The organism is Butyrivibrio sp. YAB3001 (assembly GCF_900112195.1).
Taxonomy (GTDB): Bacteria; Bacillota; Clostridia; order Lachnospirales; family Lachnospiraceae; genus Butyrivibrio.
Map to the genome: position 1 here is coordinate 77,875 of NZ_FOKR01000013.1, position 43,682 is coordinate 121,556.

Consider the following 43,682-nt stretch of genomic DNA (forward strand, 5'->3'; position numbering starts at 1 on the left):
AGCAGGTTATTGTAGATCTGCTTGATACATTAAGAGCCAAGCAGGAGCATTGCGTTGGCATGGCCGCCAACATGATTGGTGTGAAGAAAAGAATTATCGTGGTGGCTATGGGACCATTCCATTTTGCTATGGTGAATCCTATTATTACCAAGAAGTGTGGAGAATATCAGACAGAAGAGAGCTGTCTTTCTCTCGATGGAGTAAGACCCTGCACCAGATATAAGGAGATTGAGGTGGATTATCTTGATCAGGACTTCAAGCCTCAGCATGGGAAGTACAAGGACTTCACAGCTCAGATAATCCAGCATGAGATCGACCATTTTGAGGGAATCCTTATATAAACGAGTTCAGACCGATGCGAGGGAACCGGAAAACGGTTTGCATCGGCCTGTCTTATGATATGTATAGGCATCCCAAAACCTATACAAGAGGTGCTTCTATCATACAGTAATTGCATTGAAATATATATTAAATACCGATTAAATTTGCACGAGGAGAAAATATGCAGGGGAAGTATCCGGTAATAACATTGTGTGGAAGTACCAGGTTTAAAGAGCAGTTCATGGAGGCTCAGAAAAAGCTCACGCTTGAGGGAAACATTGTCATCAGCGTGGGGCTCTTTGGCCATTCCGGCGATCAGGAAGTCTGGGAGAAACATTTCTGTGAAGATGCCTGAGGGGCAGGGCGTCAAAAAGGCTGCCACACTAAATTAGTGCGACAGCCCCATTATGATATTAGAGAGATAGCGCAGCCTTGTAGCCGCCTTCTTTATGAATCTCGCGCATGTATTCATCTGCGGAATGGATATGCAGTGGGCCAAGCTTTTGGAATGTCTCAGTAATTCCGGATTGTCGATCAAAGAAATGAAAAAATATGTGGATTTATGCATCATTGGAGACATTGCGCATAGCATTATCTTCCTCATCTCAACCACGTTTAAAAATATTTATTCATGAATTCGGAACTCACTTCGATACTCTTTACCGGATCATTGTCAATCCAGTTCATGTGAGTTTCCAAAATAACTGCCATAACACCCTTTTCCTTTATGACTTCAGAAAGGCACTTAAGATTCATATTGCCTTTTCCAAGTTCTGTGGCCTTTTCTTTAAGGATGGGTGTCATATATGGTCCTTTTTGAGTGTTTCCTCTGTCATTAATATGCCAGTACTTAAGACGTGAACCGAGCTTTTCTATTATTGGATAGACGTCAGCTCCTCCGTCAGTCATCCAATATGTGTCCAGCTCAAAATTCACATATTCACCGTCAGTGTTTTCTATAATCACATCATAAGCTGTCTTATTCGTTGAAACCTTCTGCAATTCACAGTTGTGATTATGATATAAAAGCTTTACGCCGTGTTCTTTCAGAGCTTTTCCTGCAGTATTTAACCGCTCTGCCAGACTCTCAACCTCGTTTAAATCGCTATAATCAAACCTGTACATTCCTGTTATAACAACTACGTCTGTGCCATAGCTTTTTGCAAGATTCGCAACTTTCTCAGGATCTGCTTCTATTGCACCGAGATTTGAATGCATACTGCTTACCTTGAGCCCGCTCTCATAAATAAGCGTATGCCAATCCTGATTACCGCTGTTTCCTATGTCCATTCCACCAAATTTTGTCAAAAGCTTTACTATAAAAGAAGATTTTTCTATCATGAAATCATTTATCTCTATATAATCATATCCGGCAGCCTTAACATGTTTCAAAGCGTCAAGCGTAGTGTCGTAATTATCTGATACTGTACCGAGCATAATCTGCTGCACACCTTTTATTACAGTATTCTCCTGAGTATTAAGCTGTGCACTGAAATAATCAGCTATTTCTTTTCTTGTAACTTCATAAGGTCCTGCTGTGGCATTTAGATATATATTTCTTATCAAAAAGGCAATAATCATGCACAACACGGCAATTAAGACGGTGAATATCAGCGGCTTTTTTTCATTTAACTTTCTCATTTTAGATACTTATATTTCCTTTCGGTTTATTTTTGCTTATAATATAATCATCATGTGTTGATTTCAACCGACAAATATTTTACTTCTGTTGATTTCAGAAAAGGAGTATCAATGACTGCCTCCGGAGAGACCAAGATTTTACATACAAAAGAGCGTATAAGAAATTCCCTTATACAAATGCTTGGAAATATCACTATAGAAAAGATAACTATAAAGGAATTATGTATGACAGCCGGCATAAACAGGACAACTTTTTATAAATATTATGGCAGTCAATATGACGTGTTAAACGAAATTGCTTCAATATATATATCTAAAACAACCGCTCTGCTTATGGAGAATTTAGCCGAGGATCGGAAAATAGCTGATGATTTGGTGAATGCACTTCAGTTCATAAAAGACAATGCGGATTTTTTTATCTTATTTCTGGGAAAAGATAACTTAAATCCTATATCAGATATAAGCTCATTACTACCGGATTTTAATAAATTTGTGCTGGCATCTATGCGTAATTCATCTATCACAGAATATGAAAAAAAATATCTGTCCTCCTATGTTTTACACGGAAGTGTCAAAATGATAAGCGACTGGATATCTGACGGATGCAGCCTTAGCTGTCAGAAAATGTGCAGTTTAATATTAAATGCATCCGGAAGAGTAATAGGAATATGAATTGTAGTAAATGAAAGGAGAATGCTATGGAAAACTTTACTTTTTACTCACCAACTTTTTTGCCTTTGGAAAAGACACAGAGAATGACGCCGGGAAATATGTTAAGCGTTTTGGCGGAAGCAAAGTTCTTATCCATTATGGCGGTGGCAGCGTAATCGATTCTTCAAAAGCTATCGCAGCCGGTATAACTGATACTGATATCATGGCGCATTTACATGAGAGATATCTTACAAATTCAAAGGATGTTGAAGTAACAGACAGACTTATAGAAGGGCTCCTTATGATCCACGAAGGTCCACGAGTAATAGAAAATCCTGATAATTATGAAGCAAGAGCGAATATAATGTGGGCAGGAATGATGGCACATAACAATTTATAGGATTTATCTGGGGTGTGTGGCATTTGCCGCTGTATTTTTATCCTGCTCAGTTGCAGCATCAAAGGTTTGTGATGAACCCAATTTTTGTTGAAATAGTAATTGATGTGCTTTTCTTTGTGATAATCACACGGACAAAGTTCTTTAAAAAGTGATTGGATAGTATTAGATAAAATAAAAAGAAAAATGTTGGAGCCACGATAATGGAACGTGAAGAATTAAAAGAGGCAATTGTTAGGGATTTAAACTCTGAGGAATACCCATTTGTTGTAGAAGTAAAAGGGAATACGGTTATTGGACACTGGAAGGTACAAGAGGTGCCTCAGAATGTGGATGAAAAGAAGCTACGATCTTTTTCTGTGAAGTACAAGCTTCGAAAAAACAAGACCTTTTGCGGTGGCGAAATGACAGCACAGCGTTATGATTATACTCCACCGACGAGTACGCAAACGAAAACCGTGTATTCGGTTTCGGCTTCGGATAATCTGCCTTGGAGAAAAAAGGTTGATGCGAAGGATTATCCTAATATCAGCTATGATGCTCAAAAGTTGTATTCCATTATAGAACAATATCTGATGAACAATGGTTTTTTCTATCGTCCAGGTGTATGGAATTCTGCATACATTGATTGGAATGCTGGATTTAAGCTCCGTGTTGTAGGTGTTTTGTTTATTTTGGTGGGATGCTTTGTATTTGGGGGATGTATAGAAACTGGAGTTTTATTATTTCAGTTATTTCCTCTTATCTATGTTGTTGTCGGGATAGGGGTGCTTCTAATTGGCCTGGGGAAGGTGAAATTTTATGATCTAAGGCGGGATATTGCTATAAAGGTGATATTGGGAATTATTATAGGTGGATGGCTGGTGGTGTTTGCGTTTATTCTTTTGACATCGTTTACAAGCTTTAAGAATGGGGAGATTCCGCTGACATTTATTCTGGTGACTATAGTTTTCTTGGGGCAGCAGGTAGATGAAGGGCTGTTCCTGCAGGATAACATTTCCAATCTGTCGCATGTTTTAGGCGGTATTGTTGGCGCTATTGTGGGGTACAGGCTGAACAAGAAGTGATGATGTGAGATTCGATTACGGATCGAGGAAGAAATATGCTTAGGATAGCAATTGTTGAGGATGAAAAAGAATATCAGGCAAGTCTTGTTGAGTACCTTAGCAGATATGAAAAAGACCATAACGATAGTTTTATTGTAAGAACCTTTTATGATGGTATAGATATACTGGATGACTATACATCGGATTATGATCTTATCTTTCTTGATATACATATGAAACATCAGGATGGTATGACAACAGCGAAAAAGATAAGAGAATTAGATCCTGATGTGATCATAGTCTTCATAACTGCACTTGCTCAGTATGCGATAGAAGGCTATAAGGTTAATGCTTTGGATTTTATATTAAAGCCGGTTGTATATGAGCAGCTTGTCGTTACAATGGACCGGGTGCTGAAAACATCTGATAAGTTTCGGAAAGATAAGACACTTATTGTTCTTGATGATGGTGCGAAGCGGAAAGTGTCTGTCAGTGATATTTATTACATCGAGGTAGTGGCGCATGATGTATTTGTTCATTGCAGTCTTGGTACTTTGGAGCACAAGCGAAGCACTCTTACCGCAATGGCAGAAGAATTATCGGACTATAATTTTGTAAAAGCGGGCCAGTCTCAGCTGGTTAATCTTAAATATGTTGATCAGATAAATGGAGACATAGTACGGGTTCATGGTGAGGATATTTACCTAAGCAGGAGTCAGAAAAAGAATTTTTTGGCTGCATTTGCGCAGTATGTAGGAGCGGAAATATAGATGGACGGATTCAATTTCAGATATCTGCTGGAGATGCTGATGCCAACTATTGGGCTCTGCATAGTAATTGGAAAAAGAAAAAATGGACTTATAAAGGCAATATGTTGCATTGCTGTAAGTCAGATTTTTAACTATGCTATGATTTTGGCGGCAAAAAATGTTGGCTATGCCGAAACAGAGATCATAACCGGGATGGCAGGATATGCTTTTATTATCGGATGGTTCATAGTTTCGTGGCTTTTTGTTGTGGCCTCAATATATTTGTGGACCGAGGTAACGTTATATGAGGCTGTATACATTTTTGCAGTTAGTTATTCCATAGAACATATCTTTTATTGCATAAGGTCGTTAGTTGAGTATGTTTTAAATGGTAAAATCCTGGCAGATCAGCCTGTTATATACATGGCGTGCCTCATTGGTTCATTTCTTTTGGCTTACTATTGGTTTGCCAAGGGAACGGTGAAAAATGGCAGATTTTATGTTGAGACGGTTACTGCTACTTCGGCAACTATCGGAATTCTGCTTATTGTATGGCTTCTTAGTCTGGTATCGGGGATTTTTGGATTTACTTATCTTCATTGCATTTATGCGATCTTGAGCTGCATTTTTATACTTTCTAACCAGCGTGCGCAGCTTATCAGGGAGAATGAAAGGGCGGAGTTTAAGGTCAAGGAGCAGATTTGGAAGGATACTCAGGCAAGATATGAGATTTCAAAAGATGCCATGGCTATCGTAAACCAGCATTATCATGATATGAAACATCAGATAAGTGCGCTGGCTAGTATGGAAGATGATGAGAAACGGCGTGGGATTCTATCTGAGATGGAAAATGATATAGCGGTGTATGATGCAGTTGTCAGAACAGGAAATGAGTACCTGGATACGGTTCTTACAGAGAAAAAACTGATCTGCCATAGTAAGCATATTCAGATGAGTTGTATCGCAGATGGTTCACAGCTTTCTTTTATGGAGGAGATAGATCTTTATACGCTGATGGGGAATGCCCTTGATAACGCGATTGAAGCAAACGAGAAGATAGCGGATACAGCAAGGCGCTGGATTTCTGTTCAGATACAGGACAAAAAAGGAATTGTTCTTGTTGAAATTATTAACCCATATGAAGGGGATATAAAGATGAATGGGGATGTTCCGGAGACATCAAAAGAGGATAAAATAAGTCACGGCTTTGGAAGCGGCAGCATTAAGGCAATCACTGAAAAATACAAAGGCCAGATGATAATAAAGACCGATAATAACAAATATCTTCTCAGGCTGATTTTTACAGAAAATGGCAACTGAATTACCGGATTTGACAAAGAAAAAGCAGGATATGACAAAACCTGCTTTTTTTATTTGCAAAATGATAATCTCATAGCACAGAAAACGCGCATTTTTTAAAGGAGAGGGTTATGAGTAAAGGAAGAAAAATAGTCGGAACAATCATACGCAGCATTCTGATAGTATTTTTGGCCATGATCATAGTTGCGTTAAATAGCATTTTACCAAACTATGCAAGAATGGCTGACAGTATGATAGGTGGTATTAATACGAAGAAGGACAATTCCAAGGTCGATACTACGGGACTTGATCTTGAGTATAACAAAGCGGATTATACAAAAGATTCAATCAAGGAGGCAGAAGCAGAGCTTCATCAGAGGATTGCTGATGAGGGCACGATTCTTTTGAGTAATGAAGAAAGTGCACTTCCTAAAGCAGCAGATTCAGTCTTTAGCTTTTTTAGTGTTAATTCAGCGACTGTTACTGCTAATGGTTCAATGACTGGCGGAAGAAGTCTTAAAGACATTTTCAGTAATGCAGGAGTGGCGTTAAATACAGAATTATTTGAATTTTATAAGGAACAGTCCAAGAACTATGGACTTGGCAGCGGCTCAATATCATATGGTGATGTAGAGGATTTCAGTATCAACGAGGTGCCGCTTTCAGTACTTCTTGAAAATGGATCAGTAATGGATTCGGTAAAAGGAACTGTGCCAGTATATTTTCTTAAGAGAGTAGCAGGCGAAGGAAGAGACATGCCAAGATCCATGTACAGCCATGCATCTTCTGAAGAGGATAAGGCAAGGACATATCTTGAGCCCGACAGCACTGAACTTGAGATTCTGTCATATCTGAATGAGAATTTTGATGAGATTATTCTTGTCAGCAATTCAAATGCAGCGCTTGATTTTGATTTCATTAAGGATTTTCCTAACATAAAAGCAGTTATCTCAGCTACAGCAATAGAGTCACTGCCATACATTTTGACAGGACAGGTGAACCCATCAGGAAGGACTGTTGATACATTTGCCTCAGATCCTCTTTCTTCACCTTCTGCTATGAACTTTGGTGACTATCAGTATTCAGACACAAACGGGAATCTGACCAAGTACAATTATGTTACATATGAAGAAGGTATCTACGTAGGTTACAAGTATTACGAAACCAGATATGAGGATGTTGTTTTAAAACAGGGAAATGCCAGTGATTATGATTACACATCTGAGGTTGTTTATCCTTTTGGATATGGACTTTCATATACAACATTTGAGTGGTCAGACATGGATGTTTCCTGGAGTGATGATACATGTAATATAACAGTAAACGTTAAGAATACAGGATCTGTATCCGGTAAGGATGTTGTAGAGATCTACGCTCAAAGTCCATATACTCAGTATGACATTGATAATGGTGTGGAAAAATCATCTGTTCAGCTCGTGGCTTATGAAAAGAGTGGGGAACTTGCTCCGGGGGAAAGCGAGACAGTAAAGCTTTCATTTGATAAGGCACAGCTCAAAGCCTATGATTCAAGCAATGCAAAGACATATATTTTTGACGCAGGCGATTATTACATCACAGCTGCAAAGAACGCTCACGCAGCTATAAACAATATTCTTGCGGCAAAAGATGTATCATCAGCTCTTGTCAGCACATCAGGCTTGTCTTCAGAGAATGTGACTAAGGGCGGAGATATTTCTTTTGTAAGCCTGTATACTCCTGATAATGCAGATGTAGATACAGTTACTTATGCAAAAGACAGCTACTCAGGTGTAGATATTACTAACAGACTTGATGATGCAAGAGGTGAGAATACCTATCTTACAAGAAGTGACTGGACAGGTACTTTCCCAACACATGATGGAGTACCAAGTGCTCAGATAAGCACATGGGGAAATGAGATAAATGGAAGTGACGGAGTATCTTATACGTATACAAAGACTGCTTCAGACGAACTTATAGCACAGTTTGACAGTTTTGATTCGGGAACGACGGTAGATAAGGCATCACTTTCAGAGACTAAGATTGTATACGGTGCTGATAATGGACTTAAGCTCATCGACCTCAGAGGCCTCGATTATGATGATCCATTATGGGATGATCTTTTGGATGAACTTACAGCTGAGGAAATTTATAATGCCATCGGTGTAAGTGGATATGGAATCGAATATATTAAATCTATAGAGAAGCCATTTAACATAGATGCGGATACAGCGTCAGGTCTTATCTATGGCGGAACCGGGGCTATGTTCCCGAGTGCAATGACACTGGCACAATGTTGGAACCCTGCCTTGGCTCTTGAGTTTGGAACGATGATAGGTAATGAGGGACTTCTTGGCGGCGCAGACGGATGGTATGCTCCTTCAATGAATATACACAGAACTCCTTTCTCTGGAAGAAATGGTGAGTATTATTCAGAAGACGCCTTCCTTTCAGGCGTAGTTGGCTCAAATGCAGCATACGGAGCTGCTTCCAAGGGTATGTATACTTACATTAAACATTTTGCATTCAATGATCAGGAAAATCACCGTGGAGACAGGGATGGCCAGTACAGTATTGCAACGTGGTTAAATGAGCAGGCTGCCAGAGAGATTTACCTTGTTCCTTTTGAAATGACAATGAAAGCCGGAAACGTGACTCTTAATTACGTTGAGAAGCAGGAAGATGGAAGTTATAAGAATGCTTCTAAAGAGATAAGAGCTTCGCAGGCAGTCATGACCTCTTTTAACAGAGTTGGTGCTACATGGGCCGGAGGAGATTATGGTCTGCTTACCGGAATTCTGCGAAATGAATGGGATTTTGATGGCCTTGTTATGACAGATAATGCTAATACAGGTGTCTACATGGACGGCTATCAGATGACTGAAGCGGGTGGAGATGTGAAACTAACATCGCTTCCTTCTGCAGCCAGATATAACTTTGATAAAAATGATCCTGCAACATATTATTACGCAAGAGAAGCAATGCATCATACTCTTTATACTGTAGTCAACAGTAAGGCCATGAATGGCGCCATGCCCGGAACAGTTATCAAGGACGGCACAAGAACTACTGATCATTTGGTGAGAATTGTAACTGTTGTATGCGTGCTGCTGATTATTCTTCAGATCTATAAGATATTCAGGCTTTACAAGCCTACAGCTAAAAAGCTCGCAAAGCTTAAGGAAAAAGCTGAGAAAAAGGCCGCAAAACAAGGCAATACCTAATTGATAGATAACATAGAAAAATACCACCAGTCCCGGTCAGGCTGGTGGTATTTTGATGCGCTTTGGCAGCAGTTAAAAATGCAGTTTATACAGTGGTTACAGGTTTTCCTCGCCCCTTTTTTTAGTTCCAGCAAAATTGGGATGAGGCTTTTTGTTTTTTCGGTAAGAGTGTATTCAACCCTTACAGGCATTTCATCGTACTGTTTTCTCTCAACTAGGCTGTCTGCCTCAAGCTCTTTTAAGGAATTGGCTAGCATAGTGTTGGTGATTCCGTGAATTGAGCGGCTTAATTCGCCGTATCTTACAACTTCATTTTTGTCGATGACGCATAGGATCATGATCTTCCACTTGCCGCCAACAGTATCGATAACTTTTTTTAAACCACAATCTTTTCCTGCGATATCTTCGCATAAAGGCTCTTTTGTCTCATTTTTTCTCAGGGTATCTTTTTCCTTACTAGATAAATAAAAACTGCGTACTTGATATAAAAAGTATACCACATTTAATAAAAGCATCAGCTGAGAAAAACAAGTAGTTTTGATGAATTTATTAGAAAGGCGCTGTTTATGAGAAAGGCAGTTAATGATGTAAAAAGATGTGTTGCCTGTGGTGTCTGCGCGTTGCAGTGTCCAAGAGAGGCTATAGACATCTATAGGGGCTGCCATGCAGCAGTGGATATCGATAAATGTGTTGGATGTGGTATTTGCGAAAAAGCATGTCCTGCCGGTTCAATCAGAGTAGAGGAGGTGCAGGATGGCATCCAATAAGAAGAAACACTGGTATGTTTACTGTTCGGTATTCCTGCATCAAAATATAACAAGAAGGTTCAGAAGGAAGAAACGGAGGAAGGACAATGAGCAAATATGTTTCACTGGACAAACGAAGTAAGAAACAGCAAAAAGAGTACCATTCCAAACAGAGACGCACCTGGGGAGATCTTAATCCAGTAACAAGGAGCGTTACAAACGGAAAGGCCTACAACCGCAAGAAAGAAAAAGAGAGAATCAGCAAAGAATTCAGGGATGGATTTGGAGCTGATTCTTTTATACTACAAATATAATGACAACTAATCTTACAGGTGCTATTATTCGATATATAAGAGAGAAGCGGAGCAGACAATAGAAGCTCCCGGAAAGGAAAAGAAAGAGACATGACAACAATGAATCGCAATTATTGCCTGTATAGCGAAAGTTATGAATCATCACTCCAGAGCAAATCAGAGTGGATGTTTAATTTCATGCGCTCATTTAAGGATAGGCAAATGCGAGAAAATGTTGTTTTGGCAAAGAACCGGATAGTATAGAGACCGGATCGGAAGCTTATAGATAAACATGTTTGCGTACCGCTTACCTTAGATGAAAAGGCAAGCGGTTTTTCTTTTGCCTCAAAATATGCAGAGTTGGCTCAACTGGTACAGCATCGGGAGCGACGCGAAGCTAGTCCCCGTAGGGGAAAAACCGACATTCCTTACGGATATCTGGGTTCGAATCCCAGGCTCTGCGCTATAGATTCGTGGTGTAATTGGCAGCACAGCAGTCTCCAAAACTGTTAGTCCGGGTTCAAGTCCTGGCGGGTCTGTTGAGTAGAGCACTTGGCGAGGTATTGCCGAGCTTAGTGCGAACCATGCAAGTTCACTTAGCAAGGTTCTTTCGAGCATAGTGAAGCTTGCGTATGCACGAGTGGCGAAGTTGGTAGACGCACCTGATTTAGGATCAGACGCTGAAAGGCATGTGGGTTCGAATCCCACCTCGTGTACTTGGCCAGAGGCCAGAAAGGAGTCGGAAATGACACAGAATATTCCAGCGATCGATATGGTCGCTACGGGACAGAGAATTACAGATTTAAGAGTGGCAGCCGGTATGTCTGTGAGGGATTTACAGGATGTGTTCGGTTTTGCTACTCCACAGGCGATTTACAAGTGGCAGCACGGAACTGCCATGCCAACACTGGACAATTTAGTCGTATTAGCAGCTGTTTTAGGTGTTGCTATGGATGACATTATCGTAGTCGAAGGGGAATGGCTTTATTCAATAAGCGCATGAACTGAATATAGATTGCAGGCGTTAGAGTGCCTGCGTATGGTCCCATAGCCTAATGGTTTAGGACGCTGGCCTTTCACGTCAGAGATACCGGGTTCAAGTCCCGTTGGGATCACTGTGGCTTCTTGGTCTAATTGGTAAGGACGTCAGCCTCTCAAGCTGGAAATGTCGGGTTCGAGTGCCGCAGGAGCTATTATGGGTGGGTATGCTTAGCAGCGAGGGCAAGGGTCTGTAAAACCCCCACATCAGAAACATCGCAGGTTCGAGTCCTGCTACCGCAGCTTTGGATACATAGCTCAATCGGCAGAGCGCCCGGCTGTTAACCGGGAGGTTGTGGGTTCAAGTCCCTCTGTATCCGCTTTTCCAGGATAGCGGGGGAAGTAGAGCATCCGCTTCATACGCGGAAGGTTATGGGATCCCTCGCAGAGCTCGGAGTCGCAAGCGTGGCATCCCCAGGATGCCTGCGACCCATTCCTGGGACTAATGATTTTTTGGTTGGTGATTTCATCAACCACGAGTTAACTGACAACTGTGCAGGGGAGGAATACTATTGTTAGTAGAGAATAGTAATGGAGGATAGTTACTATGAGTTGTCACGATATTGGGAGAGGAATTATATATACTCCGGGAGTTGTAGTGTTTAAAACAGACACAGCAGCTCCTGTTGTCATGCCAGAAACGCAGTGGTATGAAGTTGACGTTATTACCTGTGCTGCTCCTAATCTACGGGACAATCCAAGTAATCCATATAACAAGAACGAACAATTCTGAGTAGCAAGGTATTAGAATATGAGGCAAACCACTTATAGCGCAGGTTAAAGAGAATGGCAAATTGGCAGGAAAGATGCTTGTTATGGTTGAGAGCACTTTAGAGGTACACAAAACTGATTCTTCACTTAATTCCTTTACTTTGAACTATTTTTTCAATATTTTCTCACATAATCGTATCTCACCATTATCTTACATTAAAAAAATATAAAAATGCATTAAAACCTTTAAAAACCATTAAAAAACATTAAAATCCATTAAATATACTATAAAGTCATTAAAAGCCTTTAAAAAGTGATATAATACCATTAACAGGAGGTATCACTTTCATGAACAAATCAGCTGAAATTTTTAAGCCAGGGGCATTACCTGTGACTACTTATATTTCCAGAGAAGCTGCGCTAGGTTTTACTTATGAGGAGAGACTTGAGCAGGCGTTAAATATGTCTGGGTACATAACACTTATTTCCGGTCCATCCAAAATAGGAAAAACGGTACTGTGTGAAAGAGTTGTGGGAATCGACAACCTTGTAGAAGTATTGGGTTCAGACTTTTTGAATAAAGAAAATGTATGGAAGACAATCGGTGCAAAGGCAGGGATGCCTTTATCGGGAATGGTTACTACAGGAAATACTGATAATTCTATATCTGAGGAGTACATTGTAACACGAGAAAATGTTATAGCTTATTATCAGGCGCATGAACTTGTGCTGCTTATTGATGATTTTCATTACGCAAGCGAAGAAATACAGCGATTTTTATCGCAACAGCTGAAAGATGCTATCAGGAAAGGACTAAAGGTAATAATATCTTCGCTTCCTCACAGATGTGACGATGCAATCAGAACCAATCCTGATCTGCAGGGACGTATAAGTATAATCGATATTAAGCCCTGGTCTAAGGATGAACTGAGACAGATTCCAAGAAAAGGATTTGAGCAGCTTGGAATACATGTTGATGATAAGTATATTGAAAGCTTAGTCGGCGAGAGCCTTGCATCACCTCAATTGATGCAATTGTTATGCCTGAATCTGTGTGTGCTTATAAAGGCAGATTCTGGTAATGCAGTTGATGTTAGCGAAGAGATTATAAAAAAAGCTTATAAGTTTTCAACTCTGAACCTGGACTTTAAAAATGTCACTGCTGTTATCAGTAATGGAAAGACAAAACGTGGTAGAGAACGAAAAAAATATTGTACAAGCAAGGGAGAGTTGGATTTATATTCGCTTATACTTGAAGCTATTGCTCAGGATCCGCCAATAGAGGAGATTGGATTCGATGACCTGTTGACGAGAATCAATAAAACAATTGTTGGAGATGATAAGGTTACACCTAAATCATTAAAAGAATATCTGGGCAACATACAGGAAGTCCTAAACGATAAAAACAGAACTTTTGAGGTTCTTGAGTGGAGAGATAACGTACTGTATGTTATAGAAGCATTATTCTTATTCTATTTACGTTGGGGGCGCAATGAACAGGGAACAGAGTATTGAGTTTATTCAGGCTATAGAAGACACTAAATCGTTAGAAAGAGCAATTTTAGATATCATAGATGAATTGAAATCAGAGGGCTCCAAAGAAATCGCAGATGGCTTAGAGCAGCTTATACCGATATCAAATAATAGATTTTCTGTAATTGGCCAGAAGGAACTATTACAGGAATCCAAAAGAAGAGCTATCAGCATACTTAAGAGTGAACCCCAATTTAATCACGTCAGCGAGAAAGAAGCATGTTGCATCGTTGAGAGAGTATTAGGAAATGTGCAGCTTTATCTGCAGGATATGTTTAAGCGACAGCCACATACTAAATGTACTGACAGTATTTTAAGTATGCAAAAGTGTTTTGATATTGGTAATGAATATGATCTGCAACATATAGTATATGCTCTGCTAAGAGCAGTGTTTCCGCTTGCCAGAATAGAAGAGTATCAGGATGCAGGAGCGTGTGCTGTTAGAAAAGACATATGTATTGATGAGTTTGACATTGCGATAGAGTTAAAATGTACAAGAGATAGCCTTTCCGCTAAAAAGCTTTCAGAGGAAGTAGCATCTGACATTGTTCACTATGATAATAAAAATATTTTCTTTTTAATATATGATAAAGCCAGAATAATAGACAATATCGATGTATTTAGGGATACCTATGAGAAAACTGACATGAGTAAAAACGTTAAGGTGTTTGTGATGCTATAGAAACCGATAGACATTCCTCGGCATCTTTTTTGGCCAAGGGAATTGCACAAATAGCCAGTATGGATGTTTTTAAATACAAAAAATAATAGTTAGCTGTCTGGCTGAGATGGATGAAATATAGTCGTAATACTGAGCATCAGCTCATGAGTGCGCTGCACTTGTGGCTGGTGCTTTTTCTTTTGTTCGAAAATCTCGAACATAAAGTTCTATTTCTAGGAGAACGTAATATTCCGTCACGTTCCGTAGAATTACATATGTGGAGCAGAGCTCTTACAGACCGTATTTTGGTCTGTTAGTGCGAGCCCTGCAGGTGTACTTATTGAGAACGAGCAGGATGCGAAGTTCGAAATTAGTACAAATGTAAAGCAAGAGGTACAGCTTAGCCGGCTAACCTGACCTCCGGGTTTCAAACAGGAGGTGCGATATGAGCATTAGAAAAACATATGATAAGTGCCTTAGGGAGTTGAACGAGGTACTAAAAGCAACGCTGACCGGTGTAGGAATAACGGCAGGTATTGCACTAATAACTGTGGTAACTGCAGGAATGTTTGCACCAGCAATTGCCGTTATGTTGGTGGAATCTAATTTTGCAGGACTGAGTGGTGCAGCACTTACAAGTGCGTGCTTGGCATATCTTGGTGGCGGGGCGATTGCATTCGGTGGTTTGGGTATGGCTGGTGGTACCGCTGCAATAGAAGGAGGCGGTGCAATTCTTGGATTAGGAGTTGGAGCTGGAGTTGGAGGCACTGTTGGAGCCAAGGCTATTGTGGGAAAACAGGCAACTATAATGCAATCCGCGAAGCTGATGGTATCAGTTAGAGAAATATTCTTGAATGATGAGCATGACGTTAAGTATTCAAATACTGTCTATGAGCAGTATGTTAATAACGCGAAGAATCTGGAAATTGAACTCGCAAAACTGAAAGCACGTGAGAAAGTGGCTAGTAAGGAAGAGAAGAAGGAGATGAAAAACCAGATTAAGAATCTTGAGGATAGCTTACATGCAATGAAGATTGCAATGAATAGTATGCTTAAGTTTAATAGTGCATTTGAAGTGGGATTGGGAGAAATTGAGTAAATAAGCTCCTATGATATCTATGTTTGGGACTATCACAATGTGGTAGTCTTGTTTTTTTGCTATAATTTAAAAAGCTGATAACTGCAAGAAGGACACTTAACATGAGCAAAAAGAAACACCCACCAAAAATAAAACACTATTCAGATCTGAAGCAGCGTGCCAAGGCTCTCTGCACAAATCTGATGTACGCAATATACAAGGACCAGATAAAGGAAGGCTTTTCTGACGAAGAAGCCCACAAGCGAGTTGTTGAAGTACTGAACAACAGAAGCATACATTTATTCCCTGAAGAAGCTGCTGAGAGGTATGAGCACAAGAAGAATCACTTTGCTAAGCGCCTTCAGAGAGATAATGTGCCAGCGAATCTGAACAAGATGGAAGCAATCTATCAGAAGGCCAATGAGACTCTTAAAGCATTGAAAGCAAATATCTTTGATCTTCAGCACATGCAGGATGATCTTCAGAAGTTGTCTGACTACTATGGAAGTAAGCAGTGGAAAAAAGACTTTGAAGCGGATGAGCAAGGACTATATCCGGAAGATCTGAGGCGTGGAGTTTTATCTGAAGATGGCGTTTATAACCTGTTTGAGCAGAATAAAGAAATCATGGAAGTATTGAAACCATATCTTACAGAGAATGTAACCGAAGATTAAGATGGAGATAGAAGATGAGAATAGGTATTGTATCTGATACTCATGGGCTTCTTAGGAAAGAAGTGATAGAAGGCCTACAGGGAGTTGATCACATAATTCATGCCGGGGATATCGACAAGAAGGAAGTGCTCGATGAGCTGGAAAAGATCGCACCGGTCACTGCTGTCAGAGGAAACGCAGACAAAGATTGGGCAGTGTACCTTCCGGAGAAAGCACTCCTTGAATTTGAAGGCAATAAGATCTACGTGATTCATAACAAAGGAAAGATTGATGATTTCATTATGGATCTTCCCATAATTATTTATGGTCACAGCCATAAGTACTCCCTGGTAGAGAAGAACGGACAGGTTTGGTTCAATCCTGGATGTTGCGGAAAAAGAAAACCAGATCAGGAAGTGTCCTTTGCGATTCTTGAGATCAGAGGTAAGGGAGAGTTTTCTTTTGAAAAGAAAATTGTAAAGACCGAGGGCAGCATCAGCTCTCTTCCAAAGAACATAGATTCAATTATTTCCAAGGCAATGAAGCTTGCTGATAAGGGAGCTTCTCACGAAGAGATAGCTGCAAAGCTAAAAATATCAGAAGACCTTTCGGAACAGATCTGCAGGATGTATTTTACACATCCTGGGGTAGATGTTGCCGGGATTTTACAGAGAATAAGTAACTGAGAAGGAGAAAGGCAATGGAAAAGAAAGATTATAAGTTTTGGGGCTGGGAGAACGCAGATGTTTCTCCTATAACAGATGAATACAAGGGCATAAACAATCCTCGAGATCTGTACGACGCCTTATCAGAAATATGGTGTGCTGATACATGTGCTCCAAGAATGAGAGCAGATTGGACCGAGGACAATAAGACTCTGGGGCAGTGTTCCATAACAGCTTTCCTTGCACAGGATATCTTCGGCGGCAGGGTATATGGAATAGAAAGAGCTGGCGGCAACTACCATTGCTATAACGTAATCGGGGACTGTGCATTTGATCTGACAAGCGAGCAGTTCGGAGATGAAAAGCTGGACTACACTGATAATCCCGAACAGTTCCGTGAGGTGCATTTTGGAAAAGAGGAAAAGAGACTCCGCTACGAGTTTCTTAAGAAGAGGTTGAAAGAAAAAGATGAGTAAACTAAAGGTTTGCCTTAGGCATATTTCAGAAGTCTTTTTATATGAATACTATTGCCTGGGCGATGATGAATATGAAATATCCGATGAGGATACTTTGACACCACACAAGGAGAAGGCAAAAGGCCTTTTGCTTTCCGGCAATTATTCAGGTGCTCAACAAGAGTGGCTTGCTGCACACCTTGAGAATCCGGTGGATATGGAAGTGATACTTGGAATCATTTTGTGTTGCAAACAGCTTGGAGATGCAGAAGGAGAGTATTCATACACTACTGAGTCATTTAACTACTGTTGCACCAGAGCAGAACTTGCAGCATATTACAGAAACCTTGGATGGTACTATCTTGAGAAGTATAAGCCGGAAGTCTCAGCAGCATGTTATCTCTACAGCAAATATTTTGAGGATTCTCAGCAGGCTGATGCAGAACTGGAATTCCTGGAGAAGGCAATTGGTAAGAAGATTGCAGAAAAAGATCTGAATCAGATCCAGAAGCTTCTTAAGGATAACGAAATTCCTACAGCAGCCAATTCTGTGACGCTTGCTCTTTTGTACAAGGCTGCAGAAGAGGCGGAGAATGCCGGCGACAAAGATCAGGCACTTGACTGTTACAGGATGGTTTATGATCTAACTGCAGATGAAGAGGTTGGCAAAAGAATTAGTGGGTTCAGTTCATGACACTTAAGGAAGCATACAAGATCCTTGGCGCATCCAAGCTGGATGACGATCGGGAAATAAAAGCAAAATACAAAAAGCTTCTCATTTTGTACCATCCAGACTCGGATCCAACCAGGAAAAGAAATCCTGAGGACGACGAAAAGATAAGACAGGTCATTGAAGCTTATAAAAAGATCAAGGAATCTGAGGGAGAGCCCTACTTCGATACCTACGAGTTTACCTGGGATGCCTTTGAGAATAAGGATGCATTTTCCGATAGAAACATCTATTTCCAGTTCAAGATGTATGATGAGAAACTGCCACTTTCCAAGATGGCCAGAGGAAGATTTGTCTGGGATCCTGATATGGAGGAGTTCAGGCTCTTTTCCAAAAGCGTTCTGGAAGCCTGCAAGGATATCATTACAGACTATAGTGCAATACTCACGCCTGATAAGGTAAAAGACATCTTTCATCTCATGATGCAGGAATATGTCCTTCCGGCAGATGCAGCAAGAAAGATTGGCAAGAAGGTCCGTGAGGATGGCGACGTAGAAGTTTTTACTTTCAATGGATTTGTAAAAGAGAACCCTTCAGATCCGAAAGTGACGGCACCAACTATAGGGGAGCCTTTGAATATTTTTCTCAGAGAAGATAGGGCTGTGGTAGAAGAAATAGTAACAGGCAAGGTGCTTGGGACAGTATCCTTTGATGAGGATGAACTTTACTATGTGGTGCTTCCGCTTCTGGAAGATCCGAAAGTGCAGGCACATGCTTCAGTTACCAAAGTTGAAAAGAACCGCAGATTTGGGAAGCGGATGAATGTCGTGATTGAGCTGACAATACCAAAGACCCTGAAAGATACTCCTGTTGCTAATGGGAAACTTATAGAGAAATTGATACGGGCATAAAAAAGTACCTCCACCGGGAGCCTGCCGCAGTGAAGGTACCTTTACCTTTTTGGAAGATTGTTCATCGTGTATCTTCCTCCTTTCTCTTGCTACCATGTATATCGGATGGTAGCATCAAGGACTTAACCAATTGAAATGGTTTTCCTTTGATGATATTATTTTAATCAATTTTAGATACAGAATACATAACAGAATCTGCGTGATAACGACATTTATTTTTCTTTTTGAGATAAGCTTAATATAGATTTCTAAGACTTCGTTGCGATTGTGACGGAGTCTTTTTTGTTTTATAACACAATATATTGTACTTTTTATGGTGCAAGATGCCTCGGATGCCACATCATATAGTTGTCATTTTTATGGGACTTTAAAATATTATATACTGTGATTATAGAAAAAAGATATATGGGGATGAATTAGTCAGCGTAGTTGTTTGGAAAGGATGTGATAGCATGATTGACTTGATTCTTGATCTGATTTTTATAGGAGCAATAGTTATAGCACTTGCACCGGTTTTACTTGGATTGTACGGAGTGTTCCTGGTGCTGAAGATCTTTTTTATCTCTTTTACCAAGGGAGTATGGTATGTATGCAGTTGTCCATGCTACTGGATTATAAGACGAAGGCGATAATGCGGAGGATGTGGGAGTATGAGCAGACTCATTTACTGGATAAAGAAATGCATCAATAGGAATAACAGATTCTGTAAACACTTCTGCGTGACCTGCGAGTTTTATGAAGTCTGTAGAAGAGATGGGGAGCTTGGTTGAGAAATCGAATGATAAATATATGTTGGGGGAGGGGATGATTATATATCATTTCCTGCCCCTGTGCCCTCTTAAGGAAGGAGATTTGAATTATGTTTTTTGGAAATAATAAGAAAGACAAAGATGTAAGGCTTACAGATAAGCAGTACAAGGATCTTGTAGGTAGTATGAGCAGGAAAGAACGCAAAGAATTTGAACGCCGTCAGGATCAGCTTCGCAAGGAAAGAGAAGACGATAGGCTTGAAGCTTGGTTGGATTTTGAAGATGAGATGGATGACATGTAATACTCAGGTCTCCTCTCAGGCGACCTATTATCAAAACCAACCTTGTACAATATAGAAAACGGTAAATGATATAATTGTTATATCGTATTCGGAGGCCATTATGACAGTAAAAGAAGCAAGAAAAATAGTTCAGGATTTTAATGAAAATAAGAGAATAACTGATGAAGATGAGTTCATGTTTATAGAAGCAATGAACTTCCTCATTGAGGAAGAAAAAGATCCCAGGGACATGATGTGATAGGACACGCGAGCAGACGCGATAATTATTTTAGGGACATTACTATCAGAAAGATGATGGTGATGTCCCTTCTTTTTTTGTGCCTTTAGCTCGCGAAGAGAGCTTAGTCAGATTGAAAATCTGATGCGAGGGGATTGGGGATACGCCCCAACAAGTGAGTACGACGGAGCATTTATGCGCAGGAATACACCACTTGCCACTTTACTTACTACCGTTAGGACACGGCTCAGCCACGGGTCGGCGCGTCGGAACCTGGGCCGGAATTTTTGATATAATAGAATGGCTAATAGGTCCAGAACAAAACGGAGATTAACAATGAGAATAGGAATTGTATCTGATACTCACGGGCTTCTCAGGAGAGAAGTGATAGAAGGCCTACAGGGAGTTGATCATATAATTCATGCCGGGGATATCGACAAGAAGGAAGTGCTCGATGAGCTGGAAAAGATCGCACCGGTCACTGCTGTCAGAGGAAATGCTGACAAAGATTGGGCAGTGTACCTTCCGGAGAAGGCGCTTCTCGAATTTGAAGGCAATAAGATCTACGTGATTCATAACAAAGGAAAGATTGATGATTTCATTGATGACCTTCCCATAATTATTTATGGACACACTCACAAGTACTCCCTGACCACAAAGAAGTATGGGCAGATCTGGTTCAACCCCGGTTGCTGTGGAAAAAGAAAACCGGATCAGGAAGTGAGCTATGGAATTCTTGAGATCCGGGGTAAAGATGATTTTTCTTTTGAGAAGAAAATCATAAAGGTCGAGGGCAGTACTAGCTCTCTTCCGAAGAATATAGATACAATCATATCGAAGACAATGAAGCTTGCCGACAAGGGAGTTTCTCACGAAGAGATAGCTGCGAAATTGAAAATATCATAAGAGCTGGCGGAACAGATCTGCCGGATGTATTTTACACATCCTGGAGTAGATGTTGCCGGGATTCTGCAGAGGATAGGATAATAATACTGAGATGAGCAAAAAGAAATCACCACCTAAAATGAAATGCTTTGAAGATTTCAAGAAGAACTCCAAAGCCAGGTGCACCAACCTGATGTATGTTATCTATAAAGAAGCTTAAGATGTTTTTTGATGAGGAGTAATAGGCATGAAATTACCACCTGACTGGGATGAGCCATCGCAGGAAAACAAAGATCTATGTGACAAATTCATATATGAGACTTTTGATTACTCTGGGACGCTGCCTTACAGGCTTTATGTTCCGGACAGTAGTGATAAGGTTCCTATTGTTCTGTATCTGCACGGAGCAGATGCTTATGGAGATGATAATGAGCTGCAGCTGACCATGCATGATATTGGGACTGTTTTTGTGAGGGATGAATGGCAGAGACAGCATCCTTGTTACGTCTTAGCTCCGCAGTGTAATGTGGGGACGCGATGGTCAAATCTTATTATGCAGAACAGAGTCTGTGCACTCATAAAATCTCTAAGAAAAAAGTATACCAATATAGATGACCAAAGGATTTATATCTATGGTTACAGTGCTGGTGGCGTAGGCTGCTTTGAAATCCTAAAATATCATCCGAATATTTTTGCTGCAGCAGTTCCTATATGCGGCGCCACAGGATGGGAAAATCTGAAGGAGCTTACTAAGACTTCGATATGGATGCTTCATGCTGCGGATGACATGGTAGTAAAGGCATCTTATAAGACGGACGGATATAGTGCTCATTTGGGCTCAAGGGATATATACGAAGAGCTAAGGAAAATTCATCCGGACCTGCGTTATACAGAGTATAAAGCTGGCGAGTTGAAGGAAAGATATGGCATAAATCCTCACTGCAGTTGGGTTCCTGGCGGTCAGGATAATGAAGTTAAGGAGTGGCTGTTTTCAAAGGTGAAGTGAAAACCGCGAATGAGGAGTGAGGTGATCTGAGTGATCATTACAGAAATCAGGACCAGAAGAGACCTTGTTGACCTGGTTAATGAGATTGGCTTTCTGCCATTCTTTTCCGGGAAGATAGAAGGATTCTCTCTGGAGGAGAATGCTTCATATGAGGCCTGGTATCAGGGGCGTTGGAGTGGCAGAGTCAAATGGGACGCCTGGGACTGGAAGGGCGAGGTTCTGCAGAATAAAGAGCTTGTGTATGGGAAGTTCTTTGAGAAAAAAGCTGGGTTTATCAGCAAGGAGCTGTGGCCGGACTTTTGCAACTATCGTCGTGATGGATATGATTTTGACGCCAGATTTGATGATGGCCTTGCTCCATACAAGGACAAAGGTGTTGTGGATTACATCACCGTTGCAGGGGCAATGCTGACAAGGGACATCAAGGACAGCCTTAACTATAAAAAGGACGGTAATAAAGGTTTTGAGACAGTTATTACCCGTCTTCAGATGCAGACCTATGTTGTGCCAGTGAATTTCGAATACAGTAAGCGTAAGAACGGTGATGAATACGGATGGGGCAATTGTCGGTATGATATTGCTGAGACGTACTGGGGAGATAAGCTGTGCAGATCTGCATACAAAAGAGATCCTGATGATTCCCTGGAGCGTATCATACAACATATCAGAGTAGTTTTACCTAAAATGGATGAGGAAGAACTCCGGGCATTACTGAAGGCCTGAGGATGAATAATGTACAGAACTATGATGGAGCTATTGGCGTGGCTTTGGGACATAGCAAGTTCTGTAAGCATTTTTGCGTGACGTGTGAGTACTATGACATTTGCCATAGGGATGGGGAACTGGGATAAAAAGTCGTCGCCTGCGAAGCGACCTTTCAAAAGCCTTGATGAGTTACCATCGTATCAAACAAAGGTGTGAGATACGAAGATTTTATTACGTGTTTATAAAACATTAATGACTGAATGATACAATTTTCCTAATAGATGAGAACTCCTATTCAAGGATGAAAGTGAGGGAGGTCATGAGAGAGTTTGTAATTGAAAATGGCATCGTTATAGATGATATGGATAGTGTTATAGATGGAATCCGTGAGATTAGTGGGAAGACTATATCTGACGCTGAAACCATAAGGAAGTTTATAACTAGAGAAAAAGCAACAAAGTATTACATAGATAAGAAATGTTCAGGAAAAATGCAGCCTGACAAAGATACTATTTATTTGTGGTTAGATAGCGGGTTTGTAGATAAATACGGAAATTCTATAATGATTTCCTTGCTAAATGATAGCGGTGGCGGATATTCTGGGCACTACTTTGGGACTATGGATGTTTTGGCAAGAGCAATAAAAAGTTATTTTCCCAAGAATGCCAAAGACATATCTCGCAATTTGAATACATTAAAAAGCAAGTATCAGAATAAGATAGCGGATAGGAATCATAGACATATAGAGGATGAGCAGGAATATTTGGTCATGATATGTAATGATGATTCCCGTAATTCTGAAATAGAGAGCCTTATTAGTGGACTTAATATACAGTTTGAAGAGCCAATAGTTGAAACGGAAGAGATAGTTGTGGAAACTCCTGCGGATGAAAAGGTGGCTCCTGGACTTGATATGTCTTTTAGGGAAAAAGAGATTACGGTTGGTCTTCTCTTGGATACTATTGATGACATGCAGGAATACATAAACGAACTTCTTGAGGAACTGAAAAAGTCAGATGAGGATAAGGTAAAACTAAGAGAGCTGGAAGATCGTAACAAGGTCCTGGAGCAGGCGTTGGTGGATATAAGAAGCTATAATGCCCAGCATTATCAGGAGGAAGATAAACCGAAAAAAAATACGGATGGTCACGATCTCCTTGGCAGACGGGGAAAAATCCTGGTTCTTGGTGCTACAGCTATTGATGTAAAGACCATGAATGGTATAGCAAAGCTTTATGGCTTCAGAAAAGATGACTTTGAATATGAGGTTGATTATGAAAAAATGGTCAGCTTCGCCGGAAGAAGCAGCAAGCTTAGTAGTTACTCGGCACTTATTCTTGGAGCCTGTCCCCACAAGGTTCAGAACCTTGGAGATTGGAGCAGTCTTGTTGAAAAGTGCAAAAACACGGAGGGTATGCCTATTGCCATCGATGCCAGGAGCAGAGCGGGTGAACTGAAAGTTACTAAGGAGTCGTTTAGAGAGGCATTGGTGGAAATATGCAAGGAATTAAATATCAGAGATAACTGTAATGGCATATAAGGATTGAAGAATTTGAGAATAAATGTTTCTACTGTGGAAAGCCCGTCACTAAAAGAAGTGTGGAGGTGGATCATTTTATACCATGGTCATTTATTAAAGACGACCAGATATGGAACTTTGTTCTTGCGTGTCCAGAGTGTAACAATAAAAAGCGTGATAAGTTGGCTCAGGTGGACTTCCTAAATAAGATATCTGATCGAAATGAGATCATGATAGAGCGTGATCATAGGAATGATGCAGACTCAGCAAGGAGAATAAAAATGATTTACAACTGGGCCCAAAGAAATGGGTATAACGAAATATGGACTCCCAGGGAGATTACAGTGTAAGTAATTGTAATGTTTTGGAGTGTGAGAGGGATTAATATGTTAGAACCCGGATTATATGAACAGGTAATAAATAAACAGATTCAATCAGAGCTTCAAGGCTCATCAGAAGATCTGAAGCTGGTTGAAAAGATTGATGGTGCGGAAGCTTCAGAAGTTTTGGCGCGCTATGTTTCTGAGATTGTACACAAGGCCTTAGATCGCATATCAGAAGACGGAGATCTTACTGCGAAGGTTGATCTTGTTAATAAGGTTGTGGGATTAATCTCAAATGATGCCAACATGGATGACCTAAAAGAGATGGCTGTGGCAGATAGTGCAGAGCAGCTTCTGGGATTGTTATCTGAAACAGATCCCATGTATAAGATTGGCCAGAAGAAGGCCAAGGACATTGTGCGCCCTGAAACATCGGTGGCACAGAGTAGTTTATTTACCGGTGCTATTCATGAACCACAGATGTACTCTGAGCTTAAGAAAGAAATGGAAACAGCAGATAGAATAGATATGCTTGTTTCCTTTATCAAATGGAGCGGATTGCGCCTTTTATTTGATGAACTGAAGGTTTTTGTGGGTAGAGGCGGACAGCTTAGAATTATCACTACTTCATATATGGGAGCTACGGATGTGAAGGCTATTGAGGAGCTGAGCAAACTCTCGAATACTGAAGTCCGTATTTCGTATGATACAAAGCGTACAAGGCTTCATGCCAAAGCATATATCTTTTATCGTAAGACAGGTTTTACCACTGCTTATGTTGGCTCATCAAATATGTCCAATGTAGCTATGTCCAGCGGCCTTGAGTGGAATATTAAGGTTACTACCAAGGATATGGCTCCAACGATTCAGAAGATAGCTGCGACTTTTGACAGCTATTGGCATTCAACAAATTTCGAGAAATATACTCAGGACAGCTATGAAAAATTGAAAAAGGCTCTTAAAGCTGAGCAATATGGAGAGCAGACGGGTAGCTTTGGCTTTATTGTTGATGTAAATCCGTATCCATACCAGCAGGAGATATTAGACAGGCTTGATGCTGAGAGAATTATCAGGGGCAGAAACAAGAATCTTGTAGTTGCAGCGACGGGAACTGGAAAGACGTTGATTGCAGCTTTTGACTACAGAAGATATTGCAAGAGAAATCCTGATAAGCAGAACAAGCTTCTTTTTGTTGTGCATAGGGAAGAAATCTTAAGGCAGAGTAGGGAAGTATTCAGAGCTGTTCTAAAAGATCCGAATTTTGGAGAGCTTTATGTTGGCGGAGAAAAACCATCAAACTTGGATCATCTTTTTGTGTCTATACAGACGGTGGCTTCGCAGAAATTATATGAGCTATTGGCAGCAGATTATTACGATTTCATTGTTGTTGATGAATTCCATCATGCAGCAGCTCCAACATATCAGGGGCTTTTAAGCTCTTTTAATCCAAAGATTCTTTTGGGACTTACTGCTACACCAGAGCGTATGGATGGCAAGAACGTTCTGGACTATTTTGATGGGCGGATTGCTGCTGAAATAAGACTACCTGAAGCAATAGAGAGAAAGTTACTATGCCCATTCCAGTATTTTGGCGTTTCTGATGATACAGACCTGTCAGAGGTAAGATGGGTTCGAGGTGGCTACGATAAGACAGAGCTAAGCAACTTGTATTCTATGAATCGGGCTATTGCTGAGAAGAGAGCCAATCATATCATCAATTCTCTGTATAAGTATGTTACAGATATGGGAAATGTTCATGGCTTGGGATTCTGTGTTTCAATTGAGCATGCTAAATTTATGAGCGATTATTTCAATGAGAAGGGTATTCCTTCAATAGCTCTTACATCAACCTCGTCTGATGCAGATAGAGCAAGCGCTAAAGCAAAGCTCTTATCTGGTGAGATAAAGTTTATCTTTGTTGTGGACCTTTATAACGAAGGAATAGATATCCCGGAAGTTGAGACGGTTCTTTTCTTAAGGCCGACTGAGTCTTTAACCATCTTTTTGCAGCAGCTTGGTAGAGGCCTTCGTCTGTCTGAGGGAAAGGAATGCCTTACAGTTTTGGACTTCATAGGCCAGGCAAACAAGAAGTACAATTTCGAAGAGAAGTTTGCTGCGCTATTATCTAATACTAATCATAGTGTGCAGTATGAGCTAAAACATGGATTTACGGCACTTCCAAAGGGCTGTTATGTTCAGCTTGAGAAGAAGGCTGCGCAGGTCATTTTAAATAACATACGTCAGTCTTTTGACAGCAAAGCTGGTCTGATATCCAGAATAGAGACTTTCAAAGAGGATAGTGGATTAGACCTTACGCTTAAGAACTTTCTGCGATACTACCACCTTAATGTTTATAGCATTTATACAAAGTATTCATTTGCAAGACTATGTGCAGAAGCAGGGGTAGTTGAGAACTTTAGCGAAGAAATAGAAGAGAAGCTTACAAAGTCGTTTTCAAAGTTTATTGCTGTAGATTCCTATAGATGGATCAAGTTCCTGCTTGATATCTTACCGAGACTTAAGGATATTGAGATTAGTACGCTTCCTATAGTATACCAGCGTATGCTGCAGATGTTTTATGTTACCATTTGGCAGAGTACAGTTGAAGACTGGAATGCACCGGAGGTTAAGCAGAACTTGGCTCAGCTATATAACAGCAAGTATATGTTTGGAGAGCTTTTGGAACTTTTGACTTATAACCTTGAAAAGATAGATGTTGTGGGCGGAACTGTTGATCTTGGATTTGACTGTCCGCTTGACTTGCATTGCACATATACAAGAGATCAGATCCTTGTAGCTATGGACTTTATGAAACCAAACACAGTACGTGAAGGAACAAAGTGGTTAGAAGATAAGAAGGTTGATGTGTTCTTTGTAACACTTAACAAGTCAGATAAGGATTATTCTCCAACTACGATGTATGAGGACTATTCCATCAATGAAGAATTCTTCCATTGGCAGAGCCAGAGCACAACATCTGATACATCACCTACGGGTCAAAGGTACATAAACCATGTACATGAGGGTAGTAAGGTGCTACTATTTGTAAGAGAGTTCAAAAAAGATATGGCAGGAGCGGCGCCATATACGTACCTGGGAACTGCTAAGTATGTGAGTCATTACGGCAGCAGGCCTATGAGTATAACTTGGCATTTGGACAACCCAATACCTGCTAAATACATAAAGAAAACAAGTAAGTTGGAAGTAGGATGAGTATGAAAACAGTTAACGTTGTTGCAGCAATAATTTGTGACGATTACAAGAAAAAAACAAAGATTTTCGCAACTCAGCGAGGATATGGGGAATTCAAAGATGGCTGGGAATTTCCTGGGGGAAAGATTGAAGAAGGTGAAACACCACAGCAGGCTTTGGTTAGGGAAATCAGAGAGGAGCTAGGAGCCGAGATTGAAGTACATGACCTTATCGATGTTATAGATTATGATTACGAGAAGTTTCATCTTCATATGAACTGCTACTGGGCTACAGTTGAGGAGGGAAAACTGCAGCTTCTTGAACATGAGGCCGCAAAGTGGCTTGAATATAGTGACCTTAATAGTGTTGATTGGCTTCCTGCAGATCTGGCGCTTCTTCCAAAACTTGCTGAAGGAATGGTTGATAATAACGTAGAGTATTATAACGAAACAGGTGTATGAAGGAGTTTTTCTTCAGGATAATATTTCTAATCTGTCTCATGTTATGGGGGGAATCATTGGTTCCATAGTGGGGTACAGATTGAATAAGCGATAAGATAGAAATAATACGCATGGACTTGCATATTTAGTTCATGCGTATTTTTATGCATAAACCTTGAGTGTAATCCTTAATTTAAAGATTATATAACATTCACAAAAGGTTAATATCTCGATGGTAGAATTAATACGATGCCGTATTATGGGCATATGACGATAGGTTTTAAAGTGCAAATATACAATACATCAATAGTTGAGAAGATAAAATATGGGGTTTGCCAAATATCATGAAGATAATATAAAACTGTATGAAGAGCGAATGTATTACAAGACAGCGCCGGCTTTTTATCCATGCGTTAGGGAGGCATATGCACCTAAGCATATTTACAAGTATAGGTGCCCGTTTTGCAGTAGTGGATTTGATAACGAGTCAGCTATAGCTAAACACGTTATTGTTAATCATGGCGGAAAGTATTCATTCATATATTTGAACGATAGGCGTGTTTATGATCAGGAAGAGTCAGCGAAATGTATATATTCGTTGGCATTATATTGCTTTAATGAAAAACCTGTTGAGGTCAGGATCAAAGATGATTTCAATAGAGAATACACCTTTTGGACACAAGCTGGAAAATTTGAATACAATATTCAAAATTATCTCAAGAACAATATCTTTTCCTGTGTGACTATTTCAGTAAGTGGTGAAGAATATACATTAAAGCAGTTATTAGATATTAATGTAGTTTCTATAGATAAGATTCTTTCTGGGAAATACGTTTCTGATTTGTTTTATGAACAGATCTCTGAAGAGATGTTTTCACAAAAAGAATATCTAAGCTTTCTAAAGATGCTAATAAATGAAGGACGGGATACATCTGATGTCATGATCAGGATAAAAATGATGAATTATGACTGGGATGAGGACACCAGACAACTGTATTGGTATCATTATTTGGCTTCAGAGCAAAATGATATGATTCCAGATAGCGAATTGCCTGTGTTGAAGGCTGTTCATTACATGATGCTTGGGGATTTTGGCGATGCTAAAGCTGAAATAGAACAAGGCAATCTTATAAAAAATGATAAGGCGGGCTGCTTATTAGCACTAGGATATCTTGCAGGTGATCCGCTTACAGTAGGCTTTCAGCGAGAAACATATACTCCTGTGGGATTGTTGGGGACATTAAACAAAGTATTAGAACATTTTTACAACATTGAGAAGAGTGGCGATGGCTCTATAGATGTTGAAATTGATGAGATCTCAGTTTTTAATAAATATCCGGTAATTTCTTCACTACTTGAATTGAATAGTGCAATAAATAAAGGCATTGAAATAAAACAGCCAACATATGAAATGCTTAAAGGGCTATCTCCATTGACTCCTATAGCATATTGCAGGGGGCTAAACGATGAGCAAGCAAAAGAAAAGATTTTAAAAAGTGCCGCTAAGGTGCATCCGGAATCAGGCTTATTGAAGCAACTTGCATTAGATAATGATTATGGCTGGGTGTATCGACGAGTATCTGTAAATGATGGAAGGATCTATAAAGAAGCTGTAAAAAAGGTAAATAATTCTTCCAAGCATAAGTTAACTCAACAATTCATAGATGAATATCCACTTAGTGATGAAATAGTGGTTACGCCGCTTGGTGGCGAAAGCAATGTTGGTGCTAGTTGCTTTGTTGTATCGTATCGTGGGGTTAATATTATGCTCGATTGCGGTATTAATCCATATAAGAAGGGAGAGGAAGCATATCCAGCTCTTGATGATTATACCAAGCAGATAGATTACATTATTATTTCACATGCTCATATTGATCACAGCGGAGCGTTGGTAAAAGCACATGCTATATGGCCAAATGCGAAAATATATATGACGGCACCAACAATGGTATTTGTTAAATACATCCTCTCTGATATGGCTAAGGTTAATAATGGGATTAATAATGATTTTGAGATTGATATCGTAGAGATAGAAAAGAATACTATGATGGAAACGCTTGAGGCAATTAACATTATTGATTTTGATGAGGGCGTTGAGTTAGCCGATGGTGTAAGTGTAAAGCTACACCAGGCGGGGCATATCCAAGGCGCAGCGATGATTGAACTGAGCATTGATGGGAAAAAACTGTTATATACAGGGGATTTTGCAACAAAAGCTCAGGAATTAACAGAAGGACTTCATTATGCAGGTCTTCCGCAAAATGTAGATTATTTACTTGCTGAGTCTACATATGTAGGAAAAAGTATAGAAGATAAGAGCAAGTTAATAGATGATTTACAGAAACAAATACTAAGTGCATTAAAGCGTGGAAAACCTGTTATACTTCCTGCTATGGCTGTGGGAAGAAGTCAGGAATTGGCATGTATTATTGGAAACATGAAGTTGGAAGGTATGATTGCTGCCGATGTTGAATTATATCTGGCAGGAATGGCTATTCCAACAACTACCCAGATAATTCCATTTATGAATGAAAAATATGAGGAAGTTATTGGGCAGTTTAATGAGTTTGACGGTGTCGAGTATCCTGGAAAGCGTTCTGTGGTTATTGCCAGCTCGGCAGCAATGACAAGAGGAAGTGCTTCCTATAAGATTGCAAAGTACTGGAAGGACACAAATGTGAATTTTGAGATTCTCTATGTTAGTTCTATTGATGGGAGAACTGAACATGAGCTTGATTCATTTGGCGGAGGTAGTGTTGATATGGTGCATTATTCATTACCTACGCATTCTGATGAATGTGGGTTAAAAGAAATAATAAGCTATACAAGTCCAAAGCTGATTTCATTTGTTCATCAAGGCAGGCCGGAAGCCATGACTACATTTTCAAATAGTGTATTAGAGGCGTTTGACGGCGATGTTATAATAAAACGCCTAAATAGAAAAGAGGAAGTTGAACCGTTCAATTTGTATGATCTCATTAAGGAGGAGAGTTCTTATGAAAATCTTTAAAATACAGACAAGTACAGGCCAAGAAAAGGAAGTTGATATAGAGTCAGTTATTAAGAAGTACATAGAGTATAGCGTTGGGCCTAAAGCTAAGCAGGATGAAAATGGAAGTGATGTAGAGCCTTTACCTGAAGAAAAGGGGCATTACAAAAAATGCCTGGATGAAGCTAGAGGAGAACTTGGACAGGTATGCAAATTGTTAGCTACAGAAACTCCAGATCAGATTTCAGAGTATCTTCTTATGTTTGTAAAGATGTATGAAGAAGATAAAGAAAACAGAAGGCATATAAAGAAAGCTTTGTTGGAAGATTGCTCTTATAATCTCATAAAGAAGTTTCGTGTTGAATCAGTTGATTCTTTATACGAGGCGATAGGAAGAATAGAGCAAGTAGTTCCGATGGATGACAATTGTTATTTTACATTCAATCCAATTTCTTCCATTTATGGATGGAGTAAAGGAAGCGAAAAAGAAAAAGGAGGTTTAAAAGCATATCCTCCATTGCCTAATGAGGCGATTGTTGATACTTTGAAGGCTTTTGAGAACCATGATGATAAGGAACGGTTATCTAAATGGGTTGTAGAAATATTGGCATACAATAAGAAAAATTATGTATCTGAAGCTTTTGCTGATAAATATGAGCCTGAAAGATTGGTCTTACAGCGAAATCTTTCAATCATGATGAAGGAAGATAAAAAGCTTAAGGCTTTATTGATGGTTGAATTGTTGGAGGGAAACTTACTCTTTGATTTGGTAAATCAGTCAAAGGAGGCATTAAGAGTTGGAGAACTTGAGGAAGAAATAAAGAAGCAAGAAGAAAAGTACAAAAAGGAAAGTGAAGAAAAGGAGAAAGATTATTGGAAACGAGCTGAGGCGCAGAAACAGATTATACAGGAAAAGAGCGATAGTATTTCTAAGCTTATGGCGGAACAAAAAGAGTTTGAAGGACTTGAAGTAAAATTCAATCGCGCGAGCGAACAGCTAACGACTGCGTTAAGTAATCTGAAGGCCCAACAAGAAATAAATGAAGATATAAAGAAAAGTGACATGGAGAAGATACAGGAAAAAGAAAAGGTTATCGAGGCATTAGAAAGAGATTTGTTACTTACAAAGTCAGAATTGACAGAACGCATAGAGGAGTTGGATGCCTTAAGTGTAGATATGTCTTTGAAAAACAATGAAATTGAAAGACTTAAAGAGTCTGTTGGATCTAAAGATAGTGATGCTACAGAAAAACTACTCAAAAGTTTGGCATCAGATTTGAATAATCAGATTTTTTACCTATCTATGTTTTATGAGATTTTGTCAGAGGACAACGGTGTCCTTGATGAGATGAACCGTGAAATGTTTAAGAACGTATTAACACAAGTTGATGCTGCATTAGCAGGAATAGGTTTGAAAAAGCTTGGGAACCTGGGGGATGTGGTAGATTATGATTCTTCTATCCATAATTCAATAAGTGAGTCAATTGCCAATGGAGAAAAGGTTAAAGTAACAGGGTTTGGATGGGAAATTAATAACGATGTTTATATCAAAATTCCTGTGGAGAAAGAGGTACAGTAATGGCTAATGGTATTGAAAAAATACAGATTCCTTTTATTTCCGGAAGATATAGCTTAAATGAAGAGCTTACACTTGAGGATCTTCAGAGGATAAGTGCGCCTATTATTGAAAAAGCTATGCAACCAATAAGGAAAGCGTTAGAAAAGGCAGATCTATCAAAAGAAGATATTGATTTGGTTATTCTGGCAGGTGGTTCATCACAGTTACCAGGAGTTTATTCACGTATTTACGAGGAATTAGGTGTAGAACCTAGAAAGATTCCCAAGGACCTGATGCTTGCTATTGCTTATGGAGCATGTTTGTATCAGAAAGAAATTAAAAATTTCCCGAAGACAAAGCGAGATGTAAGAACTTTGGGAAGTTCTTTAGGAATATATGTAGATGATGGTGGAAAAAAAGGCGTTAAACTGCTGCTGAACCACAACAAATCACTTCCTGCAATGGAAAAATATGAATTTGATGTTAGTGAAGGGCAAACGACAGTATCCTTGAATTTGGTAACGCTAGTGGGAAACAGTGACCGTGTTGAGAAGCAGTTAAAACAGCGTAACCTTAGCTTGTCTGGTGATGCATCAAAAGTTGTTGTTGAAATCACAGTAACTGAAAATAGATTGATAGAACTCAATGCTTATGATCCTGCGCATCCTGAAAAGAAAGCAATTATTCAATTAGATAGTCAGATGATGACCAAGGAAGATATTGAGAGAAAACGATCAGAATTGGGAATTGAAGTTGTATCATCAGTGAACAAGCTCAATCAAGAACCGTGTATTGGTATTGATTTAGGAACAACAACGTCAGAACTAACGTATACATATAGATCAGAAGATCAGTTGGATAAGTTGGCTAATCCGGATGTTCCTAGTCAATATGATAAGTATTGTTTTCCATCTGTCATATATTTTAATGATAGATATGACAACCCTGAAATAGCTAACACTAAAGCATGTAATGCCCTAGGTGATGCTTCTAGCAAAGATAAGCTGTGTAGAGAATTTAAGGTTGCAGATAGAAATAAATATGTTGTTGAAGTTGATGGTCATGGTTTTAAAGTGGGTGACTTATCTGCACTGCTATTGCATAAGATTTGGGATATCGCTAAATTGACTTTTCCAAATATGAATCTTAGAAGTGCTGTTATAACTGTGCCGGCAGCATTTGATTTTGATGCATGCCAAGAAACGTTTAATGCAGCGCGTACAGCAGGAATTGAGACGGTAACTTTGATTGATGAACCTACTGCTGCATACCAATACTATTCTCATGTCCAAGACTTATCAGATAGCAATATTAGGAATGTACTTATATTTGACTTTGGTGGTGGAACTACGGATGTGGCGATCCTTGATGTTAAAAATGATGCATTACATGAAAGTAATGAGTATAAGGACTGTCTATATTCTGTTCTGGGCGTTAGTGGTGAAGTGAATTGCGGAGGTAAAAACATCGACGATGCACTTGTTGCAGAAATAAAGAAGCGTTTTGAGGAGAAGAATAACTGCGTTCTTTCACCAACGGGAGAAATGAGATTAAGAAATGAAGTTATTTCGGCAAAGGTTAAGCTATCGGAATATTACAGCGAGATAGGTGATGAATGATGCTTTCAGATCAGATTCAAGAGTATATAGATATTTTTAATGAAGAAAAGAATATCCCAGTGAACGCATATGAGCCAAGAACGGTAGTTTTGAATTTGGATAGGGACGGTATTGAAGAGTTCCTGGCTAAGTATGCTAATACACTTAATGTGCAGAAGACAGAAGAGAACGTGCATGCTATTGCATTGATTATGTATGTTTATCGTGCTGGTATCATTGAAACTAAAAATACCATGGAGGTTATGACAAGACAATCTGGATTTGTTAATACCCCGCTATGGTCGACTGGAAGAGCTATTGATGAAATGCTTAACAAGGATATTACAGATGGTGATGAGGAAGAGGAATCAGATGAAGCGATTTCTGTTAGTAATCTGATTGAATGGATTGTCAATCCAGCGGGTAATGTTGAAATCTGGGATGGAATTCTTGGCAAAATGATTTTGCCGATGGTGAAAGAGCTGGGTAAAAATGTCCCTCCAGGTAAAAATCCTAATTACACAGTGATTGTGCCTCCTGTATCGGATCAATTATCTTTCCCTGATTGGCAAAAACTTTTTTCAAATATAAAAACAAACTATGCAAAAGTAAGGATTGTGGATTACAGGGAGCTGCTTAATATTGGGAAGAATGAAAGGGTTTATTTTTGTATTTCTCAAACGGATGGAGAACGAGAATACCTGATTATTTCAGCATACGAAGTAATACGAGGAAGAAAAGCTTGTGTTGGCTCTATTGCGTTTGATGTCACTAATAATGAGCAGTACGACATGGAAAATGTTCATGAAGTAAAGTTTGAGATAAATAACAGCAGAAAGGATGTAGGTAGAAAAGAAAAAGGATTAATTGAAATAAAATCGGATTGGGATTATGTACCTATGAAATGTCCTTTGATTAGCGGTTTTAAATCATTTTTAGGATCTGTTTCGCCGACATTTTTAAATGAAATGTATGCTGTTACGGGCAAGTATTGGCAAAAAGACGGGGCTGCGGCATTATATAATGGCTTTGTTGGTACGGAGGCTCTTCGTGTTTCAGAAATATGTTCAAGACTTTTGAAGGAAAAAAACTTAAATAAAATTTCGCTGGGAGATATGGTGTATGTGGCGGATTTACTGGACAAGGATAGAGCGTTTGGTACTGTTTTAATAAGACAAAATAGGGATAAAACGTTAGGAACTTTGAGTGACCTGGGAAAAGAAATTGATTTCTCGCGTATGGCAGAAATCCCAGCAAATTATGCTAATTTCACATGGAAAGTAAAAAGTAAAGTTCAGTCGTTCGCACCTTACTTTGATTTGGATAAGAAGCAGCATACGCTTAAACAGATAATTGAATCGACGATAGATCATTATTCTCACTGTAGTACAGCGCAAGTGGCAGAAGATATAATGTATTTATATAACGATAATGAACCTAACGCGTATTTTACAGCAAAGGTTTTCATGATTCTATCTGCCATGGATACGCTTCTCATCGACAGCAAGGATGAAATTATAGATAGTATTACAAATGTTGATTCTGTAGATTTTGTTGCGGTAGATGAAAAAGAAAAGGCGGCAATAAGACGACAAACTCTGCCGGTAAAGAAAGCAAGTAAACCTAAGACGACGATATTTAAATCTGATCAAAAGACCAAAACAAGGAGAGCTATTTCAATAGAAAAAGCGCAGTTTTCAACGAGAACATATAATTGTTTGAGAAGAGCTGGAATAAAAACATTGGGCGAACTGGTTAATAAAAGCCCAGTTCAGCTGTTGAAAATTAGAAATCTGGGACAGCGAGGAGTCGATGAGATACTGAGTAAATTGCGAACATATGGAATCGGTGGATATTAAGCAGTTGAACTTGGATGATATTCATATTATGGGGCATACCTGAGGGTGTTCAGGTATGTCCTCTTTTTATACCAGTACAGCGCTCTTCCACAGGAGAAAAGGGCAAAATATATCCTGGTGTTGATTGTCAAGTAAAATTGACCCCCCGGGTCAATTTTAAGTGTAAATCAATATTAGTATGGGGACTTTTTGAGGGTCTAGTTTGAGGGTCTGAATTTAAGACTCATTTTAAAAGCCCACGGATCTCCGCAGGCTTTGTTCTCAGTCAGAAAGGCAAATTGTAAACGGTAAAATATATTCCATAGCGGCGTTTATTTTATAGGTAGGCGGATTATTTGACGCTTAGTGCGCCCAGCAAAGGGCATGGCATTTAATGGGTGGAAATCCCATTTGGTAAGGTCTAGCCAACCACCAATAGCGACCTTGAACATGCGTTGGTAACAGCGTAGGTTAAGCGTAGGAAGTTAGGCGATAGGGTCATAAGGCATGTTAGCCCCGAAATAAATTAAGATGGTGTGCCGACGTAATTAAGCGATGCGGAAGGCAACACGCGTGCAATTGCTAATGGCGAAGATTGCCGCGACGCCACGGGGTTGAGAGTCAGCCATGTCGCACAATGGTGTCATGTCAACTGGGGAGAGCCTGTGACTTCCATATCAGGGCAAGTGTGAAGCCCATAATGTATAAGTGGTATGCCCGACAACTCACGAAGGAGGGCAAATGAGTCATAGGCAGTCGGATGGCCGCATAGTACCGATGAAGGAGGGTAATGCCTCTGGAGGGAAGGCGAGAAAGGGCTATACCTCTAAGCCCTGCCATGCAAAGCTATATCTTTGAGGAAACATTATCCATACACAGAGGTGGAACAATAATGTTAACGAAATTGGAGAGAATATCGCAATTATCAAAAGAAAACCCTGAAATGGTCTTTACTTCCATTGGACATCTCATTGACAAGGAAATGTTAATGGAATGTCACAATAAGATGGAAAAGGATAAAGCCGTAGGAATCGACGGAGTAACAAAAGAGGAATACGGGAATAATCTTGATGAGAACCTTGATAGGCTAATAGCGAGTCTGAAGAAGAAATCATATAGGCCACAACCTGCAAAGAGAGTTGAGATACCAAAGGGAAATGGAAAGACCAGACCTTTAAGTATCTACTGTTATGAAGATAAGCTGGTACAAGAAGCGCTTAGGCGCATATTGGAAGCAGTCTTTGAACCTCATTTCTATGAGGAGATGATGGGATTCAGGAACGGCCGTAGCTGTCATATGGCACTAAGAAAACTAAATTCTATGATTGAGAAACAGAAGACAAACTATATACTTGACGCCGATATTAAAGGGTTCTTCGACCATATCGACCATAGATGGGCAGTCAAATTTGTAGAGTCAAGGATTAAAGACCCGAACGTTATACGACTGGTTAGGCGGATGCTGAAATCAGGGATAATAAAGGACTTTCAATATGAGGAAACAGAAGAAGGTAGTGGACAAGGTTCGTTATGTGGATATCTCCATAAGCCTCCTTATGTAGAGTTTTGTGTTATGTAGAGTTAGTCCCTCGCGGCATAAAGTTCGTATGACTTGAGTCTCATATTACTCGGCATAATAAATGCGCGGCGTTTTATTAATTCAATATCCCTATCCTTTTAGTATGCAGCAAATACTTTTTTATTATCAGACTTATAAATCCAGTGTTTATCAGCTATTCTGTAATCACCAAGGGATGAAAGGAGGAACCGATATGACTCTGACAGTGATTACAGATGGATTGTTTTCGTTACTTGAGAAAAACAATTACAATCCGACAACCATTAAGTTTTATAAACGTGAATGGTCAAAAATCAGCCGCTTTATTCTCTCCGAGTACGGAGACGAAGAATTCGACATGGAACGCGGCATGGCTTCGTCATCGGACAGCACTTACTCTTCTTTATGATAGTGGCTGCCGTGTTCAGGAATTGTGTGACATAAAGATCAGGGACATAAATACCGAAACTACTCCAACACTGCGGCTTCATGGAAAAGGTGATAAATATCGAACAGTTGTCATCGATGATAAAACCGCAAAGCTTGTAAATGAATACATCATCCGCCTCAGGAAAGGTGCCATGCCAGATCATCCGCTTATAACCAATAGAAGTGGAAAATCCATAAGCAGGGATGGCATACAGTACATAATTGATAAATATGTTTCTAAAATTCATGGCGAAGATTGCTCATTTCCCGCGCATGTCCATTGTCATCAATTCCGCCACAGCAAGGCAATGCACATGCTTGCAGCCAACATAAACATAGTATACATCCGCGATTTCCTCGGACATGAAGATATTTCCACGACCATGATATACAGCAGAGCCGATAATCGACTAAAAAATGAAGCCATAAATGCTCTGGCACCTAAAGTAACAGATGACATTAACCTTCCCGACTGGAGGACCGATCAGGAACTACTAAGCTTTCTGAACTCTTTTTAGTGAATGGTTATGCCGAGCTAAACATAACTTTTTAGCGAAAATATCATACTCATGAGGTTTAACTCGGCATAACAACTAGCTCTACATAAGGGTCGGTCTGTTCACCTGTCATAGCAAATATATACATGCATTACGTATTTCTGTGGTGGTTTAATGATGTTGTTAAGCCACAGTTGAGAGGCTATGCAGGGGCGGTAGTTTATGCGGATGACTTTGTTGTATGCTTTCAGTACAAAGATGAAGCTGAACAATTCTACAAAAGGCTGAAACACAGAATGGAATACTTTGGACTGGAACTGGAAGAAAGCAAGAGTCGACTGATTGAATTCGGTAGATTTGCCGAAAGAGACAGGCGAAACAGAGGGCAGGGAAAACCTGAAACCTTCGACTTTCTGGGTTTTACACACTACTGTTCCAAGAGTCGGAACGGGAAGTTCAGGGTGAAGAGGAAGACTAGCAAGAAAAAGTTCACAAAGAAATGCAAAGAAGTCAATCGATGGTTGGCTGATATGAGAACCTTGCCGTTACAGGAAATCATTAAGAGAGTGAACAGCATGCTAGTTGGATATTTCCATTACTACGGGATCACTGACAACTCAAAGGCTATATCTGATTTTAAATATATAGTACGAAAGCTTCTGTTCAAGTGGCTTAACCGCAGAAGCCAGCGGCGAAGTTATAACTGGGGCCAGTTCAACGATATGTTGAGAGACTACCCCCTTGCAACGCCCAGAACGTACGTCAGTATCTATGAATGATGGTTGTTGAATAATTTACTTTGCAAGGAGCCGGATGCGAGAAAGACGCACGTCCGGTTCTGTAGAGGGATAAGGGGAGAAATCCCCTTATCTACTCGACCGAAAAAACTATGGTCATTATATGAATTAGTGCTATAATAAAATTACCTAACGGGTAATTTGAAAGGAGGTTTATCATGTGGAAATAATATATAGCAACTCTAAATTAGAGAAGCAATGCAATAATGAAAAAGATGCTAAAAAGCTTTTTGGTGGAAACGAATCTTTAGCATTAAGCCTATTAGCTAGAATAAATGCTTTAAAAGCTGCTGAAGTACTCAAAGATATTATAGTTCAAACAAATTTCCATTTTCACAACCTTCATGATAAAGGGAAGAGTAAGTATCAGGATTATTTTGCAATTGATGTAAAGAGTAGGAAGGATCCGTGGAGGATAATACTAAGACCACTTGATGATAATAAAGAACCATTTGATCCGTGTAACATTGATGAGATAGCAAGTGTTGTTGAGATTGTTGAGATAGAGGAAGTGAGTAAACATTATGAGTAATTATATGAAGTATAACGGTAAAGTGGCATTTCATCCCGGGTATTATATAAAAGAACTTGTTGAGGAAAGTGGATTGACTCAGGAAGATTACGCTAAAAGATTGGATACAACGCCTAAGAATCTAAGCGTTTTGCTCAGAGGGGAGCAGAGCTTATCTAATGATATTGCTATGAAACTTTCGAGGCTAACTGGCACAACAATTGGTTATTGGCTCAATTTACAAAAAGCTTATGATTCATTGGTCGCTGAGTTTGCGTCGGATCAGGAACTAAAGGAAGAAAGAAAAGTTTTTGATTATCTCGATTACAAATACTTTAGAACCAATTTTGAACTCAAGGATTGTCCGAGAAATAAAGATGAGCAGGCTATAGAGACAAGAAAGTTTTTGAATGTATCCACATTGTGTGCATTAAAAAAGAAAGACATGGCCGTAAACTTTAGAAGTACTGCAAAAGTATCTGAAGCAAGTATAGTAAAAGCAAATGCGATGGTACAGATTGCAACCAATATTGCTTTAAATGAGGATGCTCCTAAATTTGATAAAAAGAAATTTGAAAAAGCCACAGAATATGCGCTTACTCAGACAACTAACCATGAAGGCTTTTACAGAAATATAAGAAAAGCATTTCATGATGCAGGGGTTGTATTTGTGATACTTCCAAACATGCCTGGATCTAATACTAATGGTGCAACTAAAAAGGTCGGAGACAATATCATGATTATGGTTAACGACAGAAGACTGAATGCAGATACATTTTGGTTTTCTTTGTTTCACGAAATAGGGCATGTTAACAATGGAGATTATGGTATTTCTTTTGAAGAGGAAAAGGGAAAGACTGAGGAAATGGCAGACACTTACGCTCAAAATATGCTAATCGATCCAGTGGAGTATAAAGAGTTTATTAGAGCTGGGAGGTATGATGCAGAATCGATAAAGAGATTTGCAGAGAAAATTGATCGCGACCCTGGAATTGTACTTGGACGATTACAGAATGATGGACGTGTTGGATATAACAATAAATCTTTAAATTCGTTGAAACATAAGTATAAGGTTGTTATGATTTGATTTGTTTTAAAATTTGCTATAAGTGCTCGGATATAGTTATCAATCAGTCTCACAATCCATTGAATGACATGGAAGGAGTCTACAACAGGTACAGCATTTGGAAAATATTTCTCGACATAAGCGATGTACTGGTTATACATATCTGAGATCAGGTACTTGACTTCCAGGCGTTCCTCAATGGGGATAGATGTGAAATAGGGCTCTGTGACGTTCGTGCGATGACTTCTAAGAAGGTCGATAGGATCACCTGTATGGAAATCCTGAATGACAAGAGTGTACTTACAGTAATCATCCATATCCAGAAAGACTTCATCAACTGATATCGCATCTGTAAGTGATAGTCTGTCAAGCTTCACATATCGGTCGAACACTTCGTGAGCAAAGGTGTCAGAGACATTGAAACGCTTGGCAATAGAAGTAGATGTCTCCATGAGATCCTTATAAGCGCTTACTATTAGCATTTCAGTAGCATTAGACATTCTGCGGCTTTTGTTGACGAACTTAAAGGATTCGTTGGTGCTGTAATGACAGTCTGGGTTGATGCAGCGCCATCTTCGCTGCTTGAGGATAAGGACAAGAGAGTAATTATCCTGCAAGACTGGATGGTTTATAGTCCTTTCCTTTACACCACATGAGTACATCCTGAAACCGCAGACAGGGCAGAAATGGGCTGTTGGTGGTGTTTCAAGTGTAAGGACTTTTGTCTGGCCCTGAATATCGATATTTTTGATGATCACATCGTTGTCTTCAAGGTCCAGTAAATCTGTGATACTATTCATGTATCCTCCTCCTTTGATATTTAGTCCAAGAAACATCATAAGAGAAGGAGGAAGTGCAGGGAATGATCCCTACATTAAAAGGACCAGGATTAGTCAGTTTCAATAACTGATTAACCCTGGTTTTGTTTATTCTCACAAGAGCCCCTCAAACCAGCCCCTCAAAGTAGCCCCTCTTAAATGGTAAATCATGAGTGGTACTCATGATTTACCATTTACGGATTAGTTGTTTGAAAGATACAGATTATGTTCAACCAGAGGTTTAGCGACAAGGCCTTAATGGCAGATTAGAATCAAAAGTACATTAACGATATCTGATTATGAAGGGAATAAGCAATGGCAAAGATGACATCAGCGTACGCAAACAAGGTTTTGAAAAAGCTTAATGATGATAAGAATTATTACCTGAATATGGAAGAGGAAGGGCAGGTGTATGTGGCAGCTGTCGATGAAGAGCCTGTTATCCCTGATTATGACTATGAAGTGGTTTCGGCCAAGATAGCAGAAATTGATGAGAAGATTGTAAAGATCAAGCATGCCATTAATGTGGTGAATGCCACAAACAAGATAGCTGTTGGAGATTCAGAGATGACTATTGACACTATTCTTGTCAGAATGGCTCAGTTAAATAAGAGAAAAATGGTTCTGGATAAGATGCGTAAGCGTCAGGAAAAGACCAGAGAGAAATGTGGATATCTTAGTGCCAGGAAAGCGGCTCCTGAGTATCAGTACATTAATTATGACCTGAAGCTTGTCGGCAAAGAGTACGAACGTATAGATTCGGAGATTGCTTCGATGCAGATTGCACTTGATAAATTTAATCAGACTTTTGAGTTTGATGTAGAGTACTAATTATATTTCCGTGTAGCAAGTATATAGATGCGCTAACTCCAGTCGTTAAGCAAAATGGCTTGTTCATAGTTGCTGTTCTTGGTTATCGGTTATTTGATATTGAGGAAGTGTTCAAGGTTTCGTTTAAGGATCGATGTCTAAGTCGAATTTGATTACAGTGATACCTTGCTACAGAAAACTTGTACCAATGGTACATGGGGCATGGAAGTTCGGTTTCACATGCCTCTTTTTGAATGTAGTGTAGATAGAGGTAATGGACATGAGAGAGAAGAATAAAAAGGTCGGATATTCATGCTATGAGAAAAAGATGCGTGGCTTTGAAAAGCCTAAGGAAAAGTATAAAAGATGGAGACGTAATATAAAGTTTGCCTATCAGCGCATAAGGTATGGCTATTGCGATTCGGATATCTGGTCTATTGATTATTGGTTTTTAAATGTAATGCCGGGGATGCTTCAACAACTGAAGGAGACTACGCATAGTTATCCTTGTTTTCAGGGGAGTATATCCCATGCTGTGTATGGGACCGCAGTGTCTGAAGATGCTGATGATGCAGGAATGAAGCAGTGGGACGAGATTCTTTCCGAGATGATATTCTTGCTAAAGGAATCAAATGAGGATACATGTACCAGAGAGAATAAATACCAAAAGGAATATGACAAGGCTCAGGAAGAGTTTGATGACAAATATGGTATGTTTGGAGAAAAACTCAGGACTGAGGCAGAAAAAGCTGAGGAAAAGAAAAAAGGAACACATCGCATATATATGCTTGGGGATGTTCCGTGTCAAACGGCGAATTATGGGAGGAGGTTTCAGCGAATTGTTTTCGGAGATTTCTCCTCCTGCACGGCGCAGTCAGTTCAGAAGCATCACATTCCTGCCGGAGTTGCAGCTCATTTTCGTAGGCTTGTTTCAGTAAGTCAATCCTGATTTATTGAAACAAGGCTATGAACCGAAGTACATAGCCTTTGAACCTTTACAATTAAATATCTCATTCGACTGCTCAAAAGGATACATACTCATGAAGGGCCGAGGCCACTGCGCTGGCATCTTCCATTGAAAGGACTTTGGACAGGTTGTTACATGTCTGACTGGCATCGGCAATACTTGCAATGGAGAAGCCAAATCTCAGGAC

44 protein-coding genes, 7 tRNA genes and 3 pseudogenes (1 of these 54 running past the window's edge) are annotated in these 43,682 nt (G+C 39.7%); 51 read left to right on the forward strand and 3 right to left on the reverse strand.

The genetic code is table 11. The annotated features are described in order from the left end of the window. Both BM086_RS13785 and BM086_RS20995 read left to right on the forward strand, forming a co-directional pair. On the forward strand, positions 1-341 hold the 3' portion of the coding sequence (locus BM086_RS13785) for a peptide deformylase (protein ID WP_092327757.1). It extends 70 nt beyond the left edge of the window; the window shows 341 of its 411 coding nt (coding positions 71-411); its start codon lies off the left edge, out of view; the stop codon is at positions 339-341. A gap of 161 nt (positions 342-502) precedes the next feature. Then, the gene (locus tag BM086_RS20995) at positions 503-676 is read left to right on the forward strand and encodes a hypothetical protein (protein ID WP_175560282.1); all 174 of its coding nucleotides are present in this window, start codon (positions 503-505) and stop codon (positions 674-676) included. Between the two features lie 260 nt (positions 677-936). Here the strand turns inward: BM086_RS20995 and BM086_RS13795 are convergent, their stop codons facing one another. Next, positions 937-1,962 (reverse strand): sugar phosphate isomerase/epimerase family protein, encoded by a 1,026-nt coding sequence (locus BM086_RS13795; RefSeq protein WP_242952208.1) that lies wholly within the window; start codon positions 1,960-1,962, stop codon positions 937-939. A gap of 111 nt (positions 1,963-2,073) precedes the next feature. Between BM086_RS13795 and BM086_RS13800 the strand changes: the two genes are divergently transcribed. From BM086_RS13800 to BM086_RS13825, 6 genes are all read left to right on the forward strand, one after another. After that, entirely contained in the window at positions 2,074-2,634 is a 561-nt protein-coding gene (locus BM086_RS13800; protein WP_022779431.1) for a TetR/AcrR family transcriptional regulator, read from the forward strand. Positions 2,635-2,644: 10 nt separating this feature from the next. Further along, positions 2,645-3,013: an iron-containing alcohol dehydrogenase gene (locus tag BM086_RS21000; RefSeq protein WP_330391608.1), complete on the forward strand. Its 369-nt coding sequence runs from the start codon at positions 2,645-2,647 to the stop codon at positions 3,011-3,013. Positions 3,014-3,213: 200 nt separating this feature from the next. After that, on the forward strand, positions 3,214-4,077 hold the full coding sequence (locus tag BM086_RS22095; RefSeq protein WP_330391609.1) for a hypothetical protein: 864 nt from the start codon (positions 3,214-3,216) through the stop codon (positions 4,075-4,077). Positions 4,078-4,112: 35 nt separating this feature from the next. After that, on the forward strand, positions 4,113-4,826 hold the full coding sequence (locus BM086_RS13815) for a LytR/AlgR family response regulator transcription factor (RefSeq protein WP_026668803.1): 714 nt from the start codon (positions 4,113-4,115) through the stop codon (positions 4,824-4,826). Continuing rightward, positions 4,827-6,125, forward strand: a complete 1,299-nt coding sequence (locus tag BM086_RS13820) for an ATP-binding protein (RefSeq protein ID WP_092327762.1) — start codon at positions 4,827-4,829, stop codon at positions 6,123-6,125. Between the two features lie 110 nt (positions 6,126-6,235). Continuing rightward, the gene (locus tag BM086_RS13825) at positions 6,236-9,307 is read left to right on the forward strand and encodes a glycoside hydrolase family 3 N-terminal domain-containing protein (RefSeq protein WP_092327765.1); all 3,072 of its coding nucleotides are present in this window, start codon (positions 6,236-6,238) and stop codon (positions 9,305-9,307) included. On the opposite strand, the gene BM086_RS13830 is transcribed toward BM086_RS13825, so the two are convergent. After that, the gene (locus tag BM086_RS13830) at positions 9,304-9,822 is read right to left on the reverse strand and encodes a winged helix-turn-helix transcriptional regulator (protein ID WP_092327768.1); all 519 of its coding nucleotides are present in this window, start codon (positions 9,820-9,822) and stop codon (positions 9,304-9,306) included. The genes BM086_RS13825 and BM086_RS13830 overlap by 4 nt on opposite strands. A 51-nt stretch (positions 9,823-9,873) precedes the next feature. On the opposite strand from BM086_RS13830, the gene BM086_RS13835 reads away from it, so the two are divergent. From BM086_RS13835 to BM086_RS14000, 41 genes and pseudogenes are all read left to right on the forward strand, one after another. Continuing rightward, positions 9,874-10,074, forward strand: coding sequence for a 4Fe-4S binding protein (locus BM086_RS13835; RefSeq protein ID WP_092327770.1), 201 nt, complete (start codon positions 9,874-9,876; stop codon positions 10,072-10,074). Between the two features lie 86 nt (positions 10,075-10,160). Continuing rightward, positions 10,161-10,367 (forward strand): hypothetical protein, encoded by a 207-nt coding sequence (locus BM086_RS13840; RefSeq protein WP_092327773.1) that lies wholly within the window; start codon positions 10,161-10,163, stop codon positions 10,365-10,367. 333 nt (positions 10,368-10,700) lie between these two features. After that, positions 10,701-10,809 (forward strand) — tRNA-OTHER (locus BM086_RS21005). 4 nt (positions 10,810-10,813) lie between these two features. After that, positions 10,814-10,885: transfer RNA gene (locus BM086_RS13845), tRNA-Trp, on the forward strand. Positions 10,886-10,980: 95 nt separating this feature from the next. Then, positions 10,981-11,062 (forward strand) — tRNA-Leu (locus BM086_RS13850). A 29-nt stretch (positions 11,063-11,091) separates the two neighbouring features. Then, on the forward strand, positions 11,092-11,349 hold the full coding sequence (locus tag BM086_RS13855; protein ID WP_044917036.1) for a helix-turn-helix domain-containing protein: 258 nt from the start codon (positions 11,092-11,094) through the stop codon (positions 11,347-11,349). A 38-nt stretch (positions 11,350-11,387) separates the two neighbouring features. Beyond that, positions 11,388-11,461, forward strand: a tRNA-Glu gene (locus BM086_RS13860). A 4-nt stretch (positions 11,462-11,465) separates the two neighbouring features. Next, positions 11,466-11,539: transfer RNA gene (locus BM086_RS13865), tRNA-Glu, on the forward strand. Positions 11,540-11,545: 6 nt separating this feature from the next. After that, positions 11,546-11,626 (forward strand) — tRNA-Tyr (locus BM086_RS21010). A 5-nt stretch (positions 11,627-11,631) separates the two neighbouring features. After that, a tRNA-Asn gene (locus BM086_RS13870) sits at positions 11,632-11,704 on the forward strand. Positions 11,705-11,931: 227 nt separating this feature from the next. Beyond that, positions 11,932-12,117 carry a hypothetical protein gene (locus BM086_RS13875; RefSeq protein ID WP_092327776.1) on the forward strand — a complete coding sequence of 62 codons (186 nt, stop codon included), beginning with the start codon at positions 11,932-11,934 and terminating at the stop codon, positions 12,115-12,117. 326 nt (positions 12,118-12,443) lie between these two features. Then, complete coding sequence (locus BM086_RS13880; protein ID WP_092327778.1) at positions 12,444-13,610, forward strand: ATP-binding protein; 1,167 nt, start codon at positions 12,444-12,446, stop codon at positions 13,608-13,610. After that, positions 13,588-14,310, forward strand: a complete 723-nt coding sequence (locus BM086_RS13885; protein WP_092327781.1) for a hypothetical protein — start codon at positions 13,588-13,590, stop codon at positions 14,308-14,310. The genes BM086_RS13880 and BM086_RS13885 overlap by 23 nt, the downstream gene beginning before the upstream one ends. Positions 14,311-14,734: 424 nt before the next feature. Beyond that, positions 14,735-15,388: a hypothetical protein gene (locus BM086_RS13890; protein ID WP_092327784.1), complete on the forward strand. Its 654-nt coding sequence runs from the start codon at positions 14,735-14,737 to the stop codon at positions 15,386-15,388. 101 nt (positions 15,389-15,489) lie between these two features. Further along, positions 15,490-16,041 carry a DUF4298 domain-containing protein gene (locus BM086_RS21435; protein ID WP_242952209.1) on the forward strand — a complete coding sequence of 184 codons (552 nt, stop codon included), beginning with the start codon at positions 15,490-15,492 and terminating at the stop codon, positions 16,039-16,041. 14 nt (positions 16,042-16,055) lie between these two features. Then, entirely contained in the window at positions 16,056-16,706 is a 651-nt protein-coding gene (locus BM086_RS13900; RefSeq protein ID WP_092327787.1) for a metallophosphoesterase family protein, read from the forward strand. A gap of 14 nt (positions 16,707-16,720) precedes the next feature. Beyond that, positions 16,721-17,161, forward strand: coding sequence for a YunG family protein (locus BM086_RS13905; RefSeq protein ID WP_092327789.1), 441 nt, complete (start codon positions 16,721-16,723; stop codon positions 17,159-17,161). Continuing rightward, entirely contained in the window at positions 17,154-17,834 is a 681-nt protein-coding gene (locus tag BM086_RS13910) for a hypothetical protein (protein ID WP_092327792.1), read from the forward strand. Before BM086_RS13905 ends, BM086_RS13910 begins: the two co-directional genes overlap by 8 nt. Next, entirely contained in the window at positions 17,831-18,721 is an 891-nt protein-coding gene (locus BM086_RS13915; RefSeq protein ID WP_092327795.1) for a J domain-containing protein, read from the forward strand. Before BM086_RS13910 ends, BM086_RS13915 begins: the two co-directional genes overlap by 4 nt. Before the next feature lie 452 nt (positions 18,722-19,173). Next, positions 19,174-19,353 (forward strand): hypothetical protein, encoded by a 180-nt coding sequence (locus BM086_RS20585; protein WP_141107755.1) that lies wholly within the window; start codon positions 19,174-19,176, stop codon positions 19,351-19,353. 227 nt (positions 19,354-19,580) lie between these two features. Further along, on the forward strand, positions 19,581-19,772 hold the full coding sequence (locus tag BM086_RS13920; RefSeq protein ID WP_092327798.1) for a hypothetical protein: 192 nt from the start codon (positions 19,581-19,583) through the stop codon (positions 19,770-19,772). Positions 19,773-19,872: 100 nt separating this feature from the next. After that, positions 19,873-20,010 (forward strand): hypothetical protein, encoded by a 138-nt coding sequence (locus BM086_RS21015; RefSeq protein ID WP_175560285.1) that lies wholly within the window; start codon positions 19,873-19,875, stop codon positions 20,008-20,010. A gap of 315 nt (positions 20,011-20,325) precedes the next feature. Beyond that, positions 20,326-20,895: a metallophosphoesterase family protein gene (locus BM086_RS13925; RefSeq protein ID WP_175560286.1), complete on the forward strand. Its 570-nt coding sequence runs from the start codon at positions 20,326-20,328 to the stop codon at positions 20,893-20,895. A gap of 226 nt (positions 20,896-21,121) precedes the next feature. Continuing rightward, entirely contained in the window at positions 21,122-21,880 is a 759-nt protein-coding gene (locus tag BM086_RS13930) for a prolyl oligopeptidase family serine peptidase (protein WP_092327804.1), read from the forward strand. A gap of 30 nt (positions 21,881-21,910) precedes the next feature. After that, positions 21,911-22,603 carry an AlkZ-related protein gene (locus BM086_RS13935; protein WP_242952210.1) on the forward strand — a complete coding sequence of 231 codons (693 nt, stop codon included), beginning with the start codon at positions 21,911-21,913 and terminating at the stop codon, positions 22,601-22,603. Positions 22,604-22,605: 2 nt separating this feature from the next. Further along, positions 22,606-22,731: a hypothetical protein gene (locus tag BM086_RS21660; RefSeq protein ID WP_255367833.1), complete on the forward strand. Its 126-nt coding sequence runs from the start codon at positions 22,606-22,608 to the stop codon at positions 22,729-22,731. A gap of 173 nt (positions 22,732-22,904) precedes the next feature. After that, positions 22,905-24,125 carry a hypothetical protein gene (locus BM086_RS13940; RefSeq protein ID WP_092327807.1) on the forward strand — a complete coding sequence of 407 codons (1,221 nt, stop codon included), beginning with the start codon at positions 22,905-22,907 and terminating at the stop codon, positions 24,123-24,125. A gap of 2 nt (positions 24,126-24,127) precedes the next feature. Then, positions 24,128-24,454, forward strand: a complete 327-nt coding sequence (locus tag BM086_RS13945; RefSeq protein ID WP_255367835.1) for an HNH endonuclease domain-containing protein — start codon at positions 24,128-24,130, stop codon at positions 24,452-24,454. Positions 24,455-24,490: 36 nt separating this feature from the next. After that, the gene (locus BM086_RS13950) at positions 24,491-27,640 is read left to right on the forward strand and encodes a DUF3427 domain-containing protein (protein ID WP_092327812.1); all 3,150 of its coding nucleotides are present in this window, start codon (positions 24,491-24,493) and stop codon (positions 27,638-27,640) included. 2 nt (positions 27,641-27,642) lie between these two features. Beyond that, complete coding sequence (locus tag BM086_RS13955; RefSeq protein ID WP_092327865.1) at positions 27,643-28,080, forward strand: (deoxy)nucleoside triphosphate pyrophosphohydrolase; 438 nt, start codon at positions 27,643-27,645, stop codon at positions 28,078-28,080. A 304-nt stretch (positions 28,081-28,384) separates the two neighbouring features. Beyond that, complete coding sequence (locus BM086_RS13960) at positions 28,385-31,069, forward strand: MBL fold metallo-hydrolase (RefSeq protein ID WP_092327815.1); 2,685 nt, start codon at positions 28,385-28,387, stop codon at positions 31,067-31,069. Beyond that, positions 31,056-32,627, forward strand: a complete 1,572-nt coding sequence (locus BM086_RS13965) for a hypothetical protein (RefSeq protein ID WP_092327818.1) — start codon at positions 31,056-31,058, stop codon at positions 32,625-32,627. The genes BM086_RS13960 and BM086_RS13965 overlap by 14 nt, the downstream gene beginning before the upstream one ends. Next, entirely contained in the window at positions 32,627-34,225 is a 1,599-nt protein-coding gene (locus BM086_RS13970) for an Hsp70 family protein (protein ID WP_092327821.1), read from the forward strand. Before BM086_RS13965 ends, BM086_RS13970 begins: the two co-directional genes overlap by 1 nt. Beyond that, the gene (locus BM086_RS13975; protein WP_092327824.1) at positions 34,222-36,063 is read left to right on the forward strand and encodes a DNA-directed RNA polymerase subunit alpha C-terminal domain-containing protein; all 1,842 of its coding nucleotides are present in this window, start codon (positions 34,222-34,224) and stop codon (positions 36,061-36,063) included. Before BM086_RS13970 ends, BM086_RS13975 begins: the two co-directional genes overlap by 4 nt. 769 nt (positions 36,064-36,832) lie before the next feature. Beyond that, complete coding sequence (locus tag BM086_RS13980) at positions 36,833-37,621, forward strand: reverse transcriptase domain-containing protein (protein ID WP_242952212.1); 789 nt, start codon at positions 36,833-36,835, stop codon at positions 37,619-37,621. 193 nt (positions 37,622-37,814) lie between these two features. Further along, on the forward strand, positions 37,815-38,009 hold the full coding sequence (locus BM086_RS21440) for a hypothetical protein (RefSeq protein WP_242952215.1): 195 nt from the start codon (positions 37,815-37,817) through the stop codon (positions 38,007-38,009). Positions 38,010-38,025: 16 nt separating this feature from the next. Then, positions 38,026-38,547, forward strand: a pseudogene (locus BM086_RS13985) (tyrosine-type recombinase/integrase); the annotation flags it as partial. Between the two features lie 101 nt (positions 38,548-38,648). After that, positions 38,649-38,939 (forward strand): annotated as a pseudogene (locus BM086_RS21665) (reverse transcriptase domain-containing protein); the annotation flags it as partial. Positions 38,940-38,987: 48 nt separating this feature from the next. Further along, positions 38,988-39,305 carry a group II intron maturase-specific domain-containing protein gene (locus BM086_RS21670; RefSeq protein ID WP_255367836.1) on the forward strand — a complete coding sequence of 106 codons (318 nt, stop codon included), beginning with the start codon at positions 38,988-38,990 and terminating at the stop codon, positions 39,303-39,305. Between the two features lie 178 nt (positions 39,306-39,483). Beyond that, entirely contained in the window at positions 39,484-39,855 is a 372-nt protein-coding gene (locus tag BM086_RS13995) for a hypothetical protein (RefSeq protein WP_092327829.1), read from the forward strand. After that, a complete protein-coding gene (locus BM086_RS14000) occupies positions 39,848-40,921 on the forward strand; it encodes a HigA family addiction module antitoxin (protein WP_092327832.1) in 1,074 nt (357 codons plus the stop codon). Before BM086_RS13995 ends, BM086_RS14000 begins: the two co-directional genes overlap by 8 nt. Positions 40,922-40,935: 14 nt before the next feature. On the opposite strand, the pseudogene BM086_RS22100 reads toward BM086_RS14000, so the two are convergent. Further along, positions 40,936-41,739, reverse strand: a pseudogene (locus tag BM086_RS22100) (transposase); the annotation flags it as partial. 294 nt (positions 41,740-42,033) lie between these two features. On the opposite strand from BM086_RS22100, the gene BM086_RS14010 reads away from it, so the two are divergent. Together BM086_RS14010 and BM086_RS14015 are read left to right on the forward strand one after the other, a co-directional pair. After that, complete coding sequence (locus BM086_RS14010; RefSeq protein ID WP_092327838.1) at positions 42,034-42,549, forward strand: hypothetical protein; 516 nt, start codon at positions 42,034-42,036, stop codon at positions 42,547-42,549. Positions 42,550-42,808: 259 nt separating this feature from the next. Beyond that, positions 42,809-43,477 (forward strand): hypothetical protein, encoded by a 669-nt coding sequence (locus tag BM086_RS14015; protein ID WP_092327841.1) that lies wholly within the window; start codon positions 42,809-42,811, stop codon positions 43,475-43,477. Positions 43,478-43,682: the final 205 nt, after the last annotated feature.

Excerpts from the sequence above, each read along its gene's own strand:
- BM086_RS20995 (WP_175560282.1), top strand. The coding sequence starts at position 503 with ATGCAGGGGAAGTATCCGGTAATAACATTGTGTGGAAGTACCAGGTTT.
- BM086_RS21435 (WP_242952209.1), top strand. The coding sequence starts at position 15,490 with ATGAGCAAAAAGAAACACCCACCAAAAATAAAACACTATTCAGATCTG.
- BM086_RS13930 (WP_092327804.1), top strand. The coding sequence starts at position 21,122 with ATGAAATTACCACCTGACTGGGATGAGCCATCGCAGGAAAACAAAGAT.
- BM086_RS13955 (WP_092327865.1), top strand. The coding sequence starts at position 27,643 with ATGAAAACAGTTAACGTTGTTGCAGCAATAATTTGTGACGATTACAAG.
- BM086_RS13980 (WP_242952212.1), top strand. The coding sequence starts at position 36,833 with ATGCCTCTGGAGGGAAGGCGAGAAAGGGCTATACCTCTAAGCCCTGCC.
- BM086_RS13820 (WP_092327762.1), top strand. The coding sequence starts at position 4,827 with ATGGACGGATTCAATTTCAGATATCTGCTGGAGATGCTGATGCCAACT.
- BM086_RS13950 (WP_092327812.1), top strand. The coding sequence starts at position 24,491 with ATGTTAGAACCCGGATTATATGAACAGGTAATAAATAAACAGATTCAA.
- BM086_RS13815 (WP_026668803.1), top strand. The coding sequence starts at position 4,113 with ATGCTTAGGATAGCAATTGTTGAGGATGAAAAAGAATATCAGGCAAGT.
- BM086_RS13835 (WP_092327770.1), top strand. The coding sequence starts at position 9,874 with ATGAGAAAGGCAGTTAATGATGTAAAAAGATGTGTTGCCTGTGGTGTC.
- BM086_RS13970 (WP_092327821.1), top strand. The coding sequence starts at position 32,627 with ATGGCTAATGGTATTGAAAAAATACAGATTCCTTTTATTTCCGGAAGA.
- BM086_RS13910 (WP_092327792.1), top strand. The coding sequence starts at position 17,154 with ATGAGTAAACTAAAGGTTTGCCTTAGGCATATTTCAGAAGTCTTTTTA.
- BM086_RS13900 (WP_092327787.1), top strand. The coding sequence starts at position 16,056 with ATGAGAATAGGTATTGTATCTGATACTCATGGGCTTCTTAGGAAAGAA.
- BM086_RS13840 (WP_092327773.1), top strand. The coding sequence starts at position 10,161 with ATGAGCAAATATGTTTCACTGGACAAACGAAGTAAGAAACAGCAAAAA.
- BM086_RS14015 (WP_092327841.1), top strand. The coding sequence starts at position 42,809 with ATGAGAGAGAAGAATAAAAAGGTCGGATATTCATGCTATGAGAAAAAG.
- BM086_RS13925 (WP_175560286.1), top strand. The coding sequence starts at position 20,326 with ATGAGAATAGGAATTGTATCTGATACTCACGGGCTTCTCAGGAGAGAA.
- BM086_RS13885 (WP_092327781.1), top strand. The coding sequence starts at position 13,588 with ATGAACAGGGAACAGAGTATTGAGTTTATTCAGGCTATAGAAGACACT.
- BM086_RS22095 (WP_330391609.1), top strand. The coding sequence starts at position 3,214 with ATGGAACGTGAAGAATTAAAAGAGGCAATTGTTAGGGATTTAAACTCT.
- BM086_RS13975 (WP_092327824.1), top strand. The coding sequence starts at position 34,222 with ATGATGCTTTCAGATCAGATTCAAGAGTATATAGATATTTTTAATGAA.
- BM086_RS13905 (WP_092327789.1), top strand. The coding sequence starts at position 16,721 with ATGGAAAAGAAAGATTATAAGTTTTGGGGCTGGGAGAACGCAGATGTT.
- BM086_RS13940 (WP_092327807.1), top strand. The coding sequence starts at position 22,905 with ATGAGAGAGTTTGTAATTGAAAATGGCATCGTTATAGATGATATGGAT.
- BM086_RS20585 (WP_141107755.1), top strand. The coding sequence starts at position 19,174 with ATGATTGACTTGATTCTTGATCTGATTTTTATAGGAGCAATAGTTATA.
- BM086_RS13960 (WP_092327815.1), top strand. The coding sequence starts at position 28,385 with ATGGGGTTTGCCAAATATCATGAAGATAATATAAAACTGTATGAAGAG.
- BM086_RS13890 (WP_092327784.1), top strand. The coding sequence starts at position 14,735 with ATGAGCATTAGAAAAACATATGATAAGTGCCTTAGGGAGTTGAACGAG.
- BM086_RS13915 (WP_092327795.1), top strand. The coding sequence starts at position 17,831 with ATGACACTTAAGGAAGCATACAAGATCCTTGGCGCATCCAAGCTGGAT.
- BM086_RS13965 (WP_092327818.1), top strand. The coding sequence starts at position 31,056 with ATGAAAATCTTTAAAATACAGACAAGTACAGGCCAAGAAAAGGAAGTT.
- BM086_RS13830 (WP_092327768.1), bottom strand. The coding sequence starts at position 9,822 with ATGCTTTTATTAAATGTGGTATACTTTTTATATCAAGTACGCAGTTTT.
- BM086_RS13855 (WP_044917036.1), top strand. The coding sequence starts at position 11,092 with ATGACACAGAATATTCCAGCGATCGATATGGTCGCTACGGGACAGAGA.
- BM086_RS21440 (WP_242952215.1), top strand. The coding sequence starts at position 37,815 with ATGACTCTGACAGTGATTACAGATGGATTGTTTTCGTTACTTGAGAAA.
- BM086_RS21660 (WP_255367833.1), top strand. The coding sequence starts at position 22,606 with ATGAATAATGTACAGAACTATGATGGAGCTATTGGCGTGGCTTTGGGA.
- BM086_RS21000 (WP_330391608.1), top strand. The coding sequence starts at position 2,645 with ATGAAAGGAGAATGCTATGGAAAACTTTACTTTTTACTCACCAACTTT.
- BM086_RS14000 (WP_092327832.1), top strand. The coding sequence starts at position 39,848 with ATGAGTAATTATATGAAGTATAACGGTAAAGTGGCATTTCATCCCGGG.
- BM086_RS14010 (WP_092327838.1), top strand. The coding sequence starts at position 42,034 with ATGGCAAAGATGACATCAGCGTACGCAAACAAGGTTTTGAAAAAGCTT.
- BM086_RS13800 (WP_022779431.1), top strand. The coding sequence starts at position 2,074 with ATGACTGCCTCCGGAGAGACCAAGATTTTACATACAAAAGAGCGTATA.
- BM086_RS13880 (WP_092327778.1), top strand. The coding sequence starts at position 12,444 with ATGAACAAATCAGCTGAAATTTTTAAGCCAGGGGCATTACCTGTGACT.
- BM086_RS13825 (WP_092327765.1), top strand. The coding sequence starts at position 6,236 with ATGAGTAAAGGAAGAAAAATAGTCGGAACAATCATACGCAGCATTCTG.
- BM086_RS21015 (WP_175560285.1), top strand. The coding sequence starts at position 19,873 with ATGACAGTAAAAGAAGCAAGAAAAATAGTTCAGGATTTTAATGAAAAT.
- BM086_RS13920 (WP_092327798.1), top strand. The coding sequence starts at position 19,581 with ATGTTTTTTGGAAATAATAAGAAAGACAAAGATGTAAGGCTTACAGAT.
- BM086_RS13875 (WP_092327776.1), top strand. The coding sequence starts at position 11,932 with ATGAGTTGTCACGATATTGGGAGAGGAATTATATATACTCCGGGAGTT.
- BM086_RS13795 (WP_242952208.1), bottom strand. The coding sequence starts at position 1,962 with ATGAGAAAGTTAAATGAAAAAAAGCCGCTGATATTCACCGTCTTAATT.